Source organism: Polaribacter sp. KT 15 (assembly GCF_900143115.1).
Lineage (GTDB): Bacteria > Bacteroidota > Bacteroidia > Flavobacteriales > Flavobacteriaceae > Polaribacter > Polaribacter marinaquae.
Genome location: NZ_LT670850.1, coordinates 2059074 through 2116744, shown reverse-complemented (window position 1 = coordinate 2116744; position 57671 = coordinate 2059074). Strand labels below are relative to the sequence as shown.

53 protein-coding genes (1 of these 53 only partly in view) are annotated in these 57671 nt (G+C 29.9%); 27 read left to right on the top strand and 26 right to left on the bottom strand.

What is annotated here, in order from left to right; all coding sequences use genetic code 11:
• Both rimM and B5464_RS09475 read right to left on the bottom strand, forming a co-directional pair.
• On the bottom strand, window positions 1-419 hold the 5' portion of the coding sequence (rimM, locus tag B5464_RS09480; RefSeq protein WP_079738167.1) for a ribosome maturation factor RimM. 106 nt of this gene lie to the left of the window's left edge; the window shows 419 of its 525 coding nt (coding positions 1-419); its start codon is at window positions 417-419; its stop codon lies off the left edge, out of view.
• Window positions 420-438: 19 nt separating this feature from the next.
• Complete coding sequence (locus B5464_RS09475; protein WP_077811145.1) at window positions 439-972, bottom strand: 30S ribosomal protein S16; 534 nt, start codon at window positions 970-972, stop codon at window positions 439-441.
• A 305-nt stretch (window positions 973-1277) separates the two neighbouring features.
• Between B5464_RS09475 and B5464_RS09470 the strand changes: the two genes are divergently transcribed.
• Window positions 1278-1724: a PA2169 family four-helix-bundle protein gene (locus B5464_RS09470; RefSeq protein WP_077811144.1), complete on the top strand. Its 447-nt coding sequence runs from the start codon at window positions 1278-1280 to the stop codon at window positions 1722-1724.
• Window positions 1725-1886: 162 nt separating this feature from the next.
• Entirely contained in the window at window positions 1887-2513 is a 627-nt protein-coding gene (locus tag B5464_RS09465; RefSeq protein WP_231963587.1) for a Crp/Fnr family transcriptional regulator, read from the top strand.
• A 34-nt stretch (window positions 2514-2547) separates the two neighbouring features.
• Here B5464_RS09465 and B5464_RS09460 read toward each other — a convergent pair whose 3' ends face one another.
• The 3 genes from B5464_RS09460 to B5464_RS09450 form a co-directional block, all read right to left on the bottom strand.
• Window positions 2548-3588: an alkaline phosphatase D family protein gene (locus tag B5464_RS09460; protein ID WP_079738166.1), complete on the bottom strand. Its 1041-nt coding sequence runs from the start codon at window positions 3586-3588 to the stop codon at window positions 2548-2550.
• Between the two features lie 11 nt (window positions 3589-3599).
• On the bottom strand, window positions 3600-4604 hold the full coding sequence (locus B5464_RS09455; protein ID WP_154066958.1) for an endonuclease/exonuclease/phosphatase family protein: 1005 nt from the start codon (window positions 4602-4604) through the stop codon (window positions 3600-3602).
• A 69-nt stretch (window positions 4605-4673) separates the two neighbouring features.
• Window positions 4674-7835 carry a carboxypeptidase-like regulatory domain-containing protein gene (locus B5464_RS09450; protein ID WP_231963585.1) on the bottom strand — a complete coding sequence of 1054 codons (3162 nt, stop codon included), beginning with the start codon at window positions 7833-7835 and terminating at the stop codon, window positions 4674-4676.
• A gap of 286 nt (window positions 7836-8121) precedes the next feature.
• Here B5464_RS09450 and dnaE point away from each other — a divergent pair, with 286 nt between their 5' ends.
• The 3 genes from dnaE (at window position 8122) to B5464_RS09435 (ending at window position 14582) form a co-directional block, all read left to right on the top strand.
• Complete coding sequence (dnaE, locus tag B5464_RS09445; protein ID WP_079738164.1) at window positions 8122-12462, top strand: DNA polymerase III subunit alpha; 4341 nt, start codon at window positions 8122-8124, stop codon at window positions 12460-12462.
• 133 nt (window positions 12463-12595) lie between these two features.
• Window positions 12596-13930 carry a D-arabinono-1,4-lactone oxidase gene (locus B5464_RS09440; protein WP_079738163.1) on the top strand — a complete coding sequence of 445 codons (1335 nt, stop codon included), beginning with the start codon at window positions 12596-12598 and terminating at the stop codon, window positions 13928-13930.
• Window positions 13908-14582, top strand: a complete 675-nt coding sequence (locus tag B5464_RS09435) for an HAD family phosphatase (RefSeq protein WP_079738162.1) — start codon at window positions 13908-13910, stop codon at window positions 14580-14582. The genes B5464_RS09440 and B5464_RS09435 overlap by 23 nt, the downstream gene beginning before the upstream one ends.
• Here the strand turns inward: B5464_RS09435 and gldA are convergent.
• From gldA to B5464_RS09405, 6 genes are all read right to left on the bottom strand, one after another.
• On the bottom strand, window positions 14579-15475 hold the full coding sequence (gene gldA / locus B5464_RS09430; protein WP_079738161.1) for a gliding motility-associated ABC transporter ATP-binding subunit GldA: 897 nt from the start codon (window positions 15473-15475) through the stop codon (window positions 14579-14581). The genes B5464_RS09435 and gldA overlap by 4 nt on opposite strands.
• A gap of 39 nt (window positions 15476-15514) precedes the next feature.
• Window positions 15515-16285, bottom strand: coding sequence for a hypothetical protein (locus B5464_RS09425; protein WP_079738160.1), 771 nt, complete (start codon window positions 16283-16285; stop codon window positions 15515-15517).
• Window positions 16286-16358: 73 nt separating this feature from the next.
• Window positions 16359-19151 (bottom strand): carboxypeptidase-like regulatory domain-containing protein, encoded by a 2793-nt coding sequence (locus B5464_RS09420; RefSeq protein ID WP_079738159.1) that lies wholly within the window; start codon window positions 19149-19151, stop codon window positions 16359-16361.
• Window positions 19152-19173: 22 nt separating this feature from the next.
• Window positions 19174-20043, bottom strand: coding sequence for a GLPGLI family protein (locus B5464_RS09415; RefSeq protein WP_077811134.1), 870 nt, complete (start codon window positions 20041-20043; stop codon window positions 19174-19176).
• A 111-nt stretch (window positions 20044-20154) separates the two neighbouring features.
• Window positions 20155-20997 (bottom strand): GLPGLI family protein, encoded by an 843-nt coding sequence (locus tag B5464_RS09410; RefSeq protein ID WP_079738158.1) that lies wholly within the window; start codon window positions 20995-20997, stop codon window positions 20155-20157.
• Window positions 20998-21000: 3 nt separating this feature from the next.
• Window positions 21001-21366 carry a hypothetical protein gene (locus B5464_RS09405; protein ID WP_079738157.1) on the bottom strand — a complete coding sequence of 122 codons (366 nt, stop codon included), beginning with the start codon at window positions 21364-21366 and terminating at the stop codon, window positions 21001-21003.
• Between the two features lie 120 nt (window positions 21367-21486).
• Here B5464_RS09405 and B5464_RS09400 point away from each other — a divergent pair, with 120 nt between their 5' ends.
• The 3 genes from B5464_RS09400 to B5464_RS09390 are packed head-to-tail and all read left to right on the top strand — an operon-like array spanning window position 21487 to window position 24423.
• Window positions 21487-23085: a sensor histidine kinase KdpD gene (locus tag B5464_RS09400; protein ID WP_079738156.1), complete on the top strand. Its 1599-nt coding sequence runs from the start codon at window positions 21487-21489 to the stop codon at window positions 23083-23085.
• Window positions 23078-23755 carry a response regulator transcription factor gene (locus B5464_RS09395; RefSeq protein ID WP_079738155.1) on the top strand — a complete coding sequence of 226 codons (678 nt, stop codon included), beginning with the start codon at window positions 23078-23080 and terminating at the stop codon, window positions 23753-23755. Before B5464_RS09400 ends, B5464_RS09395 begins: the two co-directional genes overlap by 8 nt.
• A 53-nt stretch (window positions 23756-23808) precedes the next feature.
• Window positions 23809-24423, top strand: a complete 615-nt coding sequence (locus B5464_RS09390) for a deoxynucleoside kinase (RefSeq protein WP_077811129.1) — start codon at window positions 23809-23811, stop codon at window positions 24421-24423.
• Between the two features lie 67 nt (window positions 24424-24490).
• On the opposite strand, the gene B5464_RS09385 is transcribed toward B5464_RS09390, so the two are convergent.
• The gene (locus B5464_RS09385; protein ID WP_079738154.1) at window positions 24491-25633 is read right to left on the bottom strand and encodes a cystathionine gamma-synthase; all 1143 of its coding nucleotides are present in this window, start codon (window positions 25631-25633) and stop codon (window positions 24491-24493) included.
• A gap of 152 nt (window positions 25634-25785) precedes the next feature.
• Window positions 25786-26241 (bottom strand): DinB family protein, encoded by a 456-nt coding sequence (locus tag B5464_RS09380; RefSeq protein ID WP_079738153.1) that lies wholly within the window; start codon window positions 26239-26241, stop codon window positions 25786-25788.
• Between the two features lie 41 nt (window positions 26242-26282).
• Between B5464_RS09380 and B5464_RS09375 the strand changes: the two genes are divergently transcribed.
• On the top strand, window positions 26283-26630 hold the full coding sequence (locus B5464_RS09375) for an arsenate reductase family protein (RefSeq protein ID WP_079738152.1): 348 nt from the start codon (window positions 26283-26285) through the stop codon (window positions 26628-26630).
• A gap of 17 nt (window positions 26631-26647) precedes the next feature.
• Here B5464_RS09375 and B5464_RS09370 read toward each other — a convergent pair whose 3' ends face one another.
• From B5464_RS09370 to B5464_RS09360, 3 genes are all read right to left on the bottom strand, one after another.
• Window positions 26648-27124 (bottom strand): DUF4252 domain-containing protein, encoded by a 477-nt coding sequence (locus tag B5464_RS09370; RefSeq protein ID WP_079738151.1) that lies wholly within the window; start codon window positions 27122-27124, stop codon window positions 26648-26650.
• A gap of 65 nt (window positions 27125-27189) precedes the next feature.
• A complete protein-coding gene (locus tag B5464_RS09365) occupies window positions 27190-28170 on the bottom strand; it encodes a glycosyltransferase family 4 protein (protein WP_079738150.1) in 981 nt (326 codons plus the stop codon).
• 10 nt (window positions 28171-28180) lie between these two features.
• The gene (locus B5464_RS09360; RefSeq protein ID WP_079738149.1) at window positions 28181-29047 is read right to left on the bottom strand and encodes a hypothetical protein; all 867 of its coding nucleotides are present in this window, start codon (window positions 29045-29047) and stop codon (window positions 28181-28183) included.
• 100 nt (window positions 29048-29147) lie between these two features.
• Between B5464_RS09360 and B5464_RS09355 the strand changes: the two genes are divergently transcribed.
• Genes B5464_RS09355 through mscL form a run of 3 tightly spaced genes read left to right on the top strand, consistent with a single transcriptional unit; the run spans window position 29148 to window position 31355 of the window.
• Window positions 29148-29783, top strand: a complete 636-nt coding sequence (locus B5464_RS09355; protein ID WP_079738148.1) for a thymidine kinase — start codon at window positions 29148-29150, stop codon at window positions 29781-29783.
• Window positions 29784-29798: 15 nt separating this feature from the next.
• Window positions 29799-30899, top strand: a complete 1101-nt coding sequence (gene alr / locus B5464_RS09350; RefSeq protein WP_079738147.1) for an alanine racemase — start codon at window positions 29799-29801, stop codon at window positions 30897-30899.
• Window positions 30900-30953: 54 nt separating this feature from the next.
• A complete protein-coding gene (gene mscL, locus B5464_RS09345) occupies window positions 30954-31355 on the top strand; it encodes a large conductance mechanosensitive channel protein MscL (RefSeq protein ID WP_172830899.1) in 402 nt (133 codons plus the stop codon).
• 58 nt (window positions 31356-31413) lie between these two features.
• Here mscL and aat read toward each other — a convergent pair whose 3' ends face one another.
• Window positions 31414-32043, bottom strand: a complete 630-nt coding sequence (gene aat, locus B5464_RS09340) for a leucyl/phenylalanyl-tRNA--protein transferase (protein ID WP_079738145.1) — start codon at window positions 32041-32043, stop codon at window positions 31414-31416.
• A 125-nt stretch (window positions 32044-32168) separates the two neighbouring features.
• Here aat and B5464_RS09335 point away from each other — a divergent pair, with 125 nt between their 5' ends.
• Complete coding sequence (locus B5464_RS09335) at window positions 32169-32798, top strand: YqaA family protein (protein ID WP_079738144.1); 630 nt, start codon at window positions 32169-32171, stop codon at window positions 32796-32798.
• Between the two features lie 18 nt (window positions 32799-32816).
• Window positions 32817-33068: a DUF1456 family protein gene (locus tag B5464_RS09330; protein ID WP_077811117.1), complete on the top strand. Its 252-nt coding sequence runs from the start codon at window positions 32817-32819 to the stop codon at window positions 33066-33068.
• A gap of 61 nt (window positions 33069-33129) precedes the next feature.
• Here the strand turns inward: B5464_RS09330 and B5464_RS09325 are convergent, their stop codons facing one another.
• The gene (locus B5464_RS09325) at window positions 33130-33501 is read right to left on the bottom strand and encodes a DUF3127 domain-containing protein (RefSeq protein ID WP_077811116.1); all 372 of its coding nucleotides are present in this window, start codon (window positions 33499-33501) and stop codon (window positions 33130-33132) included.
• Window positions 33502-33516: 15 nt separating this feature from the next.
• On the bottom strand, window positions 33517-34377 hold the full coding sequence (locus B5464_RS09320) for a flavin reductase family protein (RefSeq protein WP_079738143.1): 861 nt from the start codon (window positions 34375-34377) through the stop codon (window positions 33517-33519).
• Between the two features lie 146 nt (window positions 34378-34523).
• Between B5464_RS09320 and B5464_RS09315 the strand changes: the two genes are divergently transcribed.
• Complete coding sequence (locus tag B5464_RS09315) at window positions 34524-35672, top strand: HAMP domain-containing sensor histidine kinase (RefSeq protein ID WP_079738142.1); 1149 nt, start codon at window positions 34524-34526, stop codon at window positions 35670-35672.
• Window positions 35673-35684: 12 nt separating this feature from the next.
• Here the strand turns inward: B5464_RS09315 and B5464_RS09310 are convergent, their stop codons facing one another.
• From B5464_RS09310 to greA, 3 genes are all read right to left on the bottom strand, one after another.
• Window positions 35685-35876 (bottom strand): hypothetical protein, encoded by a 192-nt coding sequence (locus B5464_RS09310; protein ID WP_079738141.1) that lies wholly within the window; start codon window positions 35874-35876, stop codon window positions 35685-35687.
• 2 nt (window positions 35877-35878) lie between these two features.
• Window positions 35879-36265, bottom strand: coding sequence for an HIT family protein (locus B5464_RS09305; protein ID WP_079739004.1), 387 nt, complete (start codon window positions 36263-36265; stop codon window positions 35879-35881).
• 70 nt (window positions 36266-36335) lie between these two features.
• The gene (greA, locus tag B5464_RS09300; RefSeq protein ID WP_154066957.1) at window positions 36336-36809 is read right to left on the bottom strand and encodes a transcription elongation factor GreA; all 474 of its coding nucleotides are present in this window, start codon (window positions 36807-36809) and stop codon (window positions 36336-36338) included.
• Between the two features lie 120 nt (window positions 36810-36929).
• Between greA and B5464_RS09295 the strand changes: the two genes are divergently transcribed.
• Genes B5464_RS09295 through purE form a run of 3 tightly spaced genes read left to right on the top strand, consistent with a single transcriptional unit; the run spans window position 36930 to window position 39072 of the window.
• On the top strand, window positions 36930-37337 hold the full coding sequence (locus B5464_RS09295) for a phosphoribosylaminoimidazole carboxylase (RefSeq protein ID WP_231963582.1): 408 nt from the start codon (window positions 36930-36932) through the stop codon (window positions 37335-37337).
• 50 nt (window positions 37338-37387) lie between these two features.
• Window positions 37388-38551: a 5-(carboxyamino)imidazole ribonucleotide synthase gene (locus B5464_RS09290; protein ID WP_079738138.1), complete on the top strand. Its 1164-nt coding sequence runs from the start codon at window positions 37388-37390 to the stop codon at window positions 38549-38551.
• Between the two features lie 41 nt (window positions 38552-38592).
• Complete coding sequence (gene purE, locus B5464_RS09285; protein ID WP_079738137.1) at window positions 38593-39072, top strand: 5-(carboxyamino)imidazole ribonucleotide mutase; 480 nt, start codon at window positions 38593-38595, stop codon at window positions 39070-39072.
• Window positions 39073-39087: 15 nt separating this feature from the next.
• On the opposite strand, the gene B5464_RS09280 is transcribed toward purE, so the two are convergent.
• Both B5464_RS09280 and B5464_RS09275 read right to left on the bottom strand, forming a co-directional pair.
• Window positions 39088-41529: a LamG-like jellyroll fold domain-containing protein gene (locus tag B5464_RS09280; RefSeq protein ID WP_079738136.1), complete on the bottom strand. Its 2442-nt coding sequence runs from the start codon at window positions 41527-41529 to the stop codon at window positions 39088-39090.
• An 87-nt stretch (window positions 41530-41616) separates the two neighbouring features.
• Complete coding sequence (locus B5464_RS09275) at window positions 41617-44106, bottom strand: T9SS type A sorting domain-containing protein (RefSeq protein ID WP_079738135.1); 2490 nt, start codon at window positions 44104-44106, stop codon at window positions 41617-41619.
• Between the two features lie 168 nt (window positions 44107-44274).
• Between B5464_RS09275 and B5464_RS09270 the strand changes: the two genes are divergently transcribed.
• The gene (locus B5464_RS09270; protein ID WP_079738134.1) at window positions 44275-46302 is read left to right on the top strand and encodes a M3 family metallopeptidase; all 2028 of its coding nucleotides are present in this window, start codon (window positions 44275-44277) and stop codon (window positions 46300-46302) included.
• Window positions 46303-46347: 45 nt separating this feature from the next.
• Window positions 46348-47562, top strand: coding sequence for a carboxypeptidase-like regulatory domain-containing protein (locus B5464_RS09265; RefSeq protein WP_079738133.1), 1215 nt, complete (start codon window positions 46348-46350; stop codon window positions 47560-47562).
• A 3-nt stretch (window positions 47563-47565) separates the two neighbouring features.
• Here the strand turns inward: B5464_RS09265 and B5464_RS09260 are convergent, their stop codons facing one another.
• Together B5464_RS09260 and B5464_RS09255 are read right to left on the bottom strand one after the other, a co-directional pair.
• Entirely contained in the window at window positions 47566-48807 is a 1242-nt protein-coding gene (locus B5464_RS09260; RefSeq protein ID WP_079738132.1) for a glycosyltransferase, read from the bottom strand.
• Window positions 48808-49281, bottom strand: a complete 474-nt coding sequence (locus B5464_RS09255) for a heme-binding domain-containing protein (RefSeq protein WP_079738131.1) — start codon at window positions 49279-49281, stop codon at window positions 48808-48810.
• Between the two features lie 135 nt (window positions 49282-49416).
• On the opposite strand from B5464_RS09255, the gene lpdA reads away from it, so the two are divergent.
• The 7 genes from lpdA to B5464_RS09215 all read left to right on the top strand — a co-directional run bounded on the left by lpdA (window position 49417) and on the right by B5464_RS09215 (window position 57604).
• The gene (gene lpdA / locus B5464_RS09250) at window positions 49417-50817 is read left to right on the top strand and encodes a dihydrolipoyl dehydrogenase (protein ID WP_079738130.1); all 1401 of its coding nucleotides are present in this window, start codon (window positions 49417-49419) and stop codon (window positions 50815-50817) included.
• Window positions 50818-50906: 89 nt separating this feature from the next.
• The gene (locus B5464_RS14350; protein ID WP_154066956.1) at window positions 50907-52127 is read left to right on the top strand and encodes an acyloxyacyl hydrolase; all 1221 of its coding nucleotides are present in this window, start codon (window positions 50907-50909) and stop codon (window positions 52125-52127) included.
• Between the two features lie 62 nt (window positions 52128-52189).
• On the top strand, window positions 52190-53494 hold the full coding sequence (locus tag B5464_RS09235; RefSeq protein ID WP_079738129.1) for an anthranilate synthase component I family protein: 1305 nt from the start codon (window positions 52190-52192) through the stop codon (window positions 53492-53494).
• 21 nt (window positions 53495-53515) lie between these two features.
• The gene (locus tag B5464_RS09230) at window positions 53516-53752 is read left to right on the top strand and encodes a hypothetical protein (protein ID WP_079738128.1); all 237 of its coding nucleotides are present in this window, start codon (window positions 53516-53518) and stop codon (window positions 53750-53752) included.
• 22 nt (window positions 53753-53774) lie between these two features.
• Window positions 53775-55094: a tRNA lysidine(34) synthetase TilS gene (gene tilS, locus B5464_RS09225; protein WP_079738127.1), complete on the top strand. Its 1320-nt coding sequence runs from the start codon at window positions 53775-53777 to the stop codon at window positions 55092-55094.
• Between the two features lie 93 nt (window positions 55095-55187).
• The gene (locus B5464_RS09220; RefSeq protein ID WP_079738126.1) at window positions 55188-57158 is read left to right on the top strand and encodes a protein-disulfide reductase DsbD; all 1971 of its coding nucleotides are present in this window, start codon (window positions 55188-55190) and stop codon (window positions 57156-57158) included.
• A 50-nt stretch (window positions 57159-57208) separates the two neighbouring features.
• Window positions 57209-57604, top strand: coding sequence for a hypothetical protein (locus tag B5464_RS09215; RefSeq protein ID WP_079738125.1), 396 nt, complete (start codon window positions 57209-57211; stop codon window positions 57602-57604).
• Window positions 57605-57671 lie beyond the last annotated feature (67 nt).

The window sequence follows — 57671 nt, the reverse complement described above, 5'->3', positions numbered from 1 at the left end:
TTACCATCTCTATCGATTTCAAATAATGGTTGAGCAGCTTTATCATTTATATGAACAATTGTACCAACTTCGCCAAAATTAGCATCAACCACTGTAAAACCTATTACTTCGTGGTAATAAAACTTATCTCCGGTTAGTTTTGGTAACATTGTTGTGGGTAAATAAACACCACATTTTAAAATTGAATCTGCTTCTTCTTCAGAGTAAACATCTTCAAACTGCACACGTAGTTGATTACCTTTATGTAGCGAGCTTTTATCAATAAAAAATGGAACCAGGTTTGTGCCAAATTCGACATAAACTGATTCCATATTTTTGTACAACTCGGGTTCGTCTGTATCTAACTTGATAACAACTTCTCCCTTAAAACTATATTTTGTTACGATTCTGCCTAAATAAAAACAATCTTCTTTACGCATATTCGTATAACTTTATAATTTATTCTGCTGCTTTTTCTGCTGCTTCATCAATAGTTTCTGGAGCCGCTTCTTCTGTAGCAACTTCTTCAGCAACCTCTTCTACAACTGGTTTAGCTGCTTCAATTCTTGCTTCGTTAACTGCTTTTTCTGCTGCTAAAGCTGCTGCTTTTGCATCAGATTGAGCTTTAGATAAACCTGCTTCTTTATCAGCAATTTTTGTAGACTTTGCCTCTAACCAAGCTGCAAATTTTGCATCTGCTTGCTCTTGAGTTAAAGCACCTTTTCTAACACCACCAGCTAAATGATTTTTTAACATTGCACCTTTGTAAGATAAAATGTTTTTTGCAGTTTGCGTTGGTTGTGCACCATTTTGTAACCATTGTACAGCTTTATCTACATTTAAGTTGATTTCTGCAGGGTTTACGTTAGGATTGTAAGTACCAATTTTTTCTAAGTATTTACCATCTCTTTTTGCACGAGCATCAGCGGCAACGATCCAATAGAATGGTTTCCCTTTTTTACCGTGTCTTTGTAATCTGATTTTTACAGACATAATTTGTTAATTTTTTAAGGTTCTCGACCTTGATTATTAATAATCTTACCATCTCGTGGTAAGTGGGCGCAAAAATACAACTTTTTTTCTATTAATCAACTATTATATTGGCTCACAATGATTTTGATAAAAATGTTAAAGCTTAACCCGCTATTTTAACATTAAGACCGTTAAAAATAGTTAAGAAATCACAAACCTTGTTAAACATCTTTTATCTTCTAATTTAGCTTGTATCTTTGAGTTGCAGATGCGAAACAATACACATCTATAAAGAACGATATTGAAATTAAAATGAAAATGACACAATGAAGTACACAGAAAAAATTTCGAATAAGTTAAACGAATTACTAGAGAAAAATTACGATGCAGAGAAAGGATATTTAAACTCTGCAGAAAACGTAGAAAGTTCTAATTTAAAAATTTTCTTTAAAAATAGAGCTTCAGAAAGAAGTCAATTTGCTAAAGAATTAAGAACAGAAATATTGTCTTACGGCCAAATTCCGGAAGATGACGGATCTTTTAAAGGTGCAATGCACAGAAACTGGATGTCTTTAAAGTCTTTATTTAGTACAAATGATGAAGAGGCAATTTTAGAGGAAGCTTTAAGAGGTGAAAAAGCAAGTTTAGAAGAGTATAAAGAAATTTTAAAGGAAGATGCTTTTGCACCATCAACAAGAAAAATGTTAGAACAACAACAGCAAAAAATTCAATCAGCAATTAATATTTTAATGGTCGAAGAAGAATTAGCATAGTTAATAAATAGTAAAATTTGAATTTGATAATAGTTAGTTAATTAAAAGTCAATCCTTAATTGGATTGGCTTTTTTTTATAAAATGATGTTAAATAATAATTGCTTAACATTAGAGCATGCTTAAAAATTTACATTTATCTGCTAAATCAATTAAACAACATAATGAACGATATTAGACCGATTAATAAAGGTTTTGAAGATTTTAAGCTTTTACCCTATTTACAAAGTTTAAACAAACCAATTAATGATCAATTAATATTTGAGATTGATGTAAAAAAGAACGATTACATCTATTTACCACCAAACAAAGACAATTTTATTTACGAAATAATAACAGGTGCCGTAAAATTAGGTGGCTATTCTGATGACGGTGATAGTTTTGTATATGAAGTTTTACCTCATAATGAGTTTTTTGGTAATTTAAAATATCTAAATGGTATTTTTCATGAATACGCAAAAGCTTTAATCGATTGCAAAATAAGATTATATGACTTAGATTTTTTTAAAAACTTAACCACAACAGAACCCGCTGTTACAAATTGGTTTATTTCTTACATTGTAAAAAGATGGTGTTCTGCAGAGGTAAAATTAAAAACGATTAAAGAAAAAAATATTGAAGATAAAGTAAAGTCTTTGCAAGAATATTACAATATCGAAGTTACAAATACAAAAGGACAACGTTTTTTATTGAGTAATCTACTTTCTAAAAAAGACATGGGTGACCTTATTGGAGTCACCCGTCAAACTGTTGCTACAACACTTCAAAAAGAAAAACAGCTCGTCTTTTAAATACTAAAATAATAATTAGAGTAAGCGCTTTTAATTATTTTAATGGATAAACTTGCTCTATTTTTTGCTGCAAAGTACCATCTCCTCGCATTTCCATTTCTACACTATTTTTGTCAAAATTAATTTTTAACACTCCGAAACTTGTTGACGAAACAACCTTACCAATTCTTGCCGGATTGTATTCTTTTGTAAAATTCTTACTCGCATGCGTCATTCCACTAGAAGTAAAATCAATTAACGGATATGCTAAACCACTTACTTCTTCTTTAGAAAACTCTGATATATGACGATCTCCAGATAATAGAATTACATTATTAGCTTTTGAAGACACAATTACATCTAACATTTTTTTACGTTCTAACGGAAAATTTGCCCATTTTTCATACGGATGCTTTTCTGCTATAACCTGAATACTACTTAAAATGATATTAAACTGTGCGTTAGAATTAACTAATTCATTTTCTAACCAAGCCCATTGTTTCTCACCTAAAATAGTACGATTATCTTGATCTCCGTTTACGCTTTTTTTACTGATATCTGTTCTAAAATAACGAGTATCTAACAACATAATTTTCACGGAACCTTTAGCCGTTTTTATAACTTCAGAATGATAAACGCCTTCTCTATTTCTTCTAGCAGAGTTTTTATCTACTCCTAAGAAATCTAACAATAACTCTTGACTTTTTTCTTTTTTCGGATATTCTACACCCGCATCATTTGCACCAAAATCATGATCATCCCAAACTCCTAAAATTTTTGTTTGTTTTAAAAGAGCATCATAACCTTTTTGCTTTTTCTGAAGATTATAATCTGCTTCCATTTTAGCCATATCTTCTGTATCTGCATAAATAATATCTCCTCCCCAAAGCCATACATCTGGGTTTACAGCTGCAACATCATCCCATAATAAATTCTTTTGATTCGGTTTGTTACAAGATCCAAAAGCGAGTGTAAAATCTGCAGTTTTATCGTTTGTAGATTGTTTTGAAGTTGTATTGTTTTCAGTTGATTTAAAAGTTGTTTTACATGAATATACTGTAAAAGCAACAAATACTATTATTATAATTTTTTTCATTGATATTTTTTCTAATTAATGTTAAATTTCGCTACAACAGGTAAATGATCACTAATAATGCTCATTTTATTTGCATTGTATAATTGAGGTACACTTGCAGATTTTTGAATATATTCTTTAAACATATTTGTGTTTATCAAGATATAATCTAATCTACGTTTAGGATCTTTAGAATTGTGCGTCATGATGTTTTTTGGCAAAGGATCGATAAATCTTTCTTTCTTCACTTTTTCATTTAAAAACATATTTATTTCTTCACTGTTTTGTACACTATTAAAATCTCCAAGAACCATAATATTTTTATTCTTATCCTCTTTTAAAAAACGCTTAAACTGCTGTTTTAAAAAGTTAATCTGTCCTTTTCTCATTGCTATATTTCTATCTCCTCTACCAGCTTTTAAATGAACTCCCGTAAGAAGAAAATTATAATTTTTACTTGGATACACTTCTATAGACCACATTCTGGTATTTAAATTATTTTGAGTTTGCGCTAATCCGTTTTCATCTTTATAATTTAAAACAGGCGTTGTTACATTACCATAACCATATATTACACCCAAAGGCACTTTGCTCATTACAACTACATTCATATACCAACCATGACTTGGTATATCTGCAAAGTATTTATATCCTAAGTTTTTCAATTTAGTTGCTACTATATTTTTTAAAAAGCTAGCACTTTCAAACTCCTGAAGCACAACAACATCTGCATTTATCTTAGTTAAAGCATCCGCTAGATAAGCTACTTTATTACTCATTAAAGAGTCTGGGTTATTCTCTCTTTTAGAATCTATGTAGGGGTTATCGAAAGCATCCACAAAATGCTCTACATTCCATGTTAAAACTTTAAAACTTTTTTTATTTACAAACTTATAATCAACAGGTAAAACGGCTCCGGTTTTATTTGCTAGATAATTTTCTTTAGCAAAAGAATTATCTGTATTGATAAGATTTTTAGATTGAGAACAACCAATAATCATTAATAAGGTTACAACTATATATATACTATATTTCATAAATTACATTTTGTTAAAAAAAGGCCTGATAAAAATTTACCAAGCCTTAAAAACTAAATCAACACTATTTTAATTAAAAGAATATCTAACACCTAATTGTAATCTCCATGGAGTTCCATTAATTGGTTCTGTACCCGCGCCAGTTTGTACACTATAAGTATAACTTTTGGTATTTTGATCGAAACCAGTGATATTCATAAAATTCCTTCTTCTACTAAAGTTATTTGTTCTTCCCCATTCTTTGTTAAGTAAGTTCATAAAATTGAAAACATCTGCAGAAAACTCTAAAGCACTTTTAGAACCATTAAATTCAATTTTTTTCTGAAGACGAAGATCTACAGTTGCTCTAAATGGGTTTTTACCACCATTTCTTTCTGCAAAACCTCCAAAACTTTCTCTTAAATACTCTTTAAAACCATCTGTAGTTTCTGGATCGTTTAAAATTTCGTTGTAATCATCTACAATATTTTGTGGTGTACTTGAATCTGCTGGATCGTAGATATATGCAATATCATTGCTCAAGTTAAAATCTCCGTTTGCACTTTTGTTTCCTGAAGTATGTAAAGAATATCTAGATCCGCCAGTACCAACAACAGTAGCACCTAAGGTAAAACCTTTCCAAGTTGGTGTTGCTCCGTTTACAACAAGTTTAGTATCAAAATGATTATCAGAATACCCATAATTTAAATCTCTAGGATCTCCTGTAACAGGTAAAAAAGTAGATGTATTTGCAACACAACAGTTGTAAGAAGAATTATCTTTAGAACTATTTACGGTAAAACTTGCGTTTAAATAACCATCTTCACCAATTTTTGCAGAACCTTCTACAACTAAAGCTAAATTATCTAAAATTCCATCAGAATTTAAAACCAACGTTCTTCCAACTAAATCAGAAGCTCTTGACGCCGTCCAATCTGCTCTACCGTTTGAAGGAATTGTATTTGCAGGCACAAAAACTTCTCTTCCTTCTGGCGTTACAAAATAAGGCTCTGAAACTAAATTAGCTTCTTGATAAACATAATTGTTCTTAGTGTGACTAAAAATTGCATTTACACCTAAACTATATTTATCTCCGAAAAAGTGTGTATAATTTACGTTTGCCTTGTATATTGTTGGAATTTCGAAATCTGGACTTACAGCATTTATTGTAGAAAATGGTGTAACACCTGCTGGCACACCAGGAACTGTATTTGGATCGTTTCTGTAACCAGGAAAGTCTGGAGAAGGAACATCTGCACCTGTAACATCAACTGCACCAATTAATGTTCCGCTATTTTGTATATTATTTACTTGCGCATAATAATGTGGCTGAGAAGTAAAAATACCTCCACCAAGTTTTAAAATATCTGTGTCTTTTCCTTTTATATTCCATATTAATTGAAACCTTGGTTGAATATTATCAAAATCTTCTGGCTTTACATCTGTACGAATTCCTAATTCTTGAAAAACTAATGGATTAAATTCTGCCGAATTAACAAATGCTGTTGCATCATATCTAACGCCTGCAGAAAAATTTAAATTAGTGTTGATATCAAATTCTACTTGTCCGAAAACTGATAAATCTAAAACGGTTTGCTTTACCAAAGTAGAACCTTGTAACGGAACTTCTCTTGCAAATCTAGACGGATTTAAGTTATCGAAATCATCTAAAGAATCGAAGAAAAAACGACCATTTTGCTCATTTGACAACTGCGTTTCTAATGCAGTTATCATATTATCTGTACCAAAAGTAAAATTAAACTTTCCTTTAGTTAAATAGGTTGTGTTAGAAATTTGTATTTGATTTTCTAAATTTGTTTCTGGTGTAAAACGCTGTCCACCTAACTGCACACTTCTATTACTTGTTTTTCCGTTTGGCAAAACAGATTCTACTTGTACAATTGCTCTTGGTATGTTTTGAGAAGGCAATTCAGAATTCGGACTAAATATACGTTCTGCACGTTGATATTGTACTTTAAATTCATTGGTTACACTTGGCGTAAAAACAGAACGTAAAGACAAAAACATACTATTTTCTTTTGATACAAAATCAGAAAAAGATTCTGCAATCTCAATACTAGAATTATCACTTACACTAAAAGGATTGTCCCATTTATTATACAAATTTCTAAATGTTAATCTATGCTTATCATTTATTTGCCAATCAAGTCTAAAAAACAGGTTATTTGCCTCTGTTACTCTATCAAATTGACCAATTTGCTGTGAATTACTTACACCATATTTATCTCTACCAATCTGTAAAAATCTATTTAAATTATCTTCAGTTATTCCTAACCTATTCGCATCGTCGTCACTTTCTATATTTGCGATAAATTGAGGATCACCGGCATCTTGTCTTTCGTAAACTAAGAAAAAATGTAATTTATCTTCAATTATTGGTCCTCCAATACTTAAACCAGATTGCGAATTGTAAAAATCTGCACTTCTTTCTTGACCTTGTATTGTATATTGACTCTGTAAATTATCTGCTCTGTGATAAAAAAATGCACTTCCTTCAAAATTATTTGTACCAGATTTAGTAACCGAAGTAATAGAGCCACCACCTTGTCTACCTTGCGTAACGTCATAATCGTTTGTAGACACTTCAAATTCTCTAATTGCTTCTTGAGAAATTGTATAAGGTCCACGACCAATTTCTCCTGCTGTTAGTGTATTTCTAAAATTTACACCATCAATAGTAACATTTGTAGACGTTCTTCTTTGCCCACCAAGATTTATGCTTCCGCCACCCTGTAAAGGAGACAGACTTGTTAATCTTGTAAAATTTCTTCCTTCGGATGGTAAATTTTTAATTTGACCTGCGCCTATTTTTGTTGAAGCGCCTACTTGTTGTATTCTTTTTACAATACTATTTGTAGAAATTACAATTTCACTTAAAGAAGTAGTAGATTCTTGTAAAGTAAAATCTAAAGAAATTGCATCGTTAAGGTTTAACATAAAACCTTTTTTTACAGCATCTTGAAAGCCCAAAAATTTAGCAGTTACATTATAAGGACCACCCAAAGGCAATTGCTGTATTTTATAATTACCAGTTTCATTAGTTGTTGTACCAGAAGTAAAACCAGTAGTCGTGTTTTTTACAATTACAGTTGCACCCATTAAAGGCAATCCTTCTGCATCTATAATTTTACCTTTAACAGTCGCATTTGTAGCCTGACCATAGGTTTGATTACTGTTTAAAAACAACACACCAAAAGCAAATAATGCTACAATGGTTATTCGTGTTTTCATTATTGATAGTTTCATAATTTAAATAAAAGTTAGGTTTTTAATTAACCTCAAAACTATAATCGAAAACAGCATAACCGATGTTAAATATTAACATTGATAAAGACTTAATATTAACTTAAGATAGATTTAATATTAAAAAGAATAACCAAAATCGCTATTTTTAAGCAATAAAAAAGTAGTTTTTAATGTTGATAAAAGATTGCATTCTTAGTCTAAAAATCAATAACAAAACTCTAAATTTACAGTCCTTTTCAAAAGAATAAAATCATCAAACTAAAAGCAATTTATGTACTTAATTTTTGATACAGAAACTACTGGTTTACCAAAAAGCTGGAACGCACCAATTACCGATACAGACAATTGGCCAAGGTGTATTCAAATTGCATGGCAATTGCATGACAAAATGGGAAATGTGCTAGAACACAACGATTTTCTTATTCAGCCAGATGGTTTTAATATTCCGTATGATGCAGAAAGAATTCACGGTATTTCTACTGAATTGGCAGAAGAACAAGGTATCAAATTAGATAAAGGTTTAGAACTTTTTAACGAAGCTTTAAAAAAAACAAAATTTATTGTAGGTCAAAATGTTGGTTTCGATATTAATATTATGGGATGTGAGTTTCATCGATTAGGTGTAGAAAATAACTTAACCTCTTTACCTCTTTTAGATACTTGTACAGAAAAAACAGCTACCATGTGTCAAATTCCTGGAGGTCGTGGAGGAAAATTTAAATTACCAACATTAACAGAATTACATAATCACCTTTTTGGTGTTGGTTTTGGTGAAGCTCACAATGCAACTGCCGATGTTGAAGCAACTACACGTTGTTTTTTAGAGTTGATTCGTTTAAGAGAATTTACGCAAGAAGAATTAGATGTAGATGCAGATTATTTTAAGAATTTCTCTGAAGCAAATCCGAAACCAATTCAAGTAATTGGTTTAAAACACATCAATCTAAAACAAGAAAGCGATAAGATTCGTAAGCGTTTAGAAAAATTAAAAGGAGTTTCAGAAACTAAATCTACATCAGAAGGTTTAGCAGAGTTAAAAGATGTACAGTTTTCTCATTTACACAATCATACACAATATTCTGTTTTACAAAGTACCATGCAATTGGGTAATATTGTAAAAGCTGCAGCAAAATATAACATGCCTGCAGTTGCTATGACAGATACTGCAAACATGATGGGTGCTTTCCATTTTGTAAACGCAGTTTTAAGTCATAATAAAAATGCCGAAACTCCTATGAAACCAATTATTGGTTGCGAGTTTAACATTTGTGAAGACCATAAAAACAAATCACAAAAAGACAACGGATATCAAGTAGTTTTATTAGCAAAAAATAAAAACGGATATCATAATTTGGCTAAAATGTCTTCTGCAGCCTTTGTAGATGGTTTTTATTATGTACCAAGAATAGACAAAGCTTTAGTAGAAAAATATAAGGAAGATATTATTGTTTTAACTGGAAATTTATATGGTGAAGTTCCTAGTAAGATTTTAAATTTAGGTGAAAAACAAGCAGAAGAAGCTTTACTTTGGTGGAAAGAACAATTTAAAGACGATTTTTATATCGAATTAATGCGTCATGATCAACAAGACGAAAAAATTGTTAACGAAACTTTACTTAAATTTTCTAAAAAACATGATATAAAAGTTATTGCGACAAACAATACTTTTTATCTAGATAAAAAAGATGCCAATGCACACGATATTTTATTGTGTGTAAAAGATGGTGAAAAACAAGCTACGCCAATTGGTAAAGGTCGTGGTTATAGATATGGTTTGCCTAATCAAGAGTATTATTTCAAATCTTCAGATGAAATGAAAAAACTCTTTGCAGATTTACCAGAAGCCATTATCAATATTCAAGAAATTGTAGATAAAATAGAAATATTTACGCTTGCTAGAGACGTTTTATTACCTGCTTTTGATATTCCAGAAGAGTTTTTATCCGAAGAAGATAAAATCGACGGAGGAAAACGAGGAGAAAATGCTTTTTTAAAACACCTAACTTTTGAAGGTGCCAAAAAACGTTACGGAGAAATTACAGAATCTATCAAAGAAAGGTTAGATTTTGAATTGGAAGTTATTGAAAAAACAGGATATCCTGGTTACTTCTTAATTGTTGAAGATTTTATTAGAGAAGCCAGAAATATGGATGTTGCAGTTGGTCCTGGTCGTGGTTCTGCCGCAGGTTCTGTAGTTGCATATTGTCTTTGGATTACAAATATAGATCCTATTAAATATGATTTACTTTTCGAGCGTTTCTTAAATCCAGAACGTGTTTCGATGCCCGATATTGATATTGATTTTGATGATGAAGGTCGTGGTCGTGTAATGGATTATGTAATTGACAAATACGGCGCAAACCAAGTTGCACAAATTATTACTTACGGTACAATGGCTGCAAAATCTTCTATTAGAGATACTGCCAGGGTTTTAGATTTACCGTTGTTTGAAGCCGATAGAATTGCAAAATTAATTCCAGGAATTAAACTAAAAAATATTTTTGGTGACGATCCCAAAAGTAAAGGAAAAGTTGATGGTTTAAGAGCTGAAGAAAAACAACTTGTAGAAGAACTAAGATCTATTTCTTATGGTTCTGATTTAGCATCAGAAACTATAAATAAAGCAACAATATTAGAAGGTTCTGTTAGAAATACTGGTATACATGCATGTGGTGTAATTATTACGCCTGGTGATATTACTAATTATGTTCCGGTTTCTTTGGCTAAAGATTCCGATATGTATGTTACCCAATTTGACAACTCTGTGGTAGAAAATGCAGGTTTGTTAAAAATGGATTTCTTAGGATTAAAAACGCTTACTTTAATTAAAGATACCGTAAAAATTGTAAAAGCTAGACATGGCGTAGAATTAGATCCAGAAAACTTTTCTTTAGATGATGTAAAAACATACGAATTGTTTCAAAGAGGAGAAACTGTTGGTGTTTTTCAATATGAATCTCCCGGCATGCAAAAACACATGCGTTCTTTAAAACCAACGGTTTTTGCAGATTTAATTGCAATGAATGCTTTGTATCGTCCTGGTCCAATGGAATACATTCCGAGTTTTATCAATAGAAAACACGGAACTGAAGATATTGAGTACGATTTACCTGCCATGGAAGAATATTTGGCAGAAACGTATGGAATTACAGTTTACCAAGAGCAAGTAATGCTTTTATCGCAAAAATTGGCAGATTTCACCAAAGGTGAAGCCGATGTTTTACGTAAAGCAATGGGTAAAAAGCAAATTGCCGTTCTAGATAAAATGAAACCTAAATTTGTAGAACAAGCTGCTGCAAATGGTCATGATCCTAAAAAACTAGAAAAAATCTGGAAGGATTGGGAGGCGTTTGCAAGTTATGCTTTTAACAAATCGCATTCTACTTGTTATGCTTGGATCGCATATCAGACTGCATATTTAAAAGCGCATTATCCAGCAGAGTATATGGCATCTGTACTTTCTAATAACATGAACGATATTAAATCGGTATCGTTCTTTATGGAAGAATGTAAACGAATGGGACTAGAAGTTTTAGGACCAGATTTAAATGAATCTTACTTAAAATTTTCTGTAAATAAAGAAGGAGCTGTTCGTTTTGGTATGGCTGCTGTTAAAGGAGTTGGTGCAAGTGCCGTTAGAGCAATTATTAAAGAAAGAGAAGAAAACGGAAACTATACTTCTATTTTCGATTTAGCTAAACGTGTAGATTTAAGAGCTGCCAATAAAAAATCTTTTGATAGTTTAATTAAAGCAGGTGCTTTCGATTCTTTTACAGACACACACAGAGCGCAATATTTTGATACTGACGAGAAAGGACAAACGTTTTTAGAACGCGCCATGAAGTTTGGTAGTAAATATCAAGAAAATGAAAATTCTGCACAAGTTTCTATGTTTGGTGAAGCTTCTACTGTTCAGTTTCCTGAACCAGATATTCCGCAATGTGAAACTTGGGGAACTATGGAATTACTTTCACAAGAAAAGGAAGTTATCGGAATTTATATTTCTGCACATCCATTAGATGATTTTAAAAATGAACTTAAATTTTGTAACGCTTCTTTAAAACATTTTAAAGGTGATCTTGCAAAATATGTTGGTATGAACATGGCTTTTGCAGGTATTATTACTGATGTACAACACAGAGTTTCTAAGGCAGGAAAAGGTTGGGCAGCTTTTACAATAGAAGATTATGGAGATAGTCACGAATTTAGAATTTTTGGTGAAGATTACTTAAAAATGAAACATTTCTTAGTACCAAATTCATTTTTATTTGTAAGATCTACAATACAACCTGGTTGGACGAATAAGGAAACAGGTGTTGCTGGTGAACCAAGATTAAAGTTTACAGAAATGAAATTACTTCACGACATTATGGATGAGCTTTGTAAAAAAGTAACTATTCAATTACCGTTAAGTGACATTAAAGAGGATACTATTTTAAATTTAGAATCTATTCTAAAAAACAAACCAGGTAAACAAAACTTAAACTTTACAATTTGGGACGAAAAAGAAAAATTAGAAATCAGTTTGCCAAGTAGAAATACAAAACTGCACATTACTAATGAGTTATTAGCAACTTTAGAAAAACAGCAAATTAAGTATAAATTAAATTAGTAAAACTTATAAAATTGACCTATATAATAAGTTTTAACTATGAAACTATAGCTACTACAAATCAAAAAAAAAACAAAATAATAGTAACATAAAACTATTTATTACTATTTTTGTTTAACAAAAATAGAATATCATGAAACAAAAAGAAAACGGAGTTTGGGTAAGTTGGAATGAAAACTTAAAGCACAATTATAAGTCTTTATTTAAAATCACCACAGAAAATGAACTACAAGATGTAATTGCAAACAATGATAAAATCCGTTTTTTTGGAAACAAACAGTCCTCTGCAGATATTGCAGCAGGTACCAATGCTTTGTTAGACATGAAAACCTATAACAAAATAGTTTCTTACAATTATAACGACAAAACAATTACTGTGCAATCTGGCGTAATTTTAGGTGATTTGTTAGAAGCTATCGAAAAAGTTGGCTGGTGCATACCTTGTTTGCCAGACATTAATACAGTTACAGTTGGTGGTGCTTTGGCTACAGGAACGCATGGTACAAGTGGTAAACTTTTATCAGAATACATTACCTCTTGTAGATTGGTTTTGGCAGATGGATCTGTTAAAGAAATTAAGAGTTCGGATGAGTTAATGAATGCTGTAAAAGTTTCATTAGGAATGTTAGGAGTGCTTTCTGAAATAACTTTTAAATGTGAAACAGAGTATACTTTACATGTTAAAGAACGCCCTGAAAATGATAAAGAATGGTTACCAAAAATAAAAGATCGTTTAAAACAGCACGATTTTTTACGTGTTCTATGGTTACCTCATACCAGTAAAGGTTATGTTATAACTGGAGATAAAATTGATAAGGACAAAGAAATTAATGTAAACAACGGACCTAAGTATTTAAAACATAGAAGAACAGCTTCTAAAATTTTATATAAATATTCGCATAAATTTCCTTGGATTACGGCAATTGCAAACAATATTTTAGCTAAAGCTTTTTTTAGTTCGAAAAAAGAACACAAAGGTTCTTTATATCAAGCGACAGTTACAAAATCTAGAGGTTCTACTCTAGAATTAGCAGAATGGACTGTAGGTTTAGACAAATTTCCGCAAGTTTTTAAAGAGTTAAAAGAAGAAGTGAATAAATGGGACAATAAATCTTTTATTCACATACCTATGGATGTACGTTTTGTACAAAAAGACAACGCTTGGTTAAGCTACGCTTACAAAGAAGATATTGTTACAATGGGTTGTGTATCTAGAAATGCTGCTACGGCAGATACTTATGAGGCATTTAAAAGTGTAGAAAGAATTTTTCTTAAACACGGTGGTAGACCACATTGGGGTAAAAGGTTTGCGGCAAAAGATGCGCAATTATCTAAAATATATCCTAAATGGGAAGATTTTAAAGAACTAAGAAGAGAATTAGATCCAACAAATAAATTTTTGAATCCTTATTTATCTAAATTGGTAAATGAAAAGAAGTTAGCAAATGTTAAAAAAAGTATTGCCTAAAGGTTTTTTATTCGATTTTGATGGCGTAATTGTGCATAGTTTTAAAAGCCACGGAAATGCTTGGGCTAGTGCTTTTAAAGAATTATTTAATAAAGAAATCCCTCCTTTTCCTAAAAGTCATGCCGGTAAATCTCCAATGGTAATTGCAGCCTATTATTGTAGCACAATTGGTCAAGAAAATAAAGCCGAGGAATTGTTTTTACTAAAGGATATTCATCTTGATAAATTTTTTACGATTCCGGACTTATTACCCGGAGTTAACGAATTTACAGATTTTTTATCCAAAGAAAATATACCTTATGGTATTGCTAGTAATGCAACTAAACAGTTTTTAAAAAATAGTATTACCCATTTAAATCTAAATTTTACTACTGTATTTGGTGTACAGGATTATGAAAAACCTAAACCAGATCCAGAGGCATATAAAACTTTAGCCAGAGCATTAAACTTTAATGAAGAAGATTTTAAAGATTTATGGGTTTTTGAAGACAGTTTAACAGGCACAAATGCAGCAAAAGCTGCCGGTATGATTCCGATAGGAATTACAACACAATATACAGATACAGAACTTAAAAGCGCGGGAAGTAGTATAACTTTTCCAACACTTTTAGAAGCATACAACTATATAATAGAAGAAATAACTAATGATTAATCATTAGTTATTTCTCTAAAAAAAGTTTCTAAATTTTTATTCTGCTTATTTAGACTTAAAATTTTCAGACCGTTTTCTTGAGCAAAATCAAAAATTACGGGTCTCATATCTTGTTCACTTTCAAAAGTAATATACCAAGTATTGTCGTAATTGTTTTTGTAAGAAACCACGTTTTGTAGTCTACTTATAAATTGTTCTTCGATTTTATAATCAAAAGTAACTTCTATAATTTGCTCTTTGGTTTGTGTAAGTTCTGCTAATTTTTTATCAATTAAAATCTCACCTTTTTTTATGATAATTACTCGATCGCAAACAGCTTCTACTTCTTGCATGATATGTGATGAAAACAAAACAGTTTTATTTTTTCCTAACTCTTTAATTAAAGCTCTAATTTCTACTAATTGATTAGGGTCTAAACCTGTAGTAGGTTCATCTAAAATTAAAATTTCTGGATTGTGTAAAATTGCAGCTGCTAAACCAACTCTTTGTTGATAACCTTTAGACAGTTGATTATTTTTTTTATGTGCTTCTGCAGTTAAACCAACTTTTTCTATACAAATATTAACTTCTGATTTATCGATTTTATGAACTGATGCTTGAAACTGCAGATATTCTTTTACATACATATCTGTATATAAAGGATTGTGTTCTGGTAAATAACCGATGATTTTTTGTACTTCTAAAGGAAATTGTTTCACATCAATTTCATTTACAAAAACCTCACCATCAGTAGGTTTTATAAAACCCGTTAAAATCTTCATTATCGTAGATTTCCCTGCTCCGTTAGGACCTAAAAAGCCTACAATTTGTCCTTTTTCCGCAGCAAAAGAAACATTATTTAAGGCTTTTTGAGTTTTATATATTTTTGAAACTGATTTTACATTTATAGACATTTAAAACCTCTTTTAATACAAAACGGTATTACGTTTATTTTAGTTTGTAGTTTTTGATAAATTTAATCGAATTTTTCGAACATTCTTCATTCGAGACCAAGCTATTTTATGACGTTTTTTATACAGCCAAAGTGTGCCTAAATCTAATAAAAAATAGAAAAAACTTATACCACTTGGCGGATTGTGACTTGGTAAAAAATCGAATATTCCCCAAGCCGTAGATGGCCATTTCCAACATAAATAATTAGTACCTACAATTTCTAAATAAGCTACAGTTATGTACATAGATAGATAAAACAATCTTTCTCTTGGCTTCTTTCTTAAGATTAAAATTGTTGCAATAGTCATTGCAAAACCAAAAACATCATTTCTAAAAATTAAGAAAACAGTTGCATAAATCAATATAAAAATTGTGAAAAATTTTTCTAGCTTAATTTTATTTTTAATAATTGATGATGCTTTAGAAAAGTATAAAACGGCTACATAAACCAAAGCATGACCTGGTGGCACGTAATGAGGCACGTTACCCAATCTGTAAGAATACATACCCATAACAATAGAAAACAAATACTCGCCAATAATACCAATTAAAACAGCGTAAATCATTTGTTCTTTAACTCTTTTATTTACTCTCCAAAAAGTAATTAAAAAACCAATCATCATGCTAATAGTTGCATACAACTGTGCATTATCTGTAATTTCTACCATGTAGAAACTATCTAAAAAAAGACCAAAACCTATAAATAAAAATAGTGCTCCTAAACTTTTAAAAGTTGCAATAAAAGGAGACTTTGTAGCTAACAAACTCATACGGCTAAAATAATTAAAGTAAATAAAAAAAGGCTCAATTTCTTGAGCCTTTTTAATTTTATACTAAAATGTTTTATAATTGATATCTTACCCTAAAAGTAACTAACCTAGGCAAAATAAAAGTTTCGTTAATCGAATTTGAAATGTTTCCATTATTAACACTTACTCTCGATTCTGTTCCTAATATGTTACTTGCTTGAAACTCATACTCCCACTTTGCATCTTTATCTTTTCTATATGATAATGATAAATCCCATATTTTAAAAGAATTTTGATGCTGACCATTTTGTCTAACTTCATTGTAAGTAAAATCAGAGGTTAACGTTAGAGAATTCCAAATATAAGCATCAAAATTTATAGAAGGTGCATGCGTAACAGATTTAAAATTAGAAACATTATTTGTGCTTAATTCTGTTCTGTTTTGATCTGAAAAAGAAGCTCTATAGTTTAAACTAACATTAGGTGCTTTTGTATAGTTTGTTCTAATACCTGGAGTAATAGAATAACTTTGGGTATTTAACTTTGTAGTTTCCGTACCAAATAATTGATAGGCTTGAGAATCTGAAAAGCTTGCTGCCAAACTTGTTCTAATTTTTCTAAACGTTTTTGTAAATCGACCGAAAGCACTAATAGATTCTATATCATAAGGCAGGTTTAAATTAGTATTAGTAGAAACATTAGATCTTATATTTGGGTTATTTGCGTCTGGAACAAAATCTGCAATTGAAGCAATTTGCTCCATAGTTTTGTTATAGTTTAATCCTCCAAAAACAAACATATTGTTAAATAAATTAAAGCTACTATAATTTAAACTCATAGATTCTACTCTAGCATTCATAATATCATTATTTCCAAAGAAAAATGAATTATAACTTCTAGCAACGATACCTTCTGCTAGTTGATTTACATCTGTAAAATTAACTTGTTGCCTGTAATTGAAACGTAAACTTTCACTCTTTTTAAATTGAGCAATAATGTTTAATTCTGGTAAAATTTTAGTGAAAGAATCTTTAAAATCTGTTATTGCACCAACTTGGGTATTATTAATATTGTAAGAATGTGCCGTAAAACCTGGCCTAAAAGTAAAAATACCTGCTTTAACACGGTAACGCATACCTGCATAGATATCTGTAAAATTGTATTCTACATCATTTGAAGTACTTGGGTTTGCTAAATTAGGAATATTTAAAGTTGGATCTAATGAACTGCCATTATCTAAAAGTTGAAAAAACCTAGAATCAAAGTTTTGCTTACTTAAAATAGTACCACCTACAAAATTAAAGTTGCTTTTATTATTTATAATATAATAGTAATCTAATTTTGCATCTAATTGATTAGATTTTACTCGTCTGTCTTGTTCTAAAGTATAAAACTGTTGTGATTTATCTAAACCTAAAACATCTGCTGCAGAATCAAAACCATCTACATTATTGTTTGGATCTTGATCTAAATTCTCTATAGAAGATACATAAAAAGGATCTTCATCTTGCAATTGATGTTGTACTTCTAGGGCAAAAATATTGTTTTCGTTTGCTGTATAAAAGTAACTTAAATTCTGATTGATTGTAAATGGTGTTGCGCGCTCGTTTTCTACAATTGGCACATTATTACCTATTATTTGAGATGTACCATTATCTAATCTAAACTCGTTTGTAAAGCGACCATTTAAATCGTAATTTAATTGATTGTTTATATTTTTCTTATAGATCGTTTTAAAGTTAAATAAACCAGAATTACTAGTTTGATCTGTTGTGTTATCTGTAACATCATCTGGTATAGATGGATCATTATAATCTATAATATTTCTATTTCTTTGTCCGTTACTATTACTAGACCAAATTAAATAACCACTAAAATCTAATTTTTTGTTTGGCGAGTAGCTAAAGTTTAAAGCGGTTAGTTTTGTTTCTATTCTATTTGCATTTCTAGCATTTGGTGTTAAAAAACCAATGCCAGCACTTGCTAAATTTATATTTGTTCCATTTGACGGACTTTGACTTCTAAAACCTCCGCTGAAACCTCTTAAATCTCTTCTATTTAATACTGCTTCACCTAAATTATTGATATCTCCAATTACATTTAATGTATATTTTGGATTGTAATAAAATAGTTTGGGCTGAAACAAGTATAAATCATCACTTGGTGTAAATCCAGCACCTGCATAGACATCTCCAAACCAAAAATTCTTTTTCCCTTCCTTTAATTTTATATTAATAGCTACTCTATCTTGATTATTTTGAACTCCGCTTAACTGATTTACATCAGAAAAATTTCTTAGTACTTGTATTTTATCTACCGCATTAGAAGGGATATTTTTAGATGCTAATTTTGTATCTCCACTAAAAAACTCTTTACCATCTACAGTAATTTTTTCTACGACTTTACCTTCTACCTCAATTTGACCATCATCATTAATTTCTACTCCGGGTAATTTTTTTAATACATCTTCTAGTTTTCGTTCAGAACCATTTTTAAAAGAATCTGCATTATACACAATTGTGTCTCCTTTTATGGTAACCGGCATTTTAGATACAATTGTAATTTCATCTAAAGAATTATCTTCTTTAAGTGTAATATTTTTTACTATATCCTCTGATTTAGTTTCTACAACAAAATCTACAGTTTTAAAACCAATGTAACTTATTTTAATTTCGAAAGTTTGATTTTTATCTAAATCTAATTTATAATTTCCTTTTGCATCTGTAAAACCATATGATGACATTTTTTTTGTTGCCTTGTTTACAGCTAAAATGTTTGCCATTTCTAGAGGTGAGCCGATACTATCTTTTACAACTCCTGTAAGAGTAACTTGCGCACTAGAAATAAATGAAACCATAAAAATGGTTAATAGTAGTAATTTTTTCATTGTGTATTTTATGTTTTATTAATTAAAATCTACCTCTTCCACCTCTACCTCTACCTCTGCTATTTCTAAACTCTTCCATTTTTTTAGTAATTGCATCTGTGTATTCTTTTCTTGTAACCTTATCTCCTTTTGTTGGCTTCTCAATTTCTAATTTTTCTGAGGGATTTAGTACAATTTCTGTACATAAAATAGTAGTTCTTCCTTCATTAATTTCTAAAATTAAACCTGGCAATCCCCAATATTCTCCAGGACCATTACTTACCGGTATTTGTGGTGTATACCATGCTGTAACCGTTATTTTTTTTGGTATTTCTATATCTTCTGTAACTTTTACTGTCTCTGTAGTGTCTTTGTTAGCATCCTTTTTCTTCTTATCATCATCTCTGTTTCTTCTTCTCATGTTTCTCCAGTCTGTAGCATCTACATCTTTGGTAAGTGTTGCTTTGTAACAAATATAGTTTCCTATTTTTTTTGTTTCGCTACCTAACTCCCACTGCGGCATTTCCATAGTATCAGAAATCAAAAAGTTTTTACCAAAAAACTCTTTAGACTCTAGTGCTACAAGTTCTTTTGTGTTTTTATACTTAGTACCTCCATCAGTTAAACCTCCCATTCTAAATCCACCACCTGCACCTGGCGCTTCTAATTTTTCATCCTCTTTATAAATAGATGCTGTTTTATCAAAACTTAAAATAAATGTTTTTTCTAACATCGATTTCATCCTATCTGCAATTTGTTTCTTTTGTGCCTCAGACATGCTATTCATTCTGCCTCCCCAACTACTCATATCTAAAGTAGTTTTAGACATATAGGTTGCTTTTCCTTGAAAATTTTTCTGAGCAAATACACCAATTGTAACAAAGGCTAAGAATAATGTAATTAATTGTTTCATGATTTTTTTATCTTTTTTCACTAAAATAGTATTAGTAATTTCTAATAAGACTTAAAAAAAACTTAAAAGTTTAATTTGCTCGTTTAATTTTTTACTAAAACTAAAAAAAGATTATCCTCCCATTTTAATATTTATGCCATTTCCTAAGTCCATACCATTTCTACTTTTAAATTTTTCCATTAATTCGTTAGACTTTTCTTCCTGAATTTTATTAAATTTTTTCTGACTAACTACTTTCCCTTTTTTTGGCTCTTTAATAGCTATTTTTTCAGAAGGATTTATAATGATCTCTGTGCAAACAATTGTGGTTTTACCATCATTAATTTCTAAAATTAAACCAGGTAAACCTTGATAATTATCAGGACCATGGCTTAAAGGTATTTCTGGCGTATACCAAGCTGTTGTAGTTACCTTTTCTTTTGTAGTTTTTATTTCTGATTTACCATCAACAAGCGTCATTTTTTTATTTTCAACTTCTTTTGTATAAGTTGCTTTATAACAGGTATACTTTCCAATATTTTTTGTTTCTGAAGACATTACCCAATCCTTTTTATTTATTTGATCTTTTATTAAAAAGCGTTTGCCTTGTATTTCTGTTTGTTTTGCGTATCGCTTTTCTTTTATATTTTTATACAAAAAAGCACTAGCCCCACCACCAAAAGAAATCATTTTTATCTGAGCACCACCAACTTGAGTTCTTGGTGCACCTAATGCAACAACTTGTTTATAAACAGATTCATATTTGTTAAAATATAGATTATAGGTTTTCTGATTCATTTTTTGCAATCTAGCTTGCAGTTTTAATTTCATTTCATCTGACATTGTAGATTTTTTATCGTTGCCAAATTTAACCTTCGATTTTCTACTAGTTTTATAAATAGCTTTTCCTTGAAAATTTTGAGCATTGAATGATACTACCATCAAAAATGCAAATGTTGTTAATAGTGTTTTCATAATTTAGTGGTTTTCGTATTTTTTAGAAATTTTAATTAATGTCTTTATTATTTTTTTTGATTTATATATTAAAGAATCAATGTTTTTTGTTTCTCCAGAAACTTCCATTTTACCTTTAAATTTATTTTTAGAATCTTTCAAATCCAACTCAAAACTCAATGCAATTTTTTCATTAGGTTTATTGTGTTCAAAAATGCTTTCAATGTCTTTCCAATTAATCTTTTCTAAATCTTTTACAGAAGTTGAAGTAAAAGCCAAAGAAGTTATTTTAGAAACTTCATCTTTAGAATAAGCTACTTTTGTATTGCTTTCTTGTGCATTTATAAGTAGCGAAATAAAAAGTAAAAATAAAGTAGTTAGTTTTTTCATAATATTGTTTTTTAAATTGAACACAACAAAGGTGCAACACAACAAAACAATTTATAGTTAACGAGTGTTAACGAGTGTTAACCGACTCATTTTATAATATTTAGAACCTATATTTGTAACATGAAAGCAAATAAACAGCAATGGATTATATACTTAATTGCTACAACCATAGTAGCAACTATTGCCATCCAATTTTATTGGAATTATAAAAATTACGAAGAAAACAAAAGACTTGTAACCAACGAAATACAGTTAAGTTTAGACAATGCTGTAGAAGAATATTACTCTTCTTTGGCAAAAAGTAACTTCTTAACTATTATAGAGAACAAGCCAAATAACAGTAAAACGATTGAAGAAAATGCTATCGGAAAAATTTTACAAAAGTTAAAAGAAAACAGCTCTGAAAAAGTAAAACCAAAAGTTACTATCAATAATATAAAAATAACTTCTAATGACAACCTTTCTAAAGAAAAAATAGATTCTATGATGAATTCTACCAAGGAATTTGTTACTAATTTTAACACTAAAATAGACAGTGTAGTCGTAAAAAAACAGAAAAAAAGTAAAGTTTTAACGCAACTTTTAGATTCTAAACAAGGTATTACAATAAATAATGATGGCTCTAAAACTAATGTAAAATATTTTAAGGGTAAAAAAGCTGCAGACAGTCTAAAGTTTTTAAAAAACATAAAACCAATTTTTATTTCTTTTATAGATGAAAGTATAGAATATGATAAGATAGATTCTTTAGTTGAAAAACAGTTATCACAAAAAAAAATAATTCTAAAAACTAGTTTTCATCATTTTAAAAATGATACTTTATTTCATAAAACAAAAGATTCTATTTTAGATGAAGAAATTTTTTCCGTTAGTTCTAAGTCTACCTACGTTAAAGATAACGAAGAATTTAAACTGATCTACAACAACCCCAATATTGAAACTTTAAAACGAAGTACTTTGGGTATATTTTTATCTTTTTTACTATCATTAGCAGTAGTTTACAGTCTATTTTATATGCTAAAAGTAATCAATCAACAAAAAGAATTGGCAATCATAAAAAACGATTTAATAAGTAACATAACACACGAATTTAAAACGCCAATAGCCACAGTTGCTACAGCCATAGAAGCCATAGAAAATTTTAATGTTTTAGATGATAAAGAAAAAACTAAAAAATACCTTTCAATGTCTTCTGTTCAACTAAAAAAACTGCATCAAATGGTAGAAAAACTACTAGAAACTGCAACCTTAGATAGTGAACAATTAATCTTAAAAAAAGAATCTATAGATATTACAAATACCATAGAAAAATTGGCAAATAAACATCAATTTTTAAATACTGATAAAGAAATTAACTTTTCAACAAACCTAAAACCAATCTATTTAAATGTAGATAATTTTCATTTTGAAAATGCTGTTTCTAACTTAATAGATAATGCGGTTAAATATGGCGGCAATGCCATAGAAATTAATATCAATTCTATTTTAAATACCACAGAAATATCTGTTGCAGACAATGGTAACGGAATCGACAAAAATCTACAAGATAAAATTTTTGATAAATTTTACAGAGTACCTAAAGGAAACACACACAATGTAAAAGGTTTTGGAATAGGTCTCTATTACAGTAAAAAAATTATTGAAAAACATGCTGGTTCACTAACTTTATCTTCAACAAAAAACAACACAATATTTAAAATAAACTTGCCAAATGAATAATATAAAAGTGCTTTTAGCAGAAGACGAAGCTAGTTTAGGTATGATTGTAAAAGAAAGTTTAGAATCTAGAAATTTTACTGTTTTTCATGCTGAAAATGGTGAGGAAGCTCTAAAAATTTACAAAACAGAAAAGCCAGATATTTTGGTTTTAGACGTAATGATGCCAAAAAAAGATGGTTTTACTTTGGCTAAAGAAATTAGGCAAGAAAACAAACATATTCCTATTATATTTCTTACTGCAAAATCGCAAACGTCTGATGTTTTAGAAGGATTTAATAATGGTGGCAACGATTATTTAAAAAAGCCATTTTCTATGGAAGAATTAATTGTAAGAATTAAAGCTTTACTAAATAGAATTCAACTAAAAACCGATACAGAAAATATAAAAATTGGAAATTATTTATTTAATTTAACGAAACAAACTCTTACTTTTTCTGAGGAAGAGCAACAACTTACACACAGAGAAGCGCAATTGTTATTCTATCTTTTCGAAAAGAAAAATGAAGTTTTAGACAGAACTTTTATTTTGAATAAATTATGGGGAAACGATGATTTTTTTAATGCAAGAAGTATGGATGTTTTTATTTCTAAATTAAGAAAGAAATTAAAAAAGGATGAAAATATTCAAATAATTAATGTGCGTGGTTTTGGTTATAAATTAATTTGTTAATTATAAAATTTATGTACCTTTATCCACCGTTTTAATTTTATACCTTTTTATATATGCACGTTGCAATTGCAGGAAATATTGGCGCTGGTAAAACTACGCTAACCAAACTTTTAGCGAAACATTACAATTGGAAACCTCATTTTGAAGCTGTTGATGAAAATCCTTATTTAGATGATTTTTACACAGAGATGGAGCGCTGGTCTTTTAATTTACAAGTATATTTTTTAAATAGTAGATTTAGACAGATCTTAGAACTAAGAGAATCTGGACAAAACATTATACAAGACAGAACTATTTATGAAGATGCTCATATTTTTGCACCAAACTTACACGCAATGGGCTTAATGACAAATAGAGATTTTAGCAATTATTCTTCTTTATTTGAATTGATGGAAAACTTAGTACAACCACCAGATTTATTAATTTATTTACGTGCAGATATTTCTACTTTGGTTGGCCAAATACACAAACGTGGTAGAGAATATGAAAACTCTATTTCTATTGATTATTTAAGCAGACTAAACGAGCGTTATGAAGCTTTTATTTCTAAATATACCAAAGGAAAGTTATTAGTTATAGATGTTGATAATTTAGATTTTGTTAAAAATCAAGAAGATTTAGGATATATTATAGATCGAATAGACTCTCAAATTAATGGTTTATTTTAATTGAGAATTACTATAAATAAAAAAGGGAGAAATTTTAAAATTTCTCCCTTTTTTTGTGTCTTAAATATTATGCTTGTAAAGCATTTTCTAAATCTTGTATTAAATCTTCTACATCTTCTATACCAACACTTAAACGTATTAAAGAATCTGTAATACCAATTTTTAAACGTTCTTCTTCTGGTATTGATGCATGAGACATTGTTGCAGAATGATTTGCTAAACTTTCTACACCTCCTAAAGATTCTGCCAAAGTAAATAACTTTGTGTTTTCTAAAAATTTAAAAGCAGCTTCTTTAGTTTCTTCTTTTAAAGAGAAAGAAACCATACCGCCGAAGTCTTTCATTTGTTTTTTTGCCAATTCAAAATTTGGGTGTTCTGCTAAACCAGGATAATATACATTACCAACTTTTGGATGATTTTTAAGGAAATTAGCAATTGCTTTACCATTTTCGCAATGACGTTGCATTCTAATATGTAAGGTTTTTATACCTCTTAGAGCCAAAAAAGAATCCATTGGACCTGCAATTGCGCCTGCAGCAAATTGAATAAAATGAATTTCTTCTGCTAATTTAGCATCTTTAACCATTAACGCGCCCATAATAATGTCTGAATGCCCACCAAGATATTTTGTGGCAGAATGCATTACAATATCTGCACCTAAATTTAAAGGCTGCTGTAAATAAGGCGTTGCAAATGTATTGTCTACTGCTATTAAAATTTCGTTATTAATTTCTTTTACAGCATTAGAAATTGCATTTATATCTGCAATTTTCATTAACGGATTTGTTGGTGTTTCTAACCAGATTAACTTGGTATTCTTAGTAATTTTATCTGTAATGTTTTTTAAACTATCTGTATCTACAAAAGAAAATTCTAGACCATATTTTTGAAATAGTTTTGTGAACATTCTATACGTTCCGCCATACAAATCGTCTCCTGCAATTATTTCGTCTCCGGGTTTTAAAAGTCTTAAAACTGCATCTATTGCAGCTAAACCAGATGAAAAAGCAAAACCTTTTGTACCATTTTCTATTGCAGCAAAACTATCTTCTAAAGCTTTTCTTGTTGGATTTTCTCCTCTTGAATAATGAAATTCTTGATCTGGGTTTGTTTGTGCGTATGTTGATGTTTGAAAAATTGGCGGCATAATTGCGCCTGTTGATTTTTCTGGTTTTTGGCCTCCGTGAATGGTTTTCGTATTAAATTTCATTTTTTGATAGCTTTTAACTTCTAATTGCTAATAACCGGCAAATAGTTTAGCCCAGATTGAACGGTTTGTTTGAGCTCTTTTTAGTTGTAAATTTTAAAAAAATTTACAACTAAAAAAGCGAGTAGTGAAAGCTGGAAATAGCTTTTAAAAAATTATAAAAATTTCTTTATAGATCTTATAATTCCGTAGTGAATTCCTTCGTGAAAATTGTTAAAAGCAATTGCATTTTCTATAGAGCTTAATACAAAACCTGTGCTTGTTGGGTATTCTGTAAATTCTTTAAAAATACCTGCTTCGAAATCTTCTTCTAAAGTATCTGGTAAACCTATTAAAAGTTCTTTTACTTCTTCGAATTCTTCTTCTGTAAATTGTTTTGTTGGTACAGTTCCTTTTTTAAAATCTGTAATTAAATCATCTGGACACAGACAGTTTAAACCCGACATTTTGTAGTGTAATACTTGTTGTGTGACTACTAAATGAGCAACATTCCAAGCAATATTGTTTTTAAATCCTGCAGGAATTACATGAATTTGCTCTAATGTTAAACCTTCTAATTCTTTTATTACTAAATCGCGAGATTTTCTTAAAACATCGAATTGTGTCTTCATTTTTTATCTTATTTTTGAGTAAACAAATATAATCGATTCCTATGAGAAAAGTCTATTTTTTACAAACTTGTGATACTTGTAAACGTATTTTAAAAGAGGTAAATACAGATGGTTTTGAGCGACAAGAAATAAAAGGAAATCCTGTAAATGTTGCGCAATTAGAAGAAATGCACAAGCTTGCGGGTAGTTATGAGGCGTTGTTTAATAAACGTGCAAAATTATATAAAGCTATGGATTTAAAAAATCAGGAAATTTCTGAGGCAGATTACAGGCAATATATTTTAGATGAATATACTTTTTTAAAACGACCTGTTTTTATTGTTGATAACGAAATTTTTATTGGAAATAGTAAAAAAGTGGTTGCAGAATTAAAAGAGAAGATTGGTTAAATCTTCTCTTTTGTTTTTTACCTAGATGTTACTTCTATATTTGAAGATGATATCATTGCTGCTAATTCTTCTTTAGTAATTTTAGTTTTTAAACCGAATAACACTAATTTATCGTTATTACTGTTTGCTCTAATTATAATTTCTCTTATAAGATTGTTTTTTTCTACAAAATACAATTCTGCTTTACTACCATTGTCTTTAACTCGAACATAGGTTTTTAAATTATTTCTTCTTTTAAACTTTTTAAAGCCTCTTGCAACAGTATAATCATCATTATTAAAAACCATAAGTTTAAAATCGCTCGATTTTTTAATAACATTCATTAAATCACTATCATCTTCATCATCTAAAAATGAACCTGCCAAGGATGCAGATAAATTTATTGAAAAAGTAGATTTCTCTTTATTTGATTTATAAAATTTTTCGAAAGCGGCATCTTGTGCCGAAGTTGCTGTAATAATAAAAGCGAAAAGAATTGTGGCTATATTTTTCATAATTAGTAGGTTTTAAATTTAAGACGACTACCAATTAATTTTGTTACAGAGTTTTACCTTAATTACTAATTCTGATATACTTTTATAAGGTTTTCTGCTTCTTTTAAGGCACTCCAGTTTTTTAAAATTTCTTCTCTTGCTTGTTTACCTAAAAGTGGTAATTCTCCGTTTATAGAACTTTCAAGTAGTTTTTCTAATTCGCTGCTATTACCTGGGGCAAACAAATAACCATTTTTTGTATTTTCTATTAATGATGAATGTACGCCTACTTCTTTTGTTGCAATAACAGAACATCCGCATGACATTGCCTCTGCGGTTACCAAAGAAAATCCTTCAGAAAAACTTGGTACAACTGCTATTTTTGATGCTTGATAATATGATAGTATATCTGGAGTTTCGTTAACAAAATAAACTTGTTCGTTAATCTTTTGCTCTTTGGCAATTTGTTGTAATTCTTCTAAAAATGCAGGTTTATCTACTTTACCCACAATTACCAAAGCCCAGTTTTTATGATTTTTTAAAATTTTAGCAGCTTTTAGCAATGTTACTTGTCCTTTCGCTTTTCTAACTCTACCTGCACATAAAATAATTTGATCTTGTTTTATATCTTTTAAAGTAACATTTTCTTTAGGTTTAAAATAATCTACATCTACTCCGTGACCAACAACGGTATTTTTAACACCCAATTTTTGACTCATGCTATTTATCAAAGTAACAACTTTATCTGCTTTTTTTAGCAGTTTCATTGTTAAACCAGAAGGAACAGTTTCTGCATGTCTTGTTGCTACTAATTTAAATTTTGCGCCCAAAAACCTAAAAAAAAGCATACGCATAATTTCATTATTACGATGACAATGCACAACAACTTCTCTATCAGAAAACAATAACTTTCTTAACTCTTTGGTCTTAATATGTGTGCCTTTTGCACCATATCCGTAGAGATACGTTTCGTATGTATCAGAAAAAAAAGGTAAAACATTCTCTATACTTCTTGTAACACCAGTTCTACGTTTATGAAAATGTGTATGTATTAAAATTGGTTTCAAATAAATAGTTTTATGCGAATCTTCTTTCTATAATCTCTAACAATCTATTTTCTAATTCTTCTTGATTAGACCAATCATAATCTGGTTTTACCATTTTAATGATAAACTTTTTTGCTTCTTTTTCTGTTTTAAATGTGTTTAATTGAGAAACTACACGATTAAAATCTTCTTGACTACCTTCAAACAAATTTTTCACAAAAACAATTCTATCATTTAAACCAATTTGAATATTAGTCTGTAATTTATCGTTTAAAGATTTTGGTTGCACAGGTTCGAATAAGTTAGCAATAACATCAACCGGAATTGTGTCTTCCAATTCTTCCTCTAAAGTAATTGCATTTTTTTCGCCAACATCTTTGGGGTCGTCTTTAAAGTTTGTGGGTTTTGTATCGCCAAAAATTAGTTCTTCTAAATCATCAAAAGGTTGTTCTATCGGTTCTTCTTTTTCAACTTCTATTTTCTCGTTAACAACTTCTTCTTTTAGAGTTTCAATGTTAACTTCTTCTTCAAGCGGTTTCATAATTTCTGATGTTTCAATTTCTTGCTTTAAGAAATCGTCTCCTATTTCTGCTGCAAGCTTTTCATTTACATCTATAAAATCTTCTTGTACAACTTCTGTCTTTACATCTTCTTTATCATCAACAGCAATAATAGTGTGCTTTTTATCGAATGCAGAAGTTACCTTTTCTACAAGTTCTTCTTTTGTTTCGTCTAAGTTAGGATTGGTGTTTACATAATCTTCTACAAATGCCAAAAGTGATAATTTCTCATAAATTTGCTGCGATTTGTCTTTTAAAGCTTTTACATCTTGTTTATTTTTCATCTGTAAAATGCTATGAGCTAAACTCATTAAATCGTTTTCCAATTTTTTGTGCATAAGTTGTAAGTTGAAGTTATAATTTACTCGTAATTTTTAATAAATTTGTTGATTACGAAAGTAAAGCAAAATTTAAATTTCTAAAGCCTAAAATTACAAAATGTTTCTTGAAAATACAGTAAATCATACAGAACAATTTGGTTGGATAGAAGTAATATGCGGCTCTATGTTTTCTGGTAAAACAGAAGAACTTATTAGACGTTTAAAACGTGCACAGTTTGCAAAACAGCGTGTAGAAATTTTTAAACCAGCTGTAGATACTCGTTATGACGATGAAGAAGTTGTATCGCATAACGATAATAGAATTAGATCTACACCCGTACCTGCATCTGCAAATATTAGACTTTTAGCCAATAATGTAGATGTTGTTGGTATAGATGAAGCACAGTTTTTTGATGATGAAATTGTTGCGGTTTGTAACGATTTAGCAAATAGAGGAATTCGTGTAATTGTTGCTGGTTTAGATATGGATTTTAAAGGAAATCCTTTCGGACCAATGCCTGCGTTAATGGCAACTGCAGAATACGTAACTAAAGTGCATGCAGTCTGCACGCATACAGGTAATTTAGCGCATTACAGTTTTAGAAAGGCTAAAAACGACAACATTGTAATGTTAGGTGAAACGCAAGAATATGAACCGTTAAGTAGAGCGGCTTATTATAAAGCATTACAAAAGCAACAACAAGAAGTTGTATCTGCTACAGAAAAAGATTCTGCTACAAAAGATTCTGACTAAAATACTCCATTAAATATGAATAACCACGTAACCGTTTTAGAGATTGATGGTGCTGCTTTAGAGCATAATCTTAATTATTTTAAACAAAAAATTAATCCAGAAACAAAAATTTTAGCAGTAGTTAAAGCTTTTGGTTACGGTAGCGATGGCGTGCAAGTTGCAAAGCATTTAGAGGATAAAGTAGATTATTTTGCTGTAGCTTACACGCACGAAGGTATTGCTTTAAGAGAAGCCAATATTTCTAAACCTATTTTAGTTTTACATCCGCAGATACCAAATTTAAAAGAGGTTGTTTCTTATCGATTAGAACCAAACTTATACAATTTTAAAATATTTAATGCATTTTTAAAGTTAGCAGACGAAGCTCCTTTAATGAATTATCCTATTCATATTAAATTTAACACAGGTTTAAATAGGTTGGGTTTTTGGCACACAGATATTCCTGCTATAATTTCTGATTTAAAGAAAACAAATCACATTAAAGTGCAATCTTTATTTTCTCATTTAGCAGCAAGTGAAGATTTAGAAGAACAAGAGTTTAGCATTAACCAAATAAACAACTTTGCATATATTGCCCAACAATTTTACAAGCATTTAGGCTACGAACCCTTATTACATATATTAAATACTTCTGGCGTTGTAAATTATGCAAAAGCACAATTTGATATGGTTAGAGTTGGTATTGGTTTGTATGGTTTTGGTAATGATGATAAAGAAACTGCAGCATTAAAAAACAGTCACAATTTAACATCTATAATATCTCAAATACACACAATTAATCCAGGAGAAACAGTAGGTTACAATAGAGCATTTGTGGCAAAAAGACCAACTAAAACTGCAACTGTACCTATTGGGCACGCAGATGGTTTGTCTAGAAAAATTGGTAATAAAAAAGGATATGTTTTAATTAACAACCAAAAAGCACCTATTATAGGTAACGTCTGTATGGATATGATAATGGTTGATGTAACTAAAATTAATTGTACTGAAGGTGATGCAGTTATAATATTTAATAATCAACAAATGATACAACATATTGCCAACGTTTCTGAAACAATTGTTTATGAAACTTTGACTGCAATCTCTCAACGTGTTAAAAAAGTGTTAAAGAAATAATTTTTTTTAGTATTTTAGCCATTCATTAATCAATTAAATACTTATAAAATGGGAATGCTTAAAGAATTTAAAGACTTTGCAATGAAGGGAAACCTTGTTGACATTGCAGTAGGTTTTGTTATGGGTGCAGCTTTTAAACAAGTTGTTACTTCTTTTACTGGTGGAATTGTTTCACCTTTAATTGGTCTAATTTTCAATGCCGATTTAAAAGACTTAAAATATATAGTTAAAGACGGTGTTGCAGATGAAACTGGTAAAGTTGTTGGTGAAGTTGCTGTATTATACGGAGACTTTTTAACAAACGTAATTGACTTTATTATTGTTGCCTTTGTAATGTTCTTAATTGTAAAAGGTTTAAATAACTTAAAGAAAAAAGAAGAACCAGCTCCAGCACCAGCAGGACCTTCTCAAGAAGAATTATTAGAGCAAATTAGAGATTTATTAGCTAAGAAGTAAGTAGTAATTCTTACATATAATATAAAAATCCTTGAGTTTAATTACTCAAGGTTTTTTTTTATTTTTCTTTTAATATTGATAAAAATAAAGCCCTATCAATTTCTTTAGCACCTAAACTTGCCAAATGATCGTTATAAACTTGGCAATCGATTAGCTTGTATTTTTTAGTTTGAACCAAGTAAATAAAAGCCAATTTAGATGCATTAGACACTTTACTAAACATACTTTCACCACAAAATACTCCGTTAACCTCTACGCCATATAAACCACCTACTAATTCGTTATCTAACCAAACTTCTATCGATTTTGCAAAACCTATTTTATGCAAATTTATGTAAGCTTGTTCCATATCATTAGTAATCCAAGTACCAAGATCATCTTTTCTATCAATATTTTTACAATTATAAATTACATCATTAAAGGCCTTGTTTTCAGTAATTGTAAATTTATTTTTATTGAGTATTTTTCTCATAGATTTAGATACTTTTAAATCTTCTGGAAAAAGCACCATTCTATCATAAGGACAATACCAAACAATTGGATCATCATCAGAAAACCAAGGGAAAATTCCGTTTTGATAAGCGAAAATTAATCTTTCTTCAGATAAATCTCCACCCAAAGCAATTATGCCTTCTTTTGTGGTATATTTATAATCAGGAAAATCAATTTTATCTGTAAGCCAAATCATATAAAATAGAATTAAGAATTAGAAACAAACTTACATATTTCTTAAAAAACAGTTAATCTAAAATTCTATTCTTATTTATTTAGAATTTGTTACTATTTTTGCAAATTAATTAAACAATTGTCTTCTTGGAAAAAAAGAAAAAAAAGAGAAAGAAAAAAACCGCATTTATAGGTAAAAGACTACATAATTATTATGGTAGAACAGGCTTTTATATGTTTGTTTGGGAAAGTGTAAAAAAAGCTTTCTTACCAATTGTACTTGTAGTTTTAGGGCTATTTTTATTTAATAAATACGTTTACGATATTAATAATGGTTTAGAAACAATTACAGAAACTTTTTCTAGAGTTGGTATTTTAATAACATTTTTTATTTCTGAAACTATTTTAGGTTTAATTCCGCCAGAAATATTTATTGCCTGGACGAAAAAAACAGACGAACCTATTTTAAATTTATCAATTTTAGCTGCATTATCATATTTTGGTGGTTTGTTATCTTATTTTATTGGTAAAACGACTTTAAAAATTGAATCTGTAAAGAATTATTTAGAAGTTAAAATGGCAGCAAATCTTAAAAACACCAAAAAATGGGGTGGCTTTTTGATTTTAGTTGGTGCACTTTTACCTTTGCCTTTTTCTATTGCGTGTTTAGCTGCAGGTATGATTAAATATCCTTTTAGAAATGTTGTCTTTTTTGGATTATTCCGTTTTTTAAGGTTCGCAATTTATGCTTGGGCTATATTTAAAGTAGTTACATAAAAATAGTACCTTTGCCATATGGGATTAACAAATAACGATATTTTAAAAAAATTACGTGTTGCGCATAAATTGCGTGATACAGATATTATAGAAATCTGCGCTTTGGTAGATTTTAAAGTTTCTAAAGGAGAATTAGGTGCTTTATTTAGAAGTGAAGATCATCCGAAGTATGTAGAATGCGGAGACCAAATATTAAGAAACTTCTTAAATGGTTTGGTTATTCATCTTAGAGGCCCAATGCCAAAGAAAGAAAAACCAAAAACCACATAAAAAAAGAGTGCAATTTAATAATTGCACTCTTTTTTTTATATCTAATTTAAATTTCTAGATCCTAGAAAGGTAAATCATCTGGCTCTTCGTTAGAAACGTTAGATGCTGGCTGAAACTGATCTACTGGAGGTAAGTTTTGCCCTTGTGTGTTAGACTGAGATAAGTTTTCTATTCTCCAACCTTGTATAGAGTTAAAGTATTTTGCTTCACCTTGTGGGTTAATCCATTCTCTACCTCTTAAATTGATAGATACTTTTACATCTTGCCCAACAGCGTAATTGTTTAATAAATCTACTTTATCTTGTACAAATTCAATCATAATCATTTGAGGATATTGATCATCTGTTGTAACAACTAATTCTCTTTTTCTAAAACCATTTGCACCAAAAGTTTGTACATCTCCGATTAACTTAACTTTACCAATAACTTCCATAATATATAATCTTAACTATTTAATTAAAAGCACTTTCCAAGCACTTTCTACATCATTCTTTTTTAAAAAATCTTGTGCAAATGTATGTTTTTTTGCGGTTTCTAACCCAATAAATTTAGGATGTTCTTTCGCAAAGTTATTAACACTTTCTTCGGTAGGCAATTGTTCTATGTTGCCTAACATACCCAAATTATTACCTGTTAAAACTGTACTATTTCTAATGTCTGCACTTATTGCATCAACACCAATACCTAATGTAGAGATTGGTTTCGATATTTCGAAAAAACCATCTCTTGCTCTCGAATAATAACTTCCGCCAGCTCTTGCAACCAAGTCTATTTTATGTTGATCTATTGATCCGTTTTCATCTAAAACATCATCAGAAATATGAATTTTAACCACTTCACAAACAACCAAATTACCTGCCCCACCATTTTCTCCTGTAAAAATTACGTCATTAACTTTACATTCAAATTGCACAGGTGACTCTGAAACTCTAAATGGTTTTACAATATCAGATTTTAGCATTGTAAAGCCCGCTTTATCAAACTCATTTACACCTTCTGGGTACTCTGTAGAACTTAAAGACATCTGCTGTACAATATCGTAATTAACCATATTAATTACTACTTCTTTAGTTTCTAAAGCATTTTCTAAAGTATGTTTTGTAGTATTATCTCTTACTCGTCTTGCAGGAGAAAAAATCATTATCGGCGGATTTGCACCAAAGACATTAAAAAAACTAAACGGAGATAAATTCGGATTTCCATCTTTATCTATTGTACTCGCAAAAGCAATTGGTCTTGGGGCAACGGCACCTAGTAAATAACCATGTAATTTTGCTGTAGAAACTTCTTTTGGGTCTATTGTAAGCATATCTTATGTATTTATAAATTCAAAAAAATCTTATTTATTAAAAACTTTAAAACAATTCAATTTTAATAAAAAAGAAAATTTTAGACTGTAAAGATACTATCAAAATAGGAAATGAGTTATATACTGAAAGCTTTATATTTGTTTTTATGAATTTTCTAACCAATACACTTTTATTTAAAAGAATTGCCGTTTTAATCTCTTTGATAATCGTTTCTTTAATCCTATGGAATACCTACATATTTTTTCAGAAATTTAAAAATGATGAAAGAGTAAAAATGGAAATTTTAGGAATTGCTCAAAAGCAGTTGGCAAATTCAGATCTAAACGCAGATATAACGTTACCAGATAAAATTATTGTTGCTAATACGACTATTCCGTTAATTTTGGTAGATGAAAAAGGTAACATCGAATCTTTTCAAAATTTAGACTCTTTAAAATCTCTAAACTCTAAATATTTAGAAGAGCAACTGCTTAAAATGAAAGAAGAAAATGCGCCTATAGAAATTAGTTACAATGGTAAAAACAAGCAATATATTTATTATCGAAATTCAGATTTACTAAACAAACTAACCTATTACCCAATAGCATTAATCTTAATTCTAATCTTATTTTTAAGTGTTATTTACCTATTTTACAACTCTAATAAAGCTGCAGAAACTAATAAATTATGGACAGGTATGGCCAAAGAAACTGCGCACCAAATTGGCACACCATTATCTTCTTTATTAGGTTGGATTGCCATTTTAAAAATGGAAAATGTAGACGATAAATATGTAGAAGAAATAGAAAAAGACGTAAATCGATTGAATATAATTGCCAACAGGTTTTCTAAAATTGGCTCTATACCAGAGTTAAAATCAGATAATATTGTTACCATTACAAAAAATGCATTCGACTATTTAAAATCTAGAAGCTCTAAACAAATTAGTTTTTCGTTTACCACTTCAGATACCGAGATAAACACTAAAATTAATGCCGAATTGTATGGTTGGGTAATAGAAAACCTCATAAAAAATGCAATCGACGCAATGCAAAGAGAAGGTTCTTTAAAAATCCGAATAGAAAATACAACTAAAAAAGTTAAAATTATTGTTTCTGATACCGGTAAAGGAATGCCAAAAAAATTATTTAAACAAATCTTTAAACCCGGTTTTACGACAAAAAAGCGTGGTTGGGGTTTGGGCCTATCATTATCTAAAAGAATTGTAGAAGACTATCACAAAGGTAAAATTTATGTTCAAAAATCTGAAATAGATAAAGGAACAACCTTCGAGATTATATTAAATAAAGCTTAAGAATTCAAAGAACTAATTCCCCTTATATTTCTTATATTTTGATGATACATAACCAAAAATAAACCCAGATAACATCAAAAAAATAAATTTTACAAATATTCTATTTAAAGTAATCTTTTCACCATCAATTAAAGGCCAAATAAAAGCCATACACAAGAACATCCAAACTCCCCAGCCTAAACCGATTTTCTGCCATTGTTTCATATCTAAAAGTTCTTGGCAATACTTGCTGCCAACGAATTAAACTCTTCGTTAGATAATTTTACTTTTTTAGAAAACTGAATGTCTGCCATTTCATTTAAAGGAATTAAATGAACATGTACATGTGGTACTTCTAAACCAATTACACTCATACCAACTCTTAAACAAGGTACTGCTTTTTCTATTGCTTTAGCCACTTCGTATGAAAAACTCATTAGTGCATTGTACTCTTCTTTAGATAAATCAAAAACCTTATCAACTTCTTTTTTTGGCACAACCAACGTATGACCTTTCGCATTTGGGTTTATATCTAAAAAGGCAATAAAATCATCATTTTCTGCAACCTTATAACTTGGTATTTCTCCTGTAATTATCTTTGTAAAAACGCTCATAATAAATCGATTTTTAGTAAAAAAAAAACGCTTTTCAATAAAAAGCGTTTTAAATAACATTTTATATAAATTATCTCGAAATTTCTACAATTTCGAATTTCATCATACCATTAGGCACCTTAATCTCTGCAATTTCTCCAACTTTTTTACCTAATAAACCTTTACCTATTGGCGAGTTTACAGAAAGTTTTCCGTTTCTAACATCTGTTTCTGAGTCTGCAACCAATCTGTATTTAAACTCCATTCCGTTAGCTGTGTTTTTAATTACAACGTTAGAATGTATTAAAACTTTAGAGGTATCTAATTGACTTTCATCTAAAATACGTGCACCAGAAATTACGTTTTTTAATTTCGCAATTTTAAATTCTAAATGAGATTGTTCTTCTTTTGCTGCATGATACTCTGCATTTTCACTTAAATCTCCTTTATCCCTTGCATCTGCAATTTCTTGCGTTACTCTTGGTCGCTCTACTTGTTCTAAATGAACTAGTTCTTCTTTTAGTTTTTTTAATCCTTCTTCAGAATAATATGAAATTTCACTCATGTTGTTATAATTTAAAAATCTCATTGCCTTTACAGGAATGAGATTGTATTACAAATGTACAAAATATTTGTAACTTGCATTCGTTATTAAGAAAACAAAGATAATTTTATGTTTAAAAAAGTGCTTTTTTTTATAAGTTTAGTGTTGTTTTTTGCCTGTGCAGAAAACAATTTACCAGCAAACTGTTTAAGACAATTTCCTGTTAGTTTAAGCACAGATTTAAACAATCCGCAACTAATAAATGTACAAACACCAGGTGGTTTTGCAAATCTTACAGGTGGCGCTAAAGGTATCTTTCTTTTTAATATAAATGGCTCAGAATTTGTTGCTTTTGATAAACTATGCCCTCAAAACGATTGCAACTCTCCTATGACGTTCGAAAAAGGAACTGTTTTAAAATGCTCTTGTGATGAAAGTGAATACAGTGTTCACTTTGGTGGTGCACCACAAACAGATGATTTTGAGTGTCCGGCAAGACAATATAAAGTTACAAAATCTGGTTCTTCAATTAGAATCAGTAATTTTTAGTGAAAATGATTTGAGTTGTGTATTTTTGCTGAAACACAACAACTTCAACAGTGAAAAATTATTATTCTTCAGATTTTAAATTGGGCGTTCTTGGTGGTGGCCAATTAGGACGAATGCTTTTAGCAGAAACCCAAAAATTAGATATTTACACTTCTATTTTAGATAGTAACACAAATACACCTTGTGCACAAATTTGCAACAATTTTGTTATTGGAGATTTGTTAGATTTTGATGCTGTTTATAATTTTGGTAAAACCGTAGATTTACTTACTATAGAAATAGAAAATGTAAACTTAGATGCTTTAGATAAATTAGAAAGTGAAGGTCTAGAAATTTACCCAAAACCGAAAGATTTAAGAATTATTCAAAGCAAAGCAAGACAAAAAAACTTTTACTTAGATCATCAAATACCTACTGCGGAATTTTCTCATTATGCTTATCTAGAAGAATTAAAGCATTCTTTCGAAAATAATATTATAGATTTCCCCTTTGTTTGGAAAGCCGCAAGATTTGGGTACGATGGAAATGGTGTAAAAATTGTTAGAAACATTAAAGATCTAGAAAGCTTACCTAATGTAGAATGTATTACAGAAAAATTAATTCCGTTTAAAAACGAATTGGCTGTGATTGTTGCTAGAAATAAAGATGGTAAAGTAACTACGTATCCGGTTGTTGAAATGGAATTTCATCCGGAAGCAAACCAAGTAGAATATGTAATTTGTCCTGCAAGAATAGAGAGTAAAGTAGCAGAAAAAGCAAGAGAAATTGCTTTAAAAGTTGTTAGCGATTTAGATTTTGTTGGTTTATTAGCAGTAGAAATGTTTCAAACCGTAGACGATAAAATATTGGTAAATGAAGTTGCACCAAGACCTCATAATTCTGGACATTATTCTATAGAAGCTAGTTATACCAATCAATTTGAGCAACATCTTCGCTCTATTTTAAATCTTCCTTTAGGCAATACAGAAAGTAAAGTTGCCGGTATTATGGTAAATTTAGTTGGTGAAGAAGGTTTTGCTGGGGACGTAATTTATGAAAATATTGAAGAAATTTTAAAAATAGACGGAGTAACGCCACACCTTTACGGAAAAAAAGAAACGCGTCCGTTTAGAAAAATGGGGCATGTTACAATTGTAAATGCTGATATAGATACTGCAAGAAAAGTTGCCCAAGAAGTAAAAGAAAAAATAAGAGTAATTAGTAAGAATAATTAACAATTTAAAGTTATTTCTGATAACTGAAAACATATAAAAATATGGTAGGAATAATAATGGGAAGTGATTCTGATCTTCCAATAATGCAAGAAGCAATAGACATTTTAGAGAGTTTTGATATTAAAATAGAAGTTGATATTGTGTCTGCACATAGAACTCCAGAAAAATTAGTAGATTATTCTAAAAATGCACATAAAAGAGGCATAAAAGTAATTATTGCAGGTGCTGGAGGTGCTGCACATTTACCAGGAATGGTAGCTTCAATGAGTCCGTTACCAATTATTGGTGTGCCTGTAAAAAGCAGAAACTCTATAGATGGTTGGGATTCTGTTTTGTCTATTTTACAAATGCCAGGTGGCGTGCCTGTAGCTACAGTTGCTTTAGATGGTGCAAAAAATGCTGGTATTTTGGCAGCTCAAATTATTGGAGCTTCAGATACTTGTGTTTTAGATAAAATTATTGCTTACAAAGAAGGTTTAAAACTAAAAGTAGAAAAGGCTTCTGAAAATGTTAGAAAATAAAAAAAACACTGATTGCTAGTTTGCAATCAGTATTTTTTTTGTGAAATTTCTATTATCAATTAATGTTGTATTTACAATATATATACCTGTCTTTAAGTTAGAAATATTTTTAGCCTCTGTACCTAAAAACGTTTTTACTTTTCTACCTTGAATGGTATATAAAGTTACATCTTTAATATTGTCAACATCAAAATCATATTCTACAATTAACTCTTTTGCGCCGTCTACATAAACTGCAAAATCTTCTGAGTCTACTTCTTCTACTAATATAGCTTCTTTACCAGTTTTCTTTGTAGCTCTTCTTTTATCTTTAGTATAAATAATTTTAAATCTTGTGTTATTTTCACCAACAGTATCAATTGTAAAGGTATAATCTCTTTGTCTTAGATCTACTGTTTTCTTAGCTTCTGTATCTCTTAAATAAATGTAGTAATCTTCATCTATTTTCTCATCTTGAATTCCGATAGAATATTCACCTAATTCATCAACAACAAAACCTAACTTCACCACTTTTTTATCTCTTTTTAAAATTGGCAAACCTTGTATAGATGCTTTTGCACCTCCTCTAACATGAGAATAAAAACCCATAGATTTTTGACTAATATCAAAAGGTGCGTCATAAAGCCTATCATATCTATTGGTTGCTCCCTTAAGAAAACCAACTAATAAAGTATTTGTTTTATTGCCTTTGTTAAAAGTAAACCAAGATCTTCCTTCTCTCTTTTCTGTGACCTTAGCTTTATCAGACTTATAAAACTGTGTATTATTTGCCACAATTTGATGCGTAGTTTTAAAAGTTAACGTACTATTAGTTGTAGTTCTAACAAAAAAACCTTGCCCTGAACCAATCTTACCTGTCGTAGTATTACTTAAACCACCAGTTGCATTATACTGCAGGTAATCAGAAACATTATTATCTCCAACTTCTGCAGTATTTTGATTCCATAAATAAATGGTTCCATCAATATCTGCATTGTCTGTATCTGCGCTTACCAAATCCCAATCTATTGCAGAAAAATAAGGATTACCAACTAGATTATCTCCAGAAGTAGACCAAACATTATCTGGATCTGTACTTGCTAAATTGCTAGAGTTAAAAACATTTACAACTACATCACCCTCATTTAACTTTCCTGTAAAAGTTCTTAATTGACCGCCTACACCTTCGTTCTGAATTGCATAACCAACACCTGGGTTAAAATCTGCAGTACCATGAAAAGCCCAATCTGAATTTGTACTACTTGCATCAAACCTATAAATTAACTCTGCATCAGGGAATACTGTTGCAATATTAGAGTCTGCAGCAATTACAGGAGAACTCCAATAAGAATAAAAATCGTTTCCAGAATAATTTGGTGTTGCTCTTTTAATATTAAAATCTCCAGAACCGGCAATTGTTGCATTACAAGAATTAAAAATTAAAGCGCCGCCATCTTCGACTGTAATTGTACCATTATTAGTTAAACCATAAAAGATATTTAAAGTTCCGCCACTTTTTACAACAACCTCTGCTCCTGCTTCTATTGTTAATCTTCCTATTTTAACTTCTGATGTTATTTCTGGATTATTTGAACCATTTTGAATCACCACAGTTTGTGTCTTAGAAACTTCTGGTGATGTTGCTGCCCAATTTGTATCGTTAGAAAAATCTGAAGAAGCACCACCATTCCATGTATAACTTGTGTTACTTCCGTTTGCAGTTGTTGTTGCTGCAATAGAAGATGCACCATTTGCCTCGTAATTAACTTGATCGCCATCTTGGTAAGCAACTAAACTTGTACCGGCAGTTAGATATGCAGATTTATTAGTATCTATCTCTGTTTCTGTTCTTGCAATGTTCCAGATTCTTAATAAAGATATATTTCCATCAAAGTTATTGTCAACATTATTTTGACCAGAGAAAGCTCCGTTATAAGTAGAACCGCTTGAAAAACTTGTTGGATACCTAACTGAACCTCCATTTCTACCTATAGAAATATTACCTGAGTGTGTACTTACCTGCAAACCATCTTGTTGATCTTTTTCTACACCATCTAAATACCATCTAAAAGTTACATCTGGCGAAGCTGTATCTTCTATTGTTAGCGCTACGTGAGTCCATTTATCAACAGAAATTTCACCTAATTCAGATCTAAAAAATCTTCTTCTGGCTGCTGTATCTGCATTATTTCTATATCCACCTAAATAAATTCTTCCTGCTTCTATATAAAATAAAATAACGTTTACCTGTGCTCCTTCTTCATACAAAACCTGCCTTGTAGTAATATCCGAAGGTTTAAACCAAAACTCTACAGTTCTGTTTTTGGTATTCTGTAAATTTATGGCATCTGTATTTGGTATTGTAATATAATCGTTGGTTCCGTTAGCTTCAAAACCAGCTGAACATGGAATTTGAGCTTGTAAAGAACTGTAAGCAATTATAAAAACATATAAAATATAAATTGTAATTTTCTTCATAATTCTTTTTTTTAAATGTGCTATAACACTATTGTTATGTCGTTTAGACTTGTAAAAGCTTACAAAAACGACCAAGAAATTAAGATCTTAATAAATAAGAATTTTCTTTCTAAACTCTTGCTTATCGCTAAAAGTTACTTTAACAAAATATACGCCTTTACTGTAGTTAGAAACGCTTTTTAAATCTTCACTTTTAAAAACACTTATAAATCTACCTTGTAAGTTATAAACTTGAATATTTTTGATTTCTTCTTGCGTATTTTTTTTGATAATCAACTCTCTATTTGAGTTGACATATAGATTTAAAGTATCATCAATATTTTCTACTACCTCTGTACTTAAAGTTGTTTCTTCTTTACTAGCTTTCGAATACTTTATCTCGAATCTCTCATTATTTTCTCCTAAGGTTTCTATAGAGAAATTATAATCACCTTCTTCTAGATTGAATAATAAATCTAGTTCTTTATCAAATAAATAAACGGTGTAATCATCGTTTATAGTTTCTTCTTGAATTCCGATTGAATACTCACCTACTTTATCTACAATAAAACCTAAGGGTACAATTTCTTCATCGTTCTGTAAAACAGGCAAACCTTGTATAGATGCTTTTATAGAATTATTTATCAACGAATAGAAACCTAAAGATTTTTGATTTGTATCAAAACCAGCGTCATAAATTCTGTCTACACCTTCTGTTGCTCCTTCTAAGAAACCTATTAACAAAGTATTGGTTTGATTTCCTCTTGTAAACTTAATCCAAGACCTATCTTTTTTCTCTTCGAGAATTTTTCTATGATTAGACTTATAAAATTGCGTATTGCTAGACGCAATTTGATGTGTTGTTTTAAATTTTATCGAACTATTTGATATAGCTCTTACAAAAAAACCTTGGCCAGTACCAATATTTCCTGTAGCAGTATTTGTAACACCACCTGTTAAATTATATTGCAGATAATCTGAAACATTGTTTTCACCTACTTCTGCAGTTGCTTGGTTCCATAAATATATGGTTCCTAGAATTTCTGTATTATCTGGATCTGTAATTACTAAATCCCAATCTATTGCTGCTGGGTAGGGATTACCAACTAAATTATCTCCATTTGTAGACCAAGTATCGCCATCATTATCAGAGCCTGATAAATTTGATGTATTGTAAACATTTACCGAAATATCTCCTGAATTAACAACACCTGTAAAAGTTCTTAATTGACCACCTATACCTTCATTTTGAACAGCATACCCCATTCCTTTCTCGAAATTTGAAGTACCATGAAATACCCAATCTGAATTTGATGAACTTGCTTCGAATGCATATATAAGTTCTGCATCAGGAAAAACTGTTGCAATATTTGAATCTGCACTAACAACTGGTGAACTCCAATAAGAATAGAAATCATTACCATTATATGTAGGTGTATTTCTTTCAACAATATAATCTCCTGTACCGCCTAAAACTTTCTTTTCTCTTAACACTAAACTGCCACTTTCTTTAACATCAATAGTACCATTGTTAACAATATCATAACTAACCTCTAAAGTACCACCACTAAGAACAGTAATACTTGCACTTGCATTAACTTGCAGGTCTCCAGCTACAATATGAGTTCCAGAAGTTATTATTGGATAATTTGTTGAAGCTTGAATTTCTACAGCCTCTTTTGTTAATATATCTGGTACAACACCACCTACCCAATTAGAACCCGTATTCCAATCTGTAGATGCAGCAGTTGCACTCCAAATAATTGTTGCTACAGGAGAAACTGTTGCTTCATTAGTACTTACATTATCATTTGCTAAATATGTAAATGTATCTCCATCTAAAATTGCTACTAAATCATCTGTACCAACTGTAGTAATTATATCTGATTTGTAATCGTCTATTTCTTGTGGAGTTCTCACTCGATTCCAAAGTCTAAATCCCCATAAATATCCTTCAAAATAATTAGTTCCCGAATAACTTGTTAAACCAGATGGACTATAAAAATAATCAGAATCTAATTGATTTGTCCACCCTGCTGCTGTTATACTTGGAAATCTTACACTAGTATCCTTATATCCTAATCTTACGGTATTGTGTGGTCCAAACTGATAACCTGAATTTTCACCAATTAAGGTACCGTCTAAATAAAATTTTAAAGCTGTATTTTGGTTAGCACCCATAGGATTTGTAGTATTATTTGCCGCCTGAGCATCGTCTAAAACAAGTGCCACATGGTACCATGTATCCGCAGTAATTGCCTTTCTAAAATAGGTTCCTTCCCATCTTGGTGTGTAGTCTGCTCTATTATATCCTCCTACAACCAAATACCCACCTTCTATATAAATAATAACAGCTCTAGTACCAGCACCCTCTTTCATAATAAATTGTCTGGTAGTAACTTCTGCTGCTTTAAACCAAGTCTCGTAAGTTCTATTGTTTGTAGTTGTACTATTAATATTTGAAATATTTGTATTTGAAGCACCACCTACATTTATAAAATCATTTACACCATCAAAATAAAAACCATCATTATCTGTTTGAGAAAAACTGCAAATCGTTAGGGTTAAGAAGGTTATATTTAATAAAAAATTTTTCATAGTAGTTTTTGGGGATTTTAGAACCTAATCAAAAATAAATACATTTTTTAATAAAATCAATAAAACTTCGATAAACGGTTGTTAAAATAAGTTTAACAGATGTTTATTTTAGATTACAGAATAAAAAAATAAGTTTTTTTATCTTTGAAAACTGATATACACACATTTATGAATCCACTTTTACAAGACTTTAATACAGCTCCTTTTTCAAAAATTTCAACTAAAGACTACAAACCTGCAATTCTAAAAGCAATAGAAATTGCAAAGCAAGAAATAAATGAAATTGTAAATAACTCAGAAACACCGAGTTTCGAAAACACAACTGTTGCATTAGATTTTTCTGGTGAAAAATTAAATAGAATTACAAGTATCTTTTTCAACTTAAATTCTGCAGAAACTAATGATGAAATTCAGAAAATAGCACAAGAAATCTCGCCTTGGTTAAGCGAATTTAGAAATGACATCACACTAAACGAAGAACTTTTTAATCGTGTAAAAGCTGTTTTTAATAATAGAGAAGATTTAAAATTATCGCCAGAGCAAGAAATGTTGTTAGAAAAACAATATAAAAGTTTTGCAAGAAATGGTGCTAATCTAAATGAAGAAAACAAGAAAGAACTTAGAGATATAGACGCTAAACTATCTAAGCTTTCGTTAAAATTTGGCGAAAATGTACTTGCAGAAACCAATGCTTTTGAAATGCATTTAACCAAACCAGAAGATGTTGCTGGCTTACCAGAAAGTGTTAAAGAAGCGGCTAAAGAAGTTGCCAAATCTAAAAACAAAGATGGTTACATTTTTACACTAGATTACCCAAGTTACATTCCGTTTTTAACTTATGCTGATAATAGAGATTTAAGAAAAAAAATGGCAATTGCAGCGGGTAAAAAAGGTTTTCAAGAAAACGAATTCAATAACGAAAAAATTGTTTTAGAAATTGTTAACCTTCGTCATAAAAGAGCAAATTTACTAGGTTACAATACGCATGCTCATTTTGTATTAGAAGAAAGAATGGCAGAAACGCCTGAAAAAGTAATCGAATTTTCTAATAATTTATTAGAAAAAGCAAAACCTGCTGCGCTTAAGGAATTTGAAAACTTAGAAAAATACGCAAAAGAACTTGACGGAATAGATAAATTACAAAAATGGGATGGTGCTTATTATTCTGAAAAACTAAAGAAAGAATTATTCGATTTAGATCAAGAATTATTAAAACCATACTTTAAATTAGAAAACGTTATTAATGGAGTTTTCGAAATTGCAAATAGATTATTTGATTTAAATTTCGAAGAAATAAACTCTATCGATAAATATCATGAAGATGTTAAAACTTATAATGTAACAGATAACGAAGATAATTTTATTGCTGTTTTTTATGCTGATTTTCATCCTAGAAAAGGTAAAAGAAATGGTGCGTGGATGACTTCTTACAAGTCACAACAAATAAAAAACGGAATTAACGACAGACCACATGTTTCTATAGTGTGTAACTTTACAAAGCCCACAGAAACCAAACCTTCTTTACTTACTTTTAATGAGGTTACAACATTGTTTCATGAGTTTGGGCACGCTTTACATGGTATGTTAGCAAACACAACCTACAATAGTCTGTCTGGAACTTCTGTTTCTTGGGATTTTGTAGAATTACCAAGTCAGGTTTTAGAAAACTGGTGTTACGAAAAAGAAGCTTTAGAATTGTTTGCAAGACACTACGAAACTGATGAAGTTATACCTATGAAATATGTAGAGAAAATTAAAGAATCTGCAAGTTTTCATGAAGGTATGCAAACCTTACGTCAATTAAGTTTCGGACTTTTAGACATGAAATGGCACTCAGAAAATCCATCAGAAATAAATTCTGTAAAAGAGTTTGAAAACGACGCTTTTTCTAACACAAAATTATATCCAGATGTAAAAGAAAACGCAATGAGTACTGCTTTTTCACATATTTTTCAGGGTGGATATTCTTCTGGATACTACTCTTATAAATGGGCAGAAGTTTTAGATGCAGATGCATTTGAATATTTTTTAGAAGAAGGAATTTTTAATAAAGAAGTTGCTACAAAGTTTAAAGACAACGTTCTTTCTAAAGGTGGTACAGAAAAACCAATGAAATTATACAAACGTTTTAGAGGAAAAGAACCAAAACCAGATGCCCTTTTAAAAAGAGCTGGTTTGCTTAATTCTGAACGTTAATTGATTTATTTTGTTATAAAATACATTTTTATACGTTATTAAAGTATGAAAGATTGTATTTACATTATTGTCTTATTTTTGTCGTCACAAATTTCTTCACAAATAACCATTAAAGGTACTGTGCTTGAAAAAAGTGATCCATTAGAGGGTGCAGCGGTATATTTTAATAATACGATGCTTGGTACAACTACCAATTCTAATGGTGAATTTTCTATTAAAGTAAAAGAAGGACAGTATGATTTAATTGTTTCTTATCTAGGTTATAAAAAAATAAACTATACTTTAAACACATCAAATTATACCAAACCTTTAGTTTTCAATTTAAAACAAGAAAACAGTACTTTAGACGAAATAATTTTACGAAAAACAGTTTATAATGATGAGTGGAAATACAATCTTTCTACCTTTAAAAAAGAATTTATTGGTAGAACAGAAATTGCGAAAGATTGCGAAATTTTAAACCCAGAAGTTTTACATTTTACCGATAACTCTAAAAAAAATATTCTTACCGCAATTGCAAAAAAACCTCTAGAAATAAAGCATAAAAGCTTGGGGTATAAAATAATTTTCGAACTTGAAGAATTTGTAATAAATAACAAAACTGTTACGTATTTAGGCTATTCTAGATATCAAAATTTAAAAGGAAGCAAAAGAAAGAAGCGTAAATGGCAGCAAAAACGTTTAGAAACTTACAACGGTTCTTTTACTCATTTTTATCAATCTTTATTAAAAGGTACAACTTATTTAGATGGATATTTGATACATCAATTCAAAAGAGTTTTAAACCCAGATAGACCAAGTGAAAGTGTTATAAAAAAAGCTAGGGAATTGGTGAAGTTGTACAGAAATAAAATCAACTTTTTAAAAAAGATTGAAATACCAAAAACACCTTTAGACTCGGCTTTGGTTACTTTAAAAAAAGCTAAATTACCCAAATTTAAAGATTATTTATACAAATCTAAAGTGCCAATTAAAGACATCTTAAAATTTAAAAATGGTGTTTCTTACCTTAATTTTAAGAACAATTTAAGTATCGTTTACACAAAAGAATTAGAAGAAGAAGGTTATATTTTAAGAGCTGCATTTAGCAAACCAAGAAAAGCATTACCACAAACCTCTTCTATAATTCCTTTAAAACTGCCTACTATTATAGATAAAAACGGAACATTAATCAATCCGTTAAATGTTTTTTATGAAGGATATTGGTCTTACGAAAAGTTTGCAAATTCACTACCTCTAGATTATGACCCTAAAATATAATTGCTAGTTACTATTCTTAGCTTCAATCCATTTACTCATATATTTTGTTGCTTGTAAAGTTTGATGTTGCAACAAACTTCCAAAGAAATTAGAAGCCCTATGTTTCTCTAAATTTTGTTGAATTTCTTGAATTTTACTTGACAAAACTACTCCATTTTTCTTTTTACTGTAAATAGAATTAATAATATCAATTCCTTTTTGCTGAGAATTCTTCCAAGTTGACTCATCATTATAAAGTAGAATAGCTTTGTTTGCAAAATCTGTATAATCGTCTTCTATAAAACCGTTCCACTCAAAATTATTTGCCATTCCTTCTGCACCAATACTTGTTGTTACACTTGGCGTACCGCAAAGCATGGCTTCTGTTAATTTGCCTTTTATACCTGCACCAAAATTTAAAGGAGCTAAAACTACTTTGGCATTTTTAACTACATTATTTGCATCCTTTGCAAATCCTTTAATTAAAAAACCTTCTTTTTTATTATTTAATTCTTGTATTTGTTGGGTAACATAGGCACCATAAATATGTAACTCTGCCTTAGGAAGTTGTTTTCTAACTTTAGCCCAAATTTCTTTTTTTAAAGTTAAAACTGCATCAACATTTGGTTTATGAAAAAAATTTCCGATAAATATAAAATGTTCTCTTTCTGTAAAATGCTGCCACTTTTCTGTTTGTAAGGCATCTATTTCTTCAAACATAAAAGGTAAATAAAGAATCACATTAGAAGGTATTTTAAAGACATCTTTTAGCAATTCCATTTCATAAGTAGAAATAATTAGAGACAAATCGCATCTTAAAATAGATGCAATTTCTCTCTTTGTAATGTCTTGTTTTAAAAGTTCTGAAACTGAAAAAGGAAGCTCCTTTTTAACACAAAACTCTCTAGTTTTACGCAAACAATGCAAGTCTTCTGTATCTAAAATTGTAATTGCATTCGGACAATGTTCTGCAACACGCCAACCAAATTGTTCTTCGATCATAAATCGATCAAATAAAACTATATTGGGTTTAAGTTTCTTTACAAAAGCATCAAAAGAAATATTGTTAAGCTCGATAAAAACTTCTTCTATACCTAAAGATTTTAAATCTAATGCTTTTTCACTTTTTTGTGCCGCACATGCAAAGGTTATGTGATATTCTTTTTCTAAAAACTGGTCAATTAACTGCAACATTCTTTTGCCTGCGGCAGAAGAATTAGGTTCTACCCAAACAGCACCAATAATTAAAACTGTGTTATTTTGCAATTATTTAGAATTCATTTGAAGTTTATAATCGGCTTGTACCTTTTTACCCCAAGTAACAACAGCATTAATTTGCTCTTGCGTAAGATTTGCATCGGCATGCGTCCAAGTATAAGAATCTAATGGCATTTCTCCTTTTTCTACTTCTTCGTAAAGTTCGTCCATTTTATGTTCTTTCTTTTTTAAAGAATAAGAACTCCATTTAGAAAAGTTTAAATGCTTTTTACCGTCTTTAATATGATCGTCTAACCAATAATTTACAGGTGTAATGTTACTGTACCAAGGATAAACTGTTTTATCTGAATGGCAATCGTAACAAGTTGTTTCTAATACTTTTTTAACATCTTCTGGCGGATTTGTTTCTGACACAAAAGCAGCAACAGAAGTCATTTCACCATCATTTTTTTCTGGACCAAAAAACTGAGCAATTACAAGTATAACTAATAGAAAAACTAATATTTTTTTTAGGGTTTTCATCTGTAAATTTTAAGAATATTTTATACTGTAAAACTACTAAATTCTTACTTTATTTTATGAAAATATCCGTATTTTTGTCAATTATTATTAGAAAACAAAGCATTAGGTTGCAAAAAACACAAAATAAACTTACTTATGAAATATGATATTATTGTAATTGGTTCTGGTCCTGGAGGATATATAGCTGCAGTTAGAGCTTCTCAATTAGGCAAAAAAGTAGCAATTATAGAAAAATATTCAACTTTGGGTGGTACCTGTTTAAATGTTGGTTGTATACCTTCTAAAGCTTTATTAGATTCTTCTCATCATTATTACGATGCAGTTCATCATTTTGAAGAACACGGTATTTCTGTTGAAAAACCAACTTTCGATTTTGGTAAAATGGTCGATAGAAAAGCTAAAGTTGTAGAAACAACTACAGGCGGAATCAAATACCTTATGGATAAAAATGACATCGATGTTTTTGAAGGATTGGGTTCTTTTGTAGACAAAAATCATGTTAACATTGCTAAAAACGACGGTACATCAGAAGTAATAGAAGGTACCGATATTATTATTGCTACAGGTTCAAAACCTTCTACGTTACCATTTATAACGTTAGATAAAGAACGTGTAATTACATCTACAGAAGCTTTAAAATTAAACGAAGTTCCTAAACATTTATTAGTAATTGGTGGTGGTGTTATTGGTTTAGAATTAGGTTCTGTTTATAAGCGTTTAGGCGCAGATGTAACGGTTATAGAATATGCTCCAAAAATTACACCAACTATGGATGCTGATGTTTCTAAAGAATTACAAAAAGTTCTTAAAAAACAAGGTATCAAATTTGCTGTAAGTCATGGTGTAACCTCTGTAGAAAGAAACGGAGAAGAAGTTACTGTAAAAGCAAACAACAAAAAAGGAGAAGAAGTTACTTTTACCGGAGATTATTGCTTAGTTGCTGTTGGTAGAAAAGCATATACAGAAGGTTTAGGTTTAGAAAAAGTTGGTGTAGAAGTTAACGAACGCGGACAAGTTGCTGTAAATGATCATTTACAAACAAATGTATCTAACATTTATGCAATTGGCGATGTAGTTAAAGGTGCAATGTTGGCACATAAAGCAGAAGAAGAAGGTGTAGTTGTTGCAGAATTTTTAGCTGGCGAAAAACCACATATCGATTATAATTTAATTCCGGGTATTGTTTATACTTGGCCAGAAGTTGCTGCTGTTGGTAAAACAGAGCAAGAATTAAAAGATGCTAAAGTAGATTACAAATCTGGTAAATTTTCTATGAGAGCCTTGGGTAGATCTAGAGCTAGTGGAGATATTGATGGATTTGTTAAAGTTTTAGCAGATAAAAATACAGACGAAATTTTAGGTGTACACATGGTTGGTGCACGTGTTGCAGATTTAATTATGGAAGCTGCAGTAGCTATGGAATATAGAGCATCTGCAGAAGATTTAGCTAGAATTTGTCATGGTCATCCAACATATTCTGAAGCTGTTAAAGAAGCTGCAAAAGCTGCTTGGGACGGTAAACCGTTAAATGCATAAAACTGTATTTTTAATTACAGACATTCATAAAAAAAGCACCTAATATTTAGGTGCTTTTTTTATTTTTAAAAGTTTCCTATTTTTATAAAATGAAAAAGAAACTTTTTATGCTATTATTTTTCTTAGCAAGTTTATCCATTAACGCTCAAGAAAATACAGATTTCAAAACACAACCAAACTCCTTTTTATCAAAAGCATATTATAGTATTAATTTTGGCGGAATTTTTTATCCTTTTTCAAATAATAATTTAAAAGAGGGTTATCAAACAGATGCGTTTGCTAAAAACATTTTTTCTGGACGATTGCTACTAGGTTATAAAATCTTACCCGATTTAGCGGTTCAATTTGGTACATTAAGACCTGCTTCTTGGTTTCAATACACAAACGTTAACAATGTTGGTTATCATAACAGCGTTTGGATAAATGCCTGGTCTTTGTCTTTAAAGAAAAACATAAACTTAAATGATAAATTGTCTTTTTTTGCTGAGAGCGGAATTGCCAACGTAACCAGAGTAGGATTTTCTATAAATGATAAAGTTGTATATTCTGATGCGCATTATGCAAGCTTTCTTTATGGCTTTGGATTTAACTACAAATTGAACAAAAAATGGAGGTTGAATTTAAACGGAACATTCTTGCCAAAATCAACAAAAGAAAATCAACCTTCTATATCTCAAGTAACTCTAGGTTTCGAATACCATATCAACAAATTATCCGAAGAAAAAGCTGATAAATTTGGCAAAAATGGTCATTTTTTTCCCAAAAATATGCTACAAGTTAGTTACGGAACAAGTAAAATTGGCTTTGGTGTCAATCGGTTTTTTGGTATGAGTTTAAAGGTTGGTAACTTCGAAAGTTTCGGCATACCAGTATTTTGGGTTGGCGAAGTAAAGGCCGCCAACTCTTTTTCAATTACCTACCAACAATTACTTTTTAGAACAGAAAAAATATTCTCTTTAGATTGGGGCGCAAGTATAACTGCGTTTAATACAGAAGCCACCAACGAGAAAGTGCTTGCTTTTTCAATTTTTCCGTCGATGCGTTTTTATCTTTTAAGAAGAAATAAGTTTGATATGTATGCAAATTACTCGCTTATTGGACCAACATTTTTAACCAAAGGAAATTTAGACAACCTTAATACCGGCCCAAAAATTACATATCAAGACACAATGGGACTTGGTTTTTTCTTCGGAAAAAAACGACAATACAATGCAGAATTTAGAATTATGCACTACTCTAACGGAAACATTTTTACAAATAACTCTGGTGTTGCAGTGCCAATTCAGTTTACATTTGGTAAAACTTTTTAGCCAATAAATCTGCATAAAATTTTCCATTTCTAAACAATAAGAATTGTATTTTTGCATTAATTATGCAAAGAACTGTTCGTACTTTTTCTATTGAAAACATCGCTACTTTTAAACAAAATTTACTGTGTTGGTCTCAACAATTTGAAACAGCACTTTGGTTAGATTCTAATAACTATAACCAAACATATACTAGTTTTAATAGCGCTTTGGCTGTTGAAGAATTTACATCTATAAAAACAGATTACATCAACGCATTTGATAAATTAAAAGAATATCAAACTACAACAAAAGATTATATTTTTGGGTATATTTCTTATGATGTAAAAAATGATGTTGAGCATTTAAAGTCTAAAAATTTAGACAATTTAGATTTTGCCGATTTGTATTTTTTTCAACCTCAAAAATTAGTTTTTATAAAAGAAAATTTCGTTGAATTTCATTATTTAAGAATGGTTGATGATGAAATTGAAGACGACTTTAAAACGATTAAAGATTTTAATTCTTCAGTTTTTGAAAATTCTAAAAGTGACATCAAAATAAAATTACGAATTCATAAAGATGAGTATCATCAAAAAGTATCAAAAGTTTTAGAACATATTAAAAGAGGTGATATTTATGAAGCTAATTTTTGTCAGGAATTTTATGCTGAAAACGCTACTATAAATCCGTTACAAGTTTACAAGCATTTAAACGATATTTCTGAACCACCATTTGCTGCTTATTTAAAATTAGAGAATCAATATGCTTTGTGTTCATCACCAGAAAGATATATTAAAAAGGAAGGCAGTAAAATAATTTCGCAACCTATAAAAGGAACCGCAAAAAGATTAATTAGCCAAATTGATGATGAGAAAATTGCACGAAATTTAATGAGAGATGAAAAAGAACGTGCAGAAAATGTAATGATTGTTGATTTGGTAAGAAACGATCTTTCTAAAACTGCAACTAAAGGCTCTGTAAAGGTTGAAGAATTATGTAAAGTGTATTCTTTTAAACAAGTGCATCAAATGATATCTACGGTAGTTTCTAATATAGATACGGCGTTAATGCATCCGGTAGAAGTTTTACGAAGCACTTTTCCTATGGGAAGCATGACAGGCGCACCAAAAGTTTCTGCAATGCAAATTATTGAAGACTTAGAAGAAACCAAAAGAGGTTTATATTCGGGCGCAATTGGTTATTTTACGCCAGAAAACGATTTCGATTTTAATGTTGTTATTAGAAGTATTCTATACAACGAAGAAAAAAAATACGTTTCATACTCTGTGGGTGGTGCAATTACTGCAAAATCTATTGTAGAAAACGAATATGAAGAATGCTTGCTTAAAGCAAAAGCAATGAAATACGTTTTACTAAACGCCCAGTAAAACCAAAAAAATATACTTATTATGATATTTAATAAAGAAGAACTTTTTCAGAAAACTTTAGAAAGTTTATCAGAAACACCAACAGAACAAAATATGTTTAATAAGTTTTTAGAACTGTATCCTGCAGAATGGAAACAACTAAAAGTTACGTTTTCTAAATTTAACAGAAGTAAACAGTTTGGTAAAACAATTCCGTTACCAAAACCAGAGGTTTCTTTAAGAAAAGACATTAGAGTTTGGTTAAGAAAACAGCAATAAATTACGTATTTTTAAAATTGTTATGCGTCAAAAATTATCTAATCATATAAATAGTAAACTTCCTTTTTTGAAGGATAAAAAGCTATTGATTGCCATTTCTGGCGGCATAGATTCTGTTGTATTAACTCACTTATTAGCGGCATTAGATTTTAATATTTCTTTAGCGCATTGCAATTTTAAATTAAGAAATTTAGAAAGTGATTTAGATGAAGAATTCGTAAAAAACCTAGCCAAAAAATTACAAATTGATTGCCACAGCATTTCTTTTGAAACAGAAAAAATAGCACAACAAAATAAAGAATCTACACAAATTGCCGCAAGAAATCTTAGATATAATTGGTTTAAAGAATTAAGTAAAAAACACAATTTCGATTATGTGTTAACTGCCCATCATGCAGATGACAATTTAGAAACTTTTCTAATTAATTTAACGCGAGGCTCTGGTTTAGATGGGTTTACGGGAATTCCAGAAATAAACAATTCTATCGTTCGTCCGTTTTTACAGTTTTCTAGAGATGAAATTCTAAACTTTGCTACCTCTAATAATATTTCTTGGCGAGAAGATAAAAGCAACGCTTCTACAAAATATGTTCGTAATAAAATAAGGCATCAAGTTTTACCGGTTTTAAAGGAAATAAATCCGAATATATTAGCAACATTTTCTAAAACTGTAGCAAATTTACAAGAGAGTAAAGAAATTATTGAAGATAGAATTGAAATTGTTTCTAAAGATGTTATCGAATATTTAGATGATAAGAATTCATTTAAAATTAATATTGATAAAATTAAGCAATTAAAAAACCCAAAAGCTTATTTATATCAACTTTTAGAAAATTATAATTTTACTGAATTTAACGATGTTCACAACTTGCTAAAAGCGCAATCTGGCAAACAAGTTTTTTCTAAAACACACGTTTTATTAAAAGATAGAGAATTTTTAATTTTGTCTGAAAGAGATTTTTCGACCTTACAACAAAACACTTTTAAGATTAATGAAAAGGATACTGAAATTTTAGAACCTATTCATTTAACTTTAGAGCATTTGACAGAAAAATCAACAAAAAATAAAAATACAATTTACGTTTCTAAAGAGCATTTACAATTTCCTTTAGTTGTAAGAAAATGGCAAAATGGCGACTATTTTTATCCGGCAGGAATGCAAGGAAAAAAGAAACTGAGTAAGTATTTTAAAGACGAAAAAATGTCTTTGTTAGAAAAAAACAACATTTGGCTTTTGTGTAATGGTTCCGATGAAATTATTTGGATAATTGGAAAAAGGCAAGACAACAGATTTTTAACATTTTCTAACGATGCTTCTCTTATAAAAATTAGCCTTTTATAAAAGGTTTACGTATTTTTAAAAAAAATAAATATCAATATCTATTATTGATACAAACCCATTTAATCATCTCTAAAATAAGAGATTTACCGAAAAATGAAAAAACTATTTTTACTGCTTACATTATGTTTTACTGTTTTTGCAAATGCACAAACAGAAGACAATCCTTTAGTTTGGCAAACATCAATACAGAAAATTTCTGAGACAGAATACGATGCTGTTTTTACTGCGAAAATCTTAAAAGATTGGCATTTATATTCGCAATACAATCCAGAAGATGCATCACAAGCTTTAGAAATTGTAATTCCAGAAGGCAAAAAAGGATATAAATTAGTTGGCAAAGCGAAAGAAAGTAAAACGGCTAAAGAATACTCTGAAGTTTGGGAAAAAGAAGAAATTTTCTTCAAAAATAAAGCCACCATTACACAACGTGTTTTAATTGAAGATACAAATATTGATAATATAACTTTAGAAATTTACGGGCAAGTTTGTAAACAAGCATGTATACAAATAGAAGATTCTTTCTCATTTTCTTTAAATGGTAAAACTCTAGAAAAAGAGGAAATTATTTTAGATGAAAAAAGCAGAAAATTAACCGAAAAGTTAAAATTAAATTTAAAAAACACAGAACTACTTAAAACAGATACTACATTAGATAATAACGATGGTAGCTCTTTAATGAATATATTTCTTTTAGGTTTTATTGGTGGTTTATTAGCACTTTTAACACCTTGTGTTTTCCCCATGATTCCTTTAACAGTATCATTTTTTACAAAACAATCTCAAAGTAAAAGTAAAGGTATTTTTAACGCAATTTTATACGGATTATTTATCGTAATAATTTACATGCTTTTAAGTGTTCCTTTTCACTTAATTGATGGTTTAGACCCAAGTATTTTAAATACAATTTCAACCAATATTTGGTTAAACATATTCTTTTTTATCATTTTAGTGTTTTTCTCTTTATCATTTTTTGGTTTTTATGAAATAACGTTACCAAGTTCTTGGGGAAATAAAATGGATGATGCATCCAACATTGGTGGTTTTATTGGCATTTTCTTTATGGCTTTAACTTTAGCTATTGTTTCATTTTCTTGTACTGGTCCAATTTTAGGTTCTTTATTAGCGGGTTCTTTAGGTACAGTTGGCAATCCTGCTTTTCAGCTTTCTGCTGGTATGACTGGTTTCGGACTCGCTTTGGCTTTACCTTTTGCTTTATTTGCATTGTTTCCTAACTTGTTAAACGCCTTGCCTAAATCTGGCGGTTGGTTAAATACAACCAAAGTTATTCTTGGTTTTTTAGAATTGGCTTTTGCTTTTAAATTTTTATCAAATTCTGATTTAGTTGGCCATTGGGAAATTTTAAAACGTGAAATTTTTATAGGAATTTGGATTGCTATTTTTATTGGTTTAGCACTTTATTTATTCGGTAAAATTAAATTCCCACACGATTCTCCTCTTAAGAAATTGTCTTTTTTTAGAATTTCTTTTGGAGTCTTAGTTTTTGCTTTTGTGATCTATTTAATTCCGGGAACATTTAAAAATCCTACTTGGAATTTAAGCGCTTTAAGTGGTTTTCCTCCACCGCAATTTTACAGTATTTATCAGCAAGAATCAGATTGTCCTTTAGGTTTAGATTGTTATAAAGATTTTGATGAAGGTATAAAGGCGGCACAAGAAACTAACAAACCTATTTTATTAGATTTTACAGGTTGGGCATGTGTAAATTGCCGTAAAATGGAAGAAAACGTATGGAGCGATCCATCAATTTATAATATTTTAAAAGAAGATTATATTCTAATTTCGTTGTATGTAGATGATAACGAAAAGAAGTTGCCAGAAGCAGATCAATTCAGTTTTAAAAAAGCAAATGGTAAAATAAAAAAGATTAAAACTTACGGTGATAAATGGTCTACATTTCAGGTTGTAAATTTTAAAAATGCATCGCAACCTTATTATATTTTGATGAATGCTGATTTAGAAATTTTAAACTCACCACAGCAATATACAGACATAGAAACGTATAAAAATTGGTTAGAAAAAGGAATTTATAATTTTAAAAATTAGAATTTGGTATACATATTGATGCTATTATTTTGACAACTAACATTTTAATTATGAAGGCAAAACTTATCTTTTTAACAATCTTTATGCTAATCAGCAACCTTATCTTTTCTCAAGATAAAGATATCAAAGTAACAAAAGCACCAACAAGTATTTATACAATTAATAGTTTTAGCAACAACCCAAATAGTTTTTATAAACTGAACTCTAAATTAAACTTAAATTCTTTTGATTTTGTAACACTTAATGTAGAAGATATCGAAAACAACATAATGGCTATCAATTTTCTAAATATTGATAAAAAACCATCAGAATTTATTTATGATGATTATAACAATTATCAAAACAACTACTATTTAAAGGGTTTTAGATACAAGAACGACCCAACAAGATGGAATCTTCAATGTATAGAGAATAGAATTCAGCCATATTTCTTGAATAAACAATAAATTCTATATTCATCAAAAAAACATAAAATTTATATCGTTTTCGTAATTTTTTTGTTAATTATTAGTA

Coding starts and splice junctions, on each gene's coding strand:
- B5464_RS09385 (WP_079738154.1), bottom strand. CDS start 25,633: ATGAAATTTAATACGAAAACCATTCACGGAGGCCAAAAACCAGAAAAA.
- B5464_RS14350 (WP_154066956.1), top strand. CDS start 50,907: ATGAAAAAGAAACTTTTTATGCTATTATTTTTCTTAGCAAGTTTATCC.
- B5464_RS09450 (WP_231963585.1), bottom strand. CDS start 7,835: ATGAAAACACGAATAACCATTGTAGCATTATTTGCTTTTGGTGTGTTG.
- B5464_RS09400 (WP_079738156.1), top strand. CDS start 21,487: ATGAAAGCAAATAAACAGCAATGGATTATATACTTAATTGCTACAACC.
- B5464_RS09360 (WP_079738149.1), bottom strand. CDS start 29,047: ATGCACAAAAAATTGGAAAACGATTTAATGAGTTTAGCTCATAGCATT.
- lpdA (WP_079738130.1), top strand. CDS start 49,417: ATGAAATATGATATTATTGTAATTGGTTCTGGTCCTGGAGGATATATA.
- B5464_RS09440 (WP_079738163.1), top strand. CDS start 12,596: ATGAAACAAAAAGAAAACGGAGTTTGGGTAAGTTGGAATGAAAACTTA.
- gldA (WP_079738161.1), bottom strand. CDS start 15,475: ATGTCTATAAATGTAAAATCAGTTTCAAAAATATATAAAACTCAAAAA.
- B5464_RS09320 (WP_079738143.1), bottom strand. CDS start 34,377: ATGCTTACAATAGACCCAAAAGAAGTTTCTACAGCAAAATTACATGGT.
- B5464_RS09390 (WP_077811129.1), top strand. CDS start 23,809: ATGCACGTTGCAATTGCAGGAAATATTGGCGCTGGTAAAACTACGCTA.
- greA (WP_154066957.1), bottom strand. CDS start 36,809: ATGAGTGAAATTTCATATTATTCTGAAGAAGGATTAAAAAAACTAAAA.
- B5464_RS09420 (WP_079738159.1), bottom strand. CDS start 19,151: ATGAAAAAATTACTACTATTAACCATTTTTATGGTTTCATTTATTTCT.
- alr (WP_079738147.1), top strand. CDS start 29,799: ATGAATAACCACGTAACCGTTTTAGAGATTGATGGTGCTGCTTTAGAG.
- B5464_RS09410 (WP_079738158.1), bottom strand. CDS start 20,997: ATGAAAACACTATTAACAACATTTGCATTTTTGATGGTAGTATCATTC.
- mscL (WP_172830899.1), top strand. CDS start 30,954: ATGCTTAAAGAATTTAAAGACTTTGCAATGAAGGGAAACCTTGTTGAC.
- B5464_RS09375 (WP_079738152.1), top strand. CDS start 26,283: ATGAGAAAAGTCTATTTTTTACAAACTTGTGATACTTGTAAACGTATT.
- B5464_RS09460 (WP_079738166.1), bottom strand. CDS start 3,588: ATGAAAAAAATTATAATAATAGTATTTGTTGCTTTTACAGTATATTCA.
- B5464_RS09465 (WP_231963587.1), top strand. CDS start 1,887: ATGAACGATATTAGACCGATTAATAAAGGTTTTGAAGATTTTAAGCTT.
- B5464_RS09235 (WP_079738129.1), top strand. CDS start 52,190: ATGCAAAGAACTGTTCGTACTTTTTCTATTGAAAACATCGCTACTTTT.
- B5464_RS09415 (WP_077811134.1), bottom strand. CDS start 20,043: ATGAAACAATTAATTACATTATTCTTAGCCTTTGTTACAATTGGTGTA.
- B5464_RS09405 (WP_079738157.1), bottom strand. CDS start 21,366: ATGAAAAAACTAACTACTTTATTTTTACTTTTTATTTCGCTACTTATA.
- B5464_RS09230 (WP_079738128.1), top strand. CDS start 53,516: ATGATATTTAATAAAGAAGAACTTTTTCAGAAAACTTTAGAAAGTTTA.
- B5464_RS09455 (WP_154066958.1), bottom strand. CDS start 4,604: ATGAAATATAGTATATATATAGTTGTAACCTTATTAATGATTATTGGT.
- B5464_RS09275 (WP_079738135.1), bottom strand. CDS start 44,106: ATGAAAAATTTTTTATTAAATATAACCTTCTTAACCCTAACGATTTGC.
- B5464_RS09425 (WP_079738160.1), bottom strand. CDS start 16,285: ATGAGTTTGTTAGCTACAAAGTCTCCTTTTATTGCAACTTTTAAAAGT.
- B5464_RS09435 (WP_079738162.1), top strand. CDS start 13,908: ATGTTAAAAAAAGTATTGCCTAAAGGTTTTTTATTCGATTTTGATGGC.
- B5464_RS09475 (WP_077811145.1), bottom strand. CDS start 972: ATGTCTGTAAAAATCAGATTACAAAGACACGGTAAAAAAGGGAAACCA.
- aat (WP_079738145.1), bottom strand. CDS start 32,043: ATGATTTGGCTTACAGATAAAATTGATTTTCCTGATTATAAATATACC.
- B5464_RS09315 (WP_079738142.1), top strand. CDS start 34,524: ATGAATTTTCTAACCAATACACTTTTATTTAAAAGAATTGCCGTTTTA.
- B5464_RS09325 (WP_077811116.1), bottom strand. CDS start 33,501: ATGGAAGTTATTGGTAAAGTTAAGTTAATCGGAGATGTACAAACTTTT.
- B5464_RS09355 (WP_079738148.1), top strand. CDS start 29,148: ATGTTTCTTGAAAATACAGTAAATCATACAGAACAATTTGGTTGGATA.
- B5464_RS09215 (WP_079738125.1), top strand. CDS start 57,209: ATGAAGGCAAAACTTATCTTTTTAACAATCTTTATGCTAATCAGCAAC.
- B5464_RS09395 (WP_079738155.1), top strand. CDS start 23,078: ATGAATAATATAAAAGTGCTTTTAGCAGAAGACGAAGCTAGTTTAGGT.
- B5464_RS09280 (WP_079738136.1), bottom strand. CDS start 41,529: ATGAAGAAAATTACAATTTATATTTTATATGTTTTTATAATTGCTTAC.
- purE (WP_079738137.1), top strand. CDS start 38,593: ATGGTAGGAATAATAATGGGAAGTGATTCTGATCTTCCAATAATGCAA.
- B5464_RS09330 (WP_077811117.1), top strand. CDS start 32,817: ATGGGATTAACAAATAACGATATTTTAAAAAAATTACGTGTTGCGCAT.
- B5464_RS09220 (WP_079738126.1), top strand. CDS start 55,188: ATGAAAAAACTATTTTTACTGCTTACATTATGTTTTACTGTTTTTGCA.
- B5464_RS09255 (WP_079738131.1), bottom strand. CDS start 49,281: ATGAAAACCCTAAAAAAAATATTAGTTTTTCTATTAGTTATACTTGTA.
- B5464_RS09310 (WP_079738141.1), bottom strand. CDS start 35,876: ATGAAACAATGGCAGAAAATCGGTTTAGGCTGGGGAGTTTGGATGTTC.
- B5464_RS09370 (WP_079738151.1), bottom strand. CDS start 27,124: ATGAAAAATATAGCCACAATTCTTTTCGCTTTTATTATTACAGCAACT.
- tilS (WP_079738127.1), top strand. CDS start 53,775: ATGCGTCAAAAATTATCTAATCATATAAATAGTAAACTTCCTTTTTTG.
- B5464_RS09305 (WP_079739004.1), bottom strand. CDS start 36,265: ATGAGCGTTTTTACAAAGATAATTACAGGAGAAATACCAAGTTATAAG.
- dnaE (WP_079738164.1), top strand. CDS start 8,122: ATGTACTTAATTTTTGATACAGAAACTACTGGTTTACCAAAAAGCTGG.
- B5464_RS09270 (WP_079738134.1), top strand. CDS start 44,275: ATGAATCCACTTTTACAAGACTTTAATACAGCTCCTTTTTCAAAAATT.
- B5464_RS09470 (WP_077811144.1), top strand. CDS start 1,278: ATGAAGTACACAGAAAAAATTTCGAATAAGTTAAACGAATTACTAGAG.
- B5464_RS09380 (WP_079738153.1), bottom strand. CDS start 26,241: ATGAAGACACAATTCGATGTTTTAAGAAAATCTCGCGATTTAGTAATA.
- B5464_RS09265 (WP_079738133.1), top strand. CDS start 46,348: ATGAAAGATTGTATTTACATTATTGTCTTATTTTTGTCGTCACAAATT.